We start from the raw sequence: 57,671 nt of genomic DNA, 5'->3' as shown, positions 1-57,671 counted from the left end.
GCCTTGATCTCCGTGTCCCCGAGCCGTACGTCCTCGGTCGCCAGCCTCGGGAGTCCGTCGCCGATGGACAGGTTGATGCGCAGGAGTTCATCGACGGCGGCGGGGGTCCGGTCGGGGTGTGCCACCAACTCGTCCCGCAGGTCCGGGTGCTGGATGAGCGAGACCAGCGCCATGGTCAGGAAGCCCGCGGTGGAGATGACCCCGGCGCCGAACATGGTCACCCCGACCGTCGCGAGCATCTCGTCGGTGAGATGGCCGTATTCGGGGTCGGCGCGCAGGGCGGCCAGCTCGGCCATCAGACCCGTGGTCGCCGGGTCGTCGAGCCGCTTCGTCATATACGCGATGTCCCGGTCCCAGTTGAGCCGGGCGCCGGTGATCGGGCAGGCCGAGTTCATGAACGCGATGTCCAGGCTCCGCATCAGCCGGGGCGCGTCCGCGGGCGGGATGCCGAGGATGCGGCAGTGCATGCCGGCCGAGTACGGATCGGCGAAGCCGCCGCGCAGATCCGCCGGGGCGCCCTCGCGGATCAGCCCCTCGATCAGCTCATCGGCGTAGGACCGCATCCACTCCGCGAGGCCGGGGCTCTTCGGGTTCAGCGCCTTCAGTACGGCCTTGCGCAGCCCGGCGCCGGTGATGTTCCCCATGTTGTTGACGACCTCGGGCGGGATCGTCAGCGCGTACTGGCGGGGCACACCCGGCGCGGAGGTGTCCTTGAGGCTGAAACGGGGGTCTTCGAGGACCTGGCGGCAGAGGTCGTACGACGACACCAGCCAGGCCTTGTCACCGGCGATGGTGCGGACGCGGCGTACGGGGGTATTCGCTCTCAACTCCTCCACTTCACCCGGGAGTTGATCGCCGCGCCAGGAGAACGGGAAGTCGAGGAGGTCCTCAGTGAGCATCGGTGGTCCCCTCGGCGGGCGTCACTATGGCGTGCCCCTGGTTGCGGGAGGCGCGCAGGCCGGCGCCCCGGGAGTAGAGCAGCTCGGCCATCGGCAGCAGCTGGTGATAGCAGTTGAGGGAGGAGGGGACGCCGAGGATGGCGGGGGTGTCCAGGAAGAGGGGTGCCTCGGCGCAGACGTAGGCCAGGCACACCTCGCGCTGGGCGTCGCTCGCCTGCCCGGCCTTGTCCGCCAGGAAGGAGTCGACGAGTTTCTCGCAGGTCGTGCGGAACTCGTCGTCGACGGCCAGGCGGGCCTGGAGACGGTCGTGGATGTCGCGGTACGCCGGATTGCCGCGGAAGTCGGACATGGCGTGGGCGAAGAGCCGAGTGCCGCCGGGGTCCGCCGCCTGTACGGCGCCGAGGACCTTGGCCCGTACCCCGCGCAGGTTCTTCACCGCCTTGCGGCGGGCGTCCTCGGGCGGATAGCCGGACGCCGCGTACATCTCCGCCACGTAGAGGTCGGTGTAGACGAAGTCCACCCGCTCGAACAGCGCCAGGCCCCAGTGGGCGAGGTCGAGGACGCGGCGAGCGGAGAAGTAGCTGTTGCCGGGGGAGACGCCGATGACGGCGTGGTCGCCCGCGGTGCGGATGACTTCGCAGTGGGGCGTGAAGGGCTCGACGTCGAAGAGGTCGGCCGGGGTATCGACTGAGGTGACGTGCTGGATCTCTGCTGCGGTCGCAGTCGTCAAAGGAGGAGGATCCTTCGCGTCGCAAGTCCCGATGGAGCCTTGTGCCCCTGGTGTGGCGACGACGACGCGAAGTTAGCGTCCGGCTACGGAGAGCGTCAATGGTCTTCCGGTGGACCGCCCCACCCGCGAGTGACCTGTCCCACTTTCCGGAGTGCCCCGCTCCCCACCGGGCAGACACGACCCCGAGCGCCCGAATCTCACCATCTGGGAACCCCAAGGTCGAATTCGGACGCTCGATAGACTGAGCCGACACACACGGACTGAGCGAGGAGCGCACGTGGGCCTTGTCGTGCAGAAGTACGGAGGCTCCTCCGTAGCCGATGCCGAGGGCATCAAGCGCGTCGCCAAGCGGATCGTGGAAGCCAAGAAGAACGGCCACCAGGTGGTCGCCGTGGTTTCCGCGATGGGCGACACGACGGACGAGCTGATCGATCTCGCCGAGCAGGTATCCCCGATCCCTGCCGGGCGCGAGCTCGACATGCTGCTGACCGCCGGAGAGCGGATCTCCATGGCCCTGCTGGCCATGGCGATCAAAAACCTGGGCCACAGCGCCCAGTCGTTCACCGGATCGCAGGCAGGTGTCATCACCGACTCGGTCCACAACAAAGCCCGGATCATCGATGTGACGCCGGGCCGGATCCGCACCTCGGTGGACGAGGGCAACATCGCCATCGTCGCCGGTTTCCAGGGCGTGAGCCAGGACTCCAAGGACATCACCACGCTGGGACGCGGCGGTTCCGACACCACCGCGGTCGCGCTGGCCGCCGCGCTCGACGCCGAGGTCTGTGAGATCTACACCGACGTCGACGGCGTGTTCACCGCCGACCCGCGCGTCGTCAAGAAGGCCAGGAAGATCGACTGGATCGCCTTCGAGGACATGCTGGAGCTGGCCGCGTCCGGCTCGAAGGTGCTGCTCCACCGGTGTGTGGAGTACGCCCGTCGTTACAACATCCCGATCCACGTCCGGTCCAGCTTCAGCGGGCTGCAGGGCACCTGGGTCAGCAGCGAGCCGATCGAGCAAGGGGACAAGCAGGTGGAGCAGGCCATCATCTCCGGTGTCGCGCACGACACCTCCGAGGCCAAGGTCACGGTCGTCGGTGTGCCGGACAAGCCGGGCGAGGCCGCCGCGATCTTCCGCGCGATCTCCGACGCCGAGATCAACATCGACATGATCGTGCAGAACGTGTCCGCCGCCTCCACCGGTCTGACGGACATCTCCTTCACGCTGCCGAAGTCCGAGGGCCGCAAGGCCATCGACGCCCTGGAGAAGAACAAGGGCGGCATCGGCTTCGACTCCCTGCGCTACGACGACCAGATCGGCAAGATCTCCCTGGTCGGCGCCGGCATGAAGACCAACCCGGGCGTCACCGCCGACTTCTTCAAGGCGCTGTCCGACGCGGGCGTGAACATCGAGCTGATCTCCACCTCCGAGATCCGCATCTCGGTCGTCACCCGCGCCGACGACGTCAATGAGGCCGTGCGTGCCGTGCACTCGGCGTTCGGTCTGGACTCCGACAGCGATGAGGCCGTTGTCTACGGGGGCACCGGGCGATGACCAGGCCTGGCCGTCATCTTCCCGTCGTCCGCCCGGAGGGCGGGCCGCGCGGCGTCTGGTGCGTGCGAGACGCCGCGCGGCAGGCGGGAAGGTGACGGCCAGGCCTGGACCGACGCTCGCGGTCGTGGGTGCGACCGGAGCCGTCGGCTCGGTCATGCTCCAGATCCTGTCCCAGCGCGCGGACGTCTGGGGTGAGATCCGTCTGATCGCCTCGCCGCGCTCGGCCGGCCGCAAGCTGGCCGTGCGCGGGGAGGAGGTCGAGGTGGTGGCGCTCACCGAGGAGGCCTTCGCCGGGATCGACGTCGCGATGTTCGACGTCCCCGACGAGGTGGCCGCCCGCTGGGCGCCGATCGCCGCCGCGGCCGGCGCGGTGGTGGTGGACAACTCGGGCGCCTTCCGGATGGACCCGGAGGTTCCGCTGGTCGTGCCCGAGGTGAACCCGCATGCCGTACGGATGCGGCCGCGCGGCATCGTCGCCAACCCCAACTGCACGACCCTCTCCATGATCGTGGCGCTGGGCGCGCTGCACGCCGAGTTCGGGCTGCGCGAGCTGGTGGTGTCGTCGTACCAGGCGGTGAGCGGGGCGGGGCGGGCCGGCGTCGACACCCTCCGCCAGCAGCTGTCCCTGGTCGCCGGTACCGAACTGGGCACGAGCCCCGGTGACGTACGGCGGGCCGTCGGCGACAACACCGGGCCGTTCCCGGAGCCGGTCGCGCTGAACGTCGTGCCGTGGGCCGGGTCGCTGCGCGAGGACGGCTGGTCCTCGGAGGAGATGAAGGTGCGGGACGAGTCCCGCAAGATCCTCGGACTGCCGAAGCTGCCGGTCGCGGTGACCTGTGTGCGGGTGCCGGTGCTGACCGGGCACTCGCTGACCCTGCACGCCCGCTTCGAGAACGACGTCACCGTCGCCAAGGCGCGCGAGATCCTGGCCACCGCGCCGGGCGTCGTGCTCTACGACGACCCGGAGGCCGGCGAGTTCCCCACGCCCGCCGATGTCGTGGGCACCGATCCGACCTGGGTCGGCCGGGTGCGGCGGGCGCTGGACGATCCCACGGCGCTCGAACTCTTCGTCTGCGGCGACAATCTGCGCAAGGGCGCGGCGCTCAACACCGCGCAGATCGCGGAGGTCGTGGCGGCGGAGTTCTCGTGATCACGCCTGTGACGCCGGAAATCTCCTGGTCTTCCCAAGGATCGTTTGTAGGATCTGTGTGAGAAGTGTGAGCCGATCGATGGTCCGGACCACTTGAACCGGACCCGGTCGGCGGCTGAAGATTTCCTCCCCGCCCTGCAACCGCTTGCAGGGCGGGGAGCGTCTTTGCGGTCGCCCTCAAGGCGATGTGAGGACGCGTTTTTCTGGCGTGGGGACGCCGAATGAGCCGGACGTGGGGACGTCCGCTCATATGGGACATAAAGGAAGAGCGGGTAGGCATGTGGGCGTTTGACGCACGGTCAGCTGTGCTGCCTGACGCAAGAGGGTCGGTTGCGGAGACTGGCGCAAAAGTGACGTCCGGCACGTACAACCCTCACGGGGGGACGCGTGTCCAACAGGCGTGGCAGAGGTACTCGACTTCAGCGCGGCGACCCGCGGTACGGCCCTACGGCCGCCCCGCCGGCCCGTCCGACCCCGCATGCCCGGTGCGCCCGGCGGCGGCATGCCGGTGATCGCGCCGATGCCCGCAGCGCGGCCCACCCGCATACCCAGTCAGCGTGACGGATCCGAGCACGCCGAGAACGCCGCGGCGGCCGGCACCACCGTCGACCACCTCACCGAGACCTACCGGGCGCACTACCGCTCCCTGCTGGGTCTCGCCGCCCTCCTCCTCGACGACACCGCCTCCTGCGAGGACGTCGTCCAGGAGGCCTTCATCCGCGTCCACTCCGCGCGCAAGCGGGTGCGGGACCCGGAGAAGACACTGGCGTATCTGCGCCAGACCGTAGTGAACCTGTCCCGCTCCGCGCTGCGCCGCCGCATACTCGGTCTGAAGCTGCTGTCCAAGCCGATGCCCGACATGGCGAGCGCGGAGGAGGGGGCGTACGACCAGCTCGAACGGGACTCCCTCATCAAGGCGATGAAGGGCCTCCAGCGCCGCCAGCGCGAGGTGCTCGTCCTGCGCTACTTCGCGGACATGACCGAGGCGCAGGTCGCCGAGACACTCGGCATCTCGCTGGGCTCGGTGAAGGCGTACGGCTCGCGCGGCATCGCCGCCCTGCGGATCGCCATGGAGGCACCGGCATGAGCGGGCACCAGGACGGGCGGTACGGTCCGGCGGAGCGCCCGGAGGGGCGTCCTGACGAGCGTCTTGACGAGCAAGATCCGAAGCAATCGCACGCTGGGAACGGAACTGTGAACCACGGCCCCGACGACCAGGGCCCCGCAGGGCTCGACTCGGACGAGCTGGCCCTGCGCCGCCTGCTGCACGACACGGTCCAGGAGATGGAGCCGCGCGACGGCACGCTGGACCATCTGCGGCGGGCGGTGCCCGCACGCCGGGCACGCAAGCGGCAGGCGCTGGTCGGCATGGCCGCCGCGGCGCTCTTCGTCGGCACCGCCGTCCCGGCCCTGGTGCATGTCTCCAACTCCACCGGCACCGACGTCAACTCCTCCGTCGCCGGCCATGGCGAGCAGGCACAGGGCGGGTCCGGCCCGGGCAAGGAGACCAACGGCGGTCAGAGCACCTCCGGCGGCACCTCCGGCAAGACCGAGAACCAGGGCAAGGGGAACGACAAGGAGAAGGACAAGGACAAGGGCCCCGGCGGCTCCGGTCAAGACTCCGGGGACCCCGCCGACCCCTCGGCGACCACCGCGGCCGGCGTCGCGGCGTGCACCGCCGAACAGCTCGGCACCTCCGGCGGCAGCGCCGACGCCCCCGACACGGTCGGCGCGGTGTACGGCACCTTCCGCTTCAGCAACATCTCCACGGCCGACTGCACGGTGGGCGGCCCCGGCACGGTGAGCTATGTGACGGGCGGCGCGGCCGACGCCACGAAGATCACCTCGGCCCGGCATGTCTCCGGCGACGCGGCGGCCGCCCTGCCCGACCCGTCCCAGGAGCTCACCTCGCTCCTGCTCAAGCCGGGCGCCTCCTACGAGGTGCGGTTCGCCTGGGTCCCCTCGGAGACCTGCCCCACCACGGGCGACCCCACGACCGGCGGCGGCACCGGCGGCGGTGAACCCTCACCCGACCCGACCCCGACCGACACCACGACGGGCGCGACCGAGGGCACCTCCACGGGCGGTGACACGGGCACCTCCACCCAGCTGATGGCCGAGGACACCACAGCCGAAGGCAGCGTCACGGTCACCAACACCACGGAGGCGGGAGCCCCGACGGCCACGGTGACGGTGTCCAACGCATGCGCCGGGACGGTCTACTGGACGGGCGTGCTGGCCGGGGCGTAGGGGAGTGGTTCCCGCGCGGCCGCGGGGGCCTCGGATCAGACGCCGGACGGGCTGGAGACGTGCTCCTCGTCCGGCACCAGCCCCAGCTCCGCGTCCCGCAAGGACTCCACCTCGCGGCGCAGCAGCCGGAACCACATGAAGACCACGAAGCCGGCGAAGACGAACCACTCGCCGGTGTAGCCGAGGTTCTGGAACGCCTTCAGATCCAGGCCCGTGTCATTGGCGGCCGTCACCGGCACCGGCTTCATACCGGAGTCGGCCTTGTCGAGGGTGATCCAGGCGTCGTACAGGTCGTACGGCACCAGGTTCACCAGCGACGCCGCGCTGATCGCCCCCGTCTGACCGGACGGCAGTCCGCCGCGCGCGGTCACGCCGTTCTCGCCCGGCTGCTCGGACGCCTGGAGCGCGCCGGTGACGGTGACCTCGCCGGTGGGTGCGGCGGGGGCCTCGGCCCGGTCGGCGTCGCCCGGCAGCCAGCCCCGCACGACCGGCAGGGCCTTGCCGTCGTCGGTGCGCAGCAGCGTCAGGACGTAGTAGCCCTGCTTGTCGTCCAGCGTCCGGTCCGGGACGAGCAGCTGCTCGGCGTACCGCCCCGTCACCGTGGCCTGCCGGCCCACCGTGGCCTTGTCCACCGGCAGCAGCCCGGCCAGCGGACGGGCGGGCTCCCGCTTGTTCTCCTCGGCCTGCTCACCGGCGTTGCGATGGTCGTCGACCCGCGCCTCGAACCGGCCCAGCTGCCAGGACCCCATGAACACACAGAAGGGGATGGCGAGCAGCACGAAGACGTTGATCCCCCACCAACGGGGCGTCAGCAGAAACCGGTACACGCCATCAAAGGTACGGGGCTGCCGCGCGGGGCCCGCCCGCGGGGTCAGTACCGCTCGGTGAGGTGCTCACGGCCGGCCGGGGGTTCGTAGGGCTCGGGCCAGAAGTCGGTTATGGAGGTGATCCGGTCGGTGCCGGTGAAGAACGAGATGGCGTACATCTCCTCAAGACCGACCGTGACATGGAGCCACGTCACGACCTGCCCCGGCTCGGCGACGATCCGGTCGATCCTGATGTGCCAGTCCCCCGGATACTCCCGGTTGAACTGCACATATCGCTCTCTGCCGCTGATGCGCTCCCGCGTCTGCGGCAGGGTGTACACCACGTCCTCGGCCAGTGTCCCGGCGAACGCGTCCCAGTCCCGGGCCTCCGCGGTGGCCCAGAACCGCTCGACTGTCTTGCGCAGATCGGTCATGCCGAGAAGTCTGCACCCCGGCACTGACAGTCAGCTTTTGCCGGCCCGCAACGAGTACATCAACGGGATCCGCGGCCGGTCGGCCGGGAAGCGGAAGTAGCCGTCCCGCTCCTCGAAGGACTCGAACCGGCGGAACAGCGAGACATCGTGCTCGCGCAGGAACTCGATGCGCAGGCCGGCTGCCGCGAGCGCGCTCACCACCTCGCCGACCGGATGCTGCCACTCGACGCTGCGGTTGTTGACGGTGTCGGTGCGGTCGGAGGCGTAGGTGCCGGGGATGTCGTACACCTGCGCGCTGCGGTCGAAGTAGTCGCGGACGACCCGGGAGCCCGTCTCGTCGTCGAGGGCCTCGGTGAGGGGATGGAACTCGGCGAGGTACAGGAATCCGCCCGGCGCGAGGAGCGAGGCCACGGTCTCCGCCCACCGCTCGATGTCGGGCAGCCAGCACAGGGCGCCGACGCCGGTGTAGACGATGTCGTACGCGGGGTCGGGCACGGCCTCGGCCGCGTCGTACACGTCGGCCGCGACGAACGCGGCGCGCTCGGGCCCGAGGCCGAGGTCGGCGGCTAGGGCCTATCCGGCGGATCAGGCCGGCTGCAAGGAACGGCACCTCACTTGACGCTGGTGAGCGGGGTCTGGTGCGTCCAGGTGCAAGGCGGAGGAGGGCGCCGACGCGGAGCGTCGGCAACCGACGACAACGCGGCAGATGGGCGTGCCAGACCCCGCGACGCCGGCATGATCCGCCGGATAGGCCCTAGGGAGCGGGCGACCTCCACGGCGGGCTCGGAGAAGTCGAGGCCCACGACGCGTGCGGCGCCGTGCCGGGCCCAGGACAGGGTGTCGAGGCCCATGTGGCACTGCAGATGCAGCAGCGACCGGCCCGTGACGTCGCCCACCTCCGCGCGTTCGAAGTCACGCAGGGCGTCGGCGCCGGCGCGGAAGCCATCGAGGTCGTAGAAAGCGCCGGCGGCGTGCAGCGGAACGCTCCCCCAGAGGGGGGACCCCCAGTCCCACATGGCCCGGTTGGCATCATTCCAGTCCGCGGGGGTGGTGGAGTGCATGGTCGCGAAGTTATCCACAGGCTGGGGACCCTCGCCAGCGAATTGTCGGCGGGGCCAGGCACTATGGGGCCATGACTGAGAGCCACGGGTCGGACTCGCCCGATCACCAGATGCAGGACAAGGACATGCCGGACTGGGAGAAGCGCTTCCGGGCGCCCAGGGTGTCGCTCCCGGACTGGGCGGAGGACGCGCCGGACCGCTCCTTGTTCGTGTCGAACGCCACAGGGACGTACGAGCTGTACGCCTGGGACCGGGCGACGGGCGAGCAGCGCCAGGTCACCGACCGGCCGAACGGCACCACGGACGGCGTGCTCACCCCGGACGGCGCCTGGATCTGGTGGTTCGACGACAAGGACGGCGACGAGTTCGGGGTGTGGCGCCGCCAGCTCTTCGGCGGCGGCGAGGACGAGCTGGCGACGCCGGGTCTGGACCCGTCGTACCCGGCGGGCCTCGCCCTCGGCCGTGACGGCCGTACGGCGATCGTGGGCCGCTCCACGGACGAGGACGGCACGACGATCCATCTGGCCCGCACCGGCGAGCCCCCGGCGGAGCTGTACCGCCACCGGGAGTCGGCGGGCGTGGGCGACCTCTCCCACGACGGTTCGCTCATCGCCATCGAGCACACCGAGCACGGCGACGCGATGCACTCCGCGCTGCGCGTCCTGCGCCCGGACGGGTCGGCGGTCGCCGAGCTCGACGACACCAGGGGCGGCACCGAGGAGCTGGGCCTGGAGGTCCTGGGCTTCGCGCCGGTGGACGGCGACACCCGCCTGCTCATCGGGCATCAGCGGCGGGGCCGCTGGGAGCCCCTGGTGTGGGACGTGGCGACCGGTGAGGAGACCGACCTCGCCCTCGACCTGCCGGGCGATGTGAGCGCGGAGTGGTATCCCGACGGCTCCGGCCTGCTGATCGCGCACAGCTTCGAGGCCCGCAGCGAACTGTTCCGCTATGACCTGGAGCGCGGTGAGCGGGTGCCGATCCCGACCCCGGCGGGCTCGGTCTCGGGGGCGACGGCCCGGCCGGACGGCAGCGTGGAGTATCTGTGGTCGTCGGCGGCGGAGCCGTCGGCGGTGCGCTCGACGACGGGACAGGTGGTCCTGGACCCGCCCGGCATGAAGTCCCCGGGTTCGGTCGCGGTGGAGGACGTGTGGGTGGAGGGCCCCGGCGGCTGCATCCACGCCCTCGTCCAGCGCCCGGAGGGCGTGACGGGCCCTCTCCCCACCGTGTTCGACATCCACGGCGGCCCGACCTGGCACGACAGCGACGCGTTCGCGGCGGGCCCGGCGGCCTGGGTGGACCACGGCTACGCGGTCGTCCGGGTCAACTACCGGGGCTCGACGGGCTACGGCCGCGCCTGGACCGACGCCCTGAAGCACCGGGTCGGCCTGATCGAGCTGGAGGACATCGCGGCGGTGCGCGAATGGGCGGTGACGACCGGCCTCGCCGACCCGTCCCGCCTCATCCTGACCGGCGGCTCCTGGGGCGGCTACCTCACCCTGCTCGGCATCGGCACCCAGCCGGACGCGTGGACGGTGGGCATCGCGGCGGTCCCGGTCGCCGACTACGTCACCGCGTACCACGACGAGATGGAGTCCCTGAAGGCCCTCGACCGCACCCTCCTCGGCGGCACCCCCGAGGAGGTCCCGGACCGCTTCGAGGCATCGTCACCCCTGACCTACGTCGACCGTGTCACGGCCCCGGTCTACATCTCGGCGGGCGTGAACGACCCCCGCTGCCCGATCCGCCAGATCGACAACTACGTCAAGCGCCTGGAGTCCCGGGGCGCGGTGCACGAGGTGTACCGCTATGACGCGGGGCACGGCTCGCTGGTGGTGGACGAGCGGATCAAGCAGGTGCGGCTGGAACTGGACTTCGCGGAGCGGCACTTGAACCGGGGGCGGTCTGCCTGAGCGTAGACGTGCCGGTCGGTAGAGGTGCCCTAGCTCAAGGGCACCTCTACGCCCAGCAGGGCGAGGAACGCGGACGCCGCGGGTGACGGGGTGGACCGGCCCCAGACGAGGTGCTCGGTGCGCATCGGGCCGTCGGTGATCGGCACACACCGCAGGCCGTGCAGTTCGCCGGTGAACGCCGCGGGCAGCAGGGCGATGCCCAGTCCATGGCGGACCATCCGGACCATGAGCTCGACGCCGGACACCTCGAAGGCGACCTCGCGCCGCAGACCGGCCGCGGCGAACGCCTGGTCCGACTGGGCGCGAGCGGCGCTGCCGTCGGCGAAGTCCACGAACACCTCCTCGGCGAGGAGGCCGAGGTCGACCTCCTGCTCGGCGGCGAGCGGATGGTCCGGGGCGACCACCGCGACATGCCGCCCCTGAGCAAGTGCCTTGTCACGGACGCCCTGCAGCCGGAATCCGGGCTGAACGCCGAGGAACGCCGCGTCCAGTGTGCCGTCGCGCACCTGCTCGACGAGCCGCTCGCTGGAGCCGGCCCGCAGACGGATCCGTACCTGGGGATGGCGTGTGCGGTAGTCCCGCAGCACCGCCGGGAGATCAACGGCCGCGACAGTGGGGATGGACCCGACCGTCAATCGGCCCCGTATCTCACCGGTGGCCGCGGCCACTTCCGCCCGGGCCCGCTCCGCTGCTTCCAGGGCCTGGCGGGCGGCGGGAAGGAAGGCCTCCCCCGCGGTGGTGAGCCGCACCCGGCGGCTGGTGCGCTCGAAGAGGCGGGCGCCCAGTTCCTTCTCCAGCCGGGCCACTTGATGGCTGAGCGCGGACTGCACGATGTGGCACCGCTCGGCGGCACGGGTGAAGCTCGAGGTCTCCGCCACCGCGAGGACGTAGCGCATCTGCTGGAGATCCATCGATCCATCGTGAAACACGATGGATCGGATGACAAACATGTGTTGGACCGATGAATGCCCGCTCGGCCATGCTGGATCCATGCGCGTGATCAATTTCGACCACCTGGTCCTGAACGTCGCCGACATCGAGCGCTCGCTCGCCTTCTACACCGGCCCGCTGGGACTGGAGCCGGTACGGGTGGAGCAGTGGCGGGAGGGAAAGGCCCCCTTCCCATCGGTGCGAATCAGCCCCACCACCATCATCGACCTGGTCCAGGCCCCCGCGGACCGACCGAAGGGCTCCAACGTCGACCACATCTGCCTGGTCGTGGAACCCCTCGACTGGCAGCAGGTCATCGACTCCGGCGTCTTCACGGTCCTGGACGGCCCCGGCGAGCGCTTCGGCGCCCAGGGCAACGCGGTCTCCCTGTATGTGGAGGACCCGGACGGCAACACGGTGGAGCTGCGTTGGTATCCGACCGCGTAGTCGCCTTGAGCCGACAGCTCGCACAGGCGCACCAGGAACTGCGGCGCCGCCTCGGCGAGATCAGGACGAACATCGGACACCGCCGACTGACCGACGACGTACTGCTCACCCACTGCCTCGCGTTCTGCGCCGCGTTGACCTCACACCACCAGGGCGAGGACGACGGGATGTTCTCCCAACTGCTCCGTGAACGCCCGGATCTCGCACCGACGATCGCGAAACTCGTCGAGGACCACGGAATGATCACCTCGATCCTGTCCCAGGTACGCGAACTCACCGACAGGGCCACCGAATCGCATGGCCCCGCGCTGGAGGCGATCGGCCGCGAGCTCGACGGACTGGCGGCGATCATGGAGTCCCACTTCAGGTACGAGGAGCGCGCGATCAGTGCGGCGCTCGATGGCGCGGTACCTGATGGCGACTGGCCCGACACGGTGTTCGGATTCGGTACGGCATGAAGGGACACCGGTCGCCCGAGGACTGCGAGCAGCAGGCCGGTATCTGCCGCCTGCTGCTGTACCACCTGAACGCACCCCTGGCTGAAGGCTGCCGCCTGCGGGGCGTCGTGCCCGCCCCCGGTGCCGTACGAATCGCCGTCCACGCCGGAGACGACGAGACCGGCAGGACCTTCCTCTACCGGGCGACCCACACTGCGATCTCCTCGTGGACCTGACCGGCTGCTAGGGCTGCGGAGGCGCCGGGTCCCATGGCAGACGCGTGGTCGAGCTGCTTCCCCCAGGTCGGCTACGCCCCCGCCCCCTGCCGAGCCCGCCGCCCCAACAGCTCCGCCAACCCTCTCCGAGTAGCCGCCAGCACCACCCGGTCCGAGCTCTGCAGGACATATGTGTCGGGGAGGTCCCAGACCCAGCCCGATGTTCCGGCGCCGGTTGGGCCGTCCTCGTAGGACTCCTCTGTCGCCGGTTCCTCGCGGCGGTGGTCGGGTGGGGTTCGGTCCAGGGCCAGGATGCGCCAGGCGCCAGGGCGGAAGGCCTCGCCGACCGTTCTGTCCTCCAGTTGGGGGTGGCCGGCGACGTCGACCGCCGCGAACAGCAGGACTCGGCGTTCGACGGGGATCGCGCCCAGGATCTGGCGTCCCATCATCGCCCCGGCGAACGCGGGCGCGGCCAGGTGGGTCACGCTGCGGCTGCGGGTGGAGGCGTGGGGGTGGGCGGCGCGGAGGGTGCGGTAGACGGCGGTGGCGAAGTCGTCGTCGTACAGGCGCAGGACGACGCGGAGGTCGGGGCGGACGGAGCGGGCGTACAGGGCGGCTTCCAGGTTGGTGGTGTCCGCGCTGGTCACCGCCAGGAGTGCGTGTGAGCGGTGGATCTTCGCCGCCTCCAGGACGCCTTCCTGGGTGACGTCCCCGAGGATCACCGGCACCCGCAGCCGGCGGGCGGTGGCGAGTCCGCGGGCCTCGGGGTCGGCCTCGACGCACACCACGGGGATGTGCAGTTCGCGCAGTCGGGTCAGTACCCGGGTGCCGATCTTGCCGAGGCCCAACAGGACGACGTGGCCGCCCAGGCCGCGCGGGGGCTTGCGCAGGGCGGACGCCGAGCGGAAGGTGCCGAGCGCCTCCAGGACCGCCGCCAGCAGCACCGGGAGGAGCAGCAGACCGGTGAGTCCGGAGAGGAGTTGGAGGAGCTGGCGGGCCAGGGGCTGGTGGAGGGCGGGGTCGTTGATGGCGAAGAGGTCGAGGAGGGTCATATAGGTGGCGTACAAGGGGTGTTCGCCGGTGACCACGGTCAGGGCCACCGCCAGTGCCGCCACGCAGCCCACCAGGCCGGCCAGCGACCACCGCAGTCGCCTGGAGAACAAGGATCCGAAGGACGGTACGACGCTCCTGCCCGACGGCAGCGACGGGCCGCCGTACGACATCTGCTCCAGGACGACCGTCCCCCGGCCCCGCGCCCCCTGCACGGTCGCCGTGTCCGGCAGGAGCAGCGGGCCCTGGTCGTCGCTCGCCGAACCGTCGTCGGCCGCCGGGGCATGGCCGTTGGCGGACAGCAGGGCCAGCGTGACGAGTCCGGTGGGCGGCGTCTGCCCCGACCGCAGCGGCGGGCGCTCCACCGCGCGCAGCAGCAGGCCGTCGGCCTGGACGACCTTGGTGGTGCCGGCGACCGCGGCGGCGGCCAGCGCGGGGGCGGCCGTATCGGCGTCGGACAGGACCGTCGTGGAGGTGTCCAGGACGGCGGCGTCACCCGCGCCCGTCGCCAACGTGGCGGCCTGGTCGAGGAGTTCCTCGATGTGCTGGCCCAACCGGCGGTTGTACAGGCGCAGGACGAGCCGGAGACGGGGGTTGAGACGGCGGGCGGTGAGGGCGGCGCGGATGTTGGTCTCGTCGTCGTCATAGACGAGGGCGAGCGCGGCGGCCTGTTCCACGCCCGCCTCGGCGAGCTTGGCCTCGGTGGCCTCGGCGGCCTCCACCACCCGTACGGTCCCGGCGGGTTCGCCGCCGCTTCCGCCGCCCGCGCGGTTGACGGCCGCGTTCACCATGCGGTCGAACAGCGCCGCCGACACGGCTCGGGCCCGGCCCACGACCGGTGGTCTCTCCGTGCGCTCGGAGGGCGGGACGACCAGCGTGACCTGCTCGCCGTACACCCCGCGCAACTCGGCGGCCAGCCGGTGCGCGAGTCCGTCGTCGCCGCACACCACCATGTGCGTGGCGGTGTCACCGCCCAATGCCTGATTCGGAACGCTCGCCACGAGGGGAAAGACTGCCTCATCGGGGCAGGTGGTTCCAGAAGCGGCCCCTGGGTGATTGAACATCCGCGCCCGCCCCGTCGTACTGGAGGGGAGGGAAACCAGCGCCCCGCACCACCGGAGGTACCTCGCCCGTGGCGATCACCAAGCCCGCCCCACAGCGGGTCGAACCAGAGGGCCGGCACCTCAACTCCCCCCTCCTCCTCACCATCGTCATGCTCGTACTGGTCCTCCTCCAGAGCCCGATCCGGCGGGCGCTGGCCGCACCGGTCATGCAGAGCTGGACGACGGTGTTCGTCGCGGTGATGGTGCAGGCGCTGCCATTCCTGGTGCTGGGTGTGCTGCTGTCGGCGGCGATCGCGGTGTTCGTGCCGCCGTCGTTCTTCGCCCGTGCCCTGCCCGGCCGTCCGGCCCTCGCCGTTCCGGTCGCCTCGGCGGCGGGGGCGGTGCTGCCGGGGTGTGAGTGCGCGTCGGTGCCGGTGGCGGGGGCGTTGGTGCGGCGGGGGGTGACGCCGGCCGCGGCGCTCGCGTTCCTGCTCTCCGCCCCCGCCATCAATCCGATCGTGCTGACCGCTACGGCCGTCGCCTTCCCCGGCAACCCGGAGATGGTCCTCGCCCGACTGGTCGCGAGCCTTCTGGTGGCCTGTGCGATGGGGTGGCTGTGGCTGCGCCTCGGGCGTGCCGACTGGCTGAAGCCGCCTTCGCATCCGTCCCACGACGGGCAGAGCAAGGGCGAGGCCTTCTGGGGTTCCGTGCGGCACGACGTGATGCACGCGGGCGGCTTCCTGGTGGTCGGCGCGATGGCGGCGGCGACGCTGAAGGCGGTGGCCCCGGAGAGCTGGCTGCGGGCGGCGGCCGGCAACCCGGTGCTGTCGGTCCTCGCGCTCGCGGTCCTCGCGGTGGTGCTGTCGATCTGCTCGGAGGCGGACGCGTTCGTCGCGGCGTCGCTGTCGCAGTTCTCGCTCACGGCGCGGCTCACCTTCCTCGTGGTGGGCCCGATGATCGACCTGAAGCTCTTCGCGATGCAGGCGGGCACCTTCGGCCGCTCCTTCGCCCTGCGCTTCGCCCCGGCCACCTTCGCGCTGGCCGTGCTCGTGTCGGTACTGACCGGATGGGTGATCCTGTGAACCGCCAGGCCCAGTCGGCCGTCCTGTTCCTGCTGGGCGCGTCCCTGCTGCACGCCGCCACCACCGACCTCTACCTCCGGTACGTCAAACAGGGCCTGCGCCCGCTGGTGCTGGTGTCCGGCGCGGTGCTGATCGCGGCCGCGGTGGCGACGGTCTGGTACGAGCGGAAGCGGGCGCGAAGCCGGGAGAAGACCCACGTCCACCCCGAACCCCGGGTCGCCTGGCTCCTGGTCCTCCCCCTCCTCGCCCTCATCCTGGTCGCCCCGCCCGCCCTCGGCTCCTACAGCGCCACCCGCACCGGCACCGCCCTCCAGGAACCCCTCGCCTACCCGGCCCTCCCGGCCGCCGACCCGCTGCCCCTGAACCTGGTCGACTACGCGGGCCGCGCCGTCTACGACCACGGCCGCACCCTGACCGGCCGCCAGGTCCAGCTCACCGGCTTCCTCGCCCTGGACCACGACGGCACCCCCTACCTGGTCCGCATGGCCCTCAACTGCTGCGCCGCCGACGCCCAGCCGGTCAAGGTCGCCCTGACCGGCGAGGTCCCGCCCGTCCTCCAGCCGGACACCTGGCTCCGCGTCACCGGCACCTACACCGCACGCCGCGCCGAGGACCCGGTCAACGGCGGCCCGATCCCGTTCATCGAGGTCACGGAGGCGAAGCCGGTGCCCGAGCCGACGGATCCGTATGACGAGAGCTGGAACAGCTGACGAGGTCCGTCTCTTGCCGCCCCCCGGGACGCCCCCTACCCTGAATCTGATGGACCGTCAGATTCGGGAGGCGTGGCGTGGCCAGTACCGAGAGCGGCACCAAGGACCTGCCCAAGGTCATCAGCGTGGACGATCACGTGATTGAGCCCGCGCATCTCTTCGAGACCTGGCTCCCGGCCAAGTACCGGGACCGGGGGCCGAAGCCCCTCACCGCCGGGATCGGTGAACTGGAGTACATCGGCGGGAAGTACCGGTTCACCACGGATCCGGACGGCCAGCTCACCGACTGGTGGGAGTACGAGGGCGATCTGTTCCCGTACAAGCGCATCATCGCGGCCGTCGGATTCAGCAGGGACGAGATGACGCTCGACGGGATCACGCGCGAGCAGATGCGGCGTGGCTGCTGGGATCCGAAGGCGCGGCTCGCGGACATGGACATCAACCATGTCGAGGCGTCCCTGTGCTTCCCGACCTTCCCCCGCTTCTGCGGGCAGACCTTCGCCGAGGCCAAGGACCTGGAGGTCGGGCTCGCCTGTGTGCGCGCCTACAACGACTGGATGGTCGAGGAGTGGTGCGGCGACAGCGGCGGCCGGCTGATCCCGCTGTGTCTGATCCCGCTGTGGGACATCGACCTCGCGGTCAAGGAGATCCACCGGAACGCGGCGCGCGGGGTGCGGGCGGTGACGTTCAGTGAGATCCCCACCTATCTCGGGCTGCCGTCGATCCACTCCGGGTACTGGGACCCGTTCTTCGCGGCCTGCGAGGAGACCGGCACGGTCGTCAACATGCACATCGGCAGCAGCTCGCAGATGCCGGCCGCCTCGCCCGACGCCCCGCCCGCCGTCCAGGCGTCCCTCAGCTTCAACAACGCCATGGCGTCGATGATGGACTTCCTGTTCTCCGGGGTGCTCGTCAAATTCCCTCGGCTCAAACTCGCTTACAGCGAGGGGCAGATGGGCTGGATCCCGTACGCCCTGGAGCGCGCGGACGACGTGTGGGAGGAGCACCGGGCCTGGGGCGGTGTGAAGGACCTCATCCCGGAGCCGCCGTCGACGTACTACTACCGGCAGATCTTCTGCTGCTTCTTCCGGGACAAGCACGGCATCGAGGCGATCGAGACGGTCGGCGTCGACAACGCCACCTTCGAGACGGACTATCCGCACGTCGACTCGACCTGGCCGGAGACGAAGCGGGTGGCCGAGGAGCACGTCGGCGGGCTGCCCTACGAGGTCGCCTACAAGCTGCTGCGCGGGAACGCGATCCGGATGCTCGACCTCCCCTTTGACCAGGAGGACCGAGAGCGCGGATGAGGATCTCCATCGACCGCGAGGTGTGTTACGGCTCGGCCGAGTGCGTGTATCACGCCCCGGCGGTCTTCGACTTCGTGGACGACTACGGCGTGGTACGCCCGGGACAGGAGGGCGAAGGCGACGACCCGCGGGTGCGGGAGGCCGTCGAGAGGTGCCCGTCGCAGGCCATCTCCGTCACGGAGCAGACGGAGTAGGGGGCGGGCAACGCCAGCCGAAGGAGGCCAGTGCTCGTGCCCTGGTCTCCACCACGGCCATGCGGGCCCGTCGCTCCGCCGGGTCGGCGTGGGCCGGCATGCCTGTCATCTGGCCCTCCCACTTGCGGTAGAGCAGGCCCGGCTCGGCGGAGAACCAGCCCCGGCTCACGGAGTTCAGCGCGAGCAGCAGGCCGGTGTCCTCCGAGGCCGGGAGTGCCATCCAGCCGCCGAGGGCGAGCAGGAGGTCCCGGCGTACGCACAGGGTCGCCGGGTGGACCGGGGCGCGGAAGTCGTGGGCCCGCCAGAAGTCCAGTACGGCGCCCGGTTCGATGGGCCCCTCGGCGGGGTCGCCGGGGAAGCCCGTCGTCGTGCCGTCCGGGAGGAGGTCCAGGGCGCGGGAGGTGGTCCAGCCGATGGCCGGGTCGGCCTCCAGGGCGGCCAGGTCGCGGGCCAGGGCGCCGGGGGTGAGCTGGTCGTCGGCGTCGAGGATCTTCACATGGGCGCCCTCGGCATGCGCGAGGGCGAAGGTGCGGGCGACGCCGGGGCCGCCGGGACGGCCCTGGTGGAAGGAGACGCGGGAGTCGTCGGGGACGTAGGGGCGGACGTCGTCCGTGCGGCCGTCCTCCTGGATCACCCAGTGCCACTCCCAGCCCGGCGGCAACTCCTGGGCGCACAGCGACTCGTGGGCCTCGGGCAGGAACGCCGCCGAAGGGCCGTGGACAGCGGTGACGACGATGACGCGCCGGGATGCGGGGGGCACCGCCTCAGCGTACGCGGGCATGCGAAAGACCCGATCGCTGGCGACGGGGGATGCACCAGCGATCGGGCTGTGCCCAACAGTAACAAGGCTGCCTGCCTCACGGGAGTCGCCTCATCGGCTGTGAGGAGGGGTGTGATCGGGATCACGGTAACCGCTGTCCGTCCCACCCCTCATCCCATCGCTACCGGCACGGCGGCTCGTACGACAACTTGGGCAGGTACTCATGCCACCTGTCCCGCGTCAGTACGCCCTGCGTGGTCGAGCACACGTGGCTGATCGCCTGGTCCACATCGAGGTTCCACAGCCGGACGGTGTCGGTGCCGCTGGAGACGCCGAGCATATGGCTGGCGGGGCTGAACGACAGGAAGTTGCCGGTCTTGGCGTTGGGGCTCATCGCCTGGCCGATCGCGGTGGCGTCGGAGGGGTCGGAGACGTTCCACAGCCGGACCGTGTTGTCATTGCCGCCGCTGGCCATATAGCGCCCGCCCTTGCTGAACGTCAGCGACACGACCGACTCGGTGTGCCCGGTCAGGGGCGCGCCCCGCTCGCTCGCCTCGCGCGGATCGCTGACGTCCCACAGCCGTACGGTGTCGTCGTCACCGCCGCTGGCCAGCGTCTGGCCGTCCGGGCTGTAGTCGAGCGCGTTGACGGGCCCGGTGTGCCCGGTGAGCCTGGCCAGCGTCCTGGGCCGGGCCGGCTCGGTCACGTCCCACAGCCGGATCGTGGAGTCCGCGCTGCCGCTGGCGAGGCTGCGGCCGTCCCGGCTGAACTCGAGGGAGTTGATATAGCCGGTGTGCCCGGTGATGGGGGCGCCGAGCGGCTTCACATGGGCGGGGTCGCTGACGTTCCACAGCCGGATGGTGCGCTCGTCGTAGGCGGTGGCCAGGGTGCGCCCGTCCGGGCTGTACGCCAGCGCGTCGGGGCCCATGAAACGGGTGCGCAGGAAGATGGGGGAGCCGTAGGAGACGGGGTGGGCCGGGTCGCCGACGTTCCACAGGCGCACGCTCTGCTCGCCGGTCGTCACCGCGAGAGTACGGCCGTCGGGCGAGAACACCTGGGAGCGCTGGCCGGTGTCCCCGGGCAGGAACGGCTCGCTCAGCGCCACGGGGCGGGCCGCGTCCCGTACGTCCCACAGCCGGATCGCCCCGTCGCGCGCGGCCGTGGCCAGCACCTTGCCGTCCGGGCGGAACGCGCCGTTCCCGCCGATCATGTCCGAGGTGGGGATCGACCACAGGCGCACCTTGCTGTCGCCGTTGCCGGTCGCGAGCGTACGGCCGTCCGGGCTGAACCCGAGCGCGTACATCTCCCCGCTGGCACCCGCGAGGGGCTCGCCGACCTGCGAGGGATACGCCGGGTCGCTCACGTTCCACAGGCTCGCCGTGCTGTCCGCGCTGGCGGCGGCCAGCATGGTGCCGGCCGGGTTGAAGGCCACCGACCAGATGGGGCCGGTGTGCCCGGTGAGCGGGGCGCCCAGCTGGCTGCCGTGGCGCGGGTCGGAGACGTCCCAGAGCCGGATGCTGTCGTCGGCGCTGCCGCTGGCGAGGGTGCGACCGTCCGGGCTGAAGGCGACGGAGTGGACCAGGCTGGTGTGCCCGGTCAGCGTGCCGAGCTGCTTCGGGCGGTCCGGGTCGGCCACGTCCCACAGCCGGATCCGGTCGTCGTCGCCCCCGGCCGCGAGCGTGTCCCCGTCCGGGCTGAACGCCACCGACCGCACGGCGGCCTCGGCGCCGGTCAGGGTCACGCGGGTCTTCGGCCGCTTCGGATCGGCCACGTCCCACAGCCGTACGGTGCGGTCCTCGCTGACGGAGGCGAGGCTGCGGCCGTCGGGGCTGAACGCGACCAGATAGATCGTGCCCTTGTGCCCGGTCAGGGGCGCGCCGATCGGCCGGGGCCGGCCCGGGTCGCGTATGTCCCACAGCCGGATCGTGCCGTCGTCGGCCGCGCTGGCCAGGGTGTGGCCGTCCGGGCTGAAGACGGCGCTGCTCACCCAGCTCCGGTGCCCGGTCAGGGGCTTGCCCAGGGGCCGGGGCCGGTCCCGGTCGGAGACGTCCCACAGCCGTACCGTCCGGTCGTAGCTGGCGGTGGCCAGGAGCTTGCCGTCCGGGCTGAAGCTGGTGAGGTAGACGGCGCCGGTGTGGCCGCGCAGGGGCGTGGCGAGCGGCGCGTTCACGATGGAGATCAGACGGCTGGTGGCGTTCTCGTCGTCGGGGCGCAGCCGGTGGGCCACCAGGTCGAGCTGGGCGGACAGCGACGGGTCGGTGTACTGGAAGCGGTCGGCCTCGGCGAGGACCTGCGCGAACATGGCGTCGTTGCGCTGCTGCCAGGCGACGACCGCCGCGCCCACGGCCAGCATCGCCAGCGCGACCAGCGCCGCGACCGCACTGCGCATGATCCACACCGTGCGCCTGCGCAGCCGTACCGAGGCGGCCAGGAACTCCACCGCGCCACGGGTGAGGAAGGTGCCCCCGGCCGAACGCGCCCAGTTGTGCGCCTGCTCCAGGCGGGAGCCCCGGTACAGCAGCGACGAGTCACGGTTCGAGCCCTCCCAGGCCTGGCCGTCCTCCTCCAGCCGCTGGCGCAGCAGATTGCCCTGCCGGTCCTCGTCGATCCAGTCCCGCAGCCGGGGCCAGGCGTGCAGCAGCGCCTCGTGGGTGATCTCCACGGTCTCCGCGTCCAGCGTCACCAGACGCGCCCGCACCAGCGCTTCGAGGGACTCCTCCGTCTTGCCGGGGTTCGTCGACTCCGCCGCCAGCTGCCGTCGAGTCCCGCGCCGCCGGGTGGCCATGGTGTCCTCGCCGAGGCGGACCAGGCGTAGCAGCAGCAGCCGGGCCGCCGAGCGTGCCGCCGGGTCCAGGCCGGACCAGGCCCGCTCGGCGGTGGCGGCGACCGCGCCCTGGATGCCGCCCGCCGCGCGGTATCCGGCCACCGTCAGCCGGCCCGACCTGCGGCGCTGCCAGGTGGCGAGCAGGGCGTGCGACAGCAGAGGCAGGGCGCCCGCGTCATGGGTGCCGCGCGAACCGTCGGCGCTCACCTCCCGCACGATCAGCTCGGCCAGGCCCGGCTCCAGTTCGAGCCCCACGGCCTTGGCCGGACCGGTCACGGCCTCCCGCAGCTCGGCGGTGGTCAGCGGGCCCAGCACCATGTGCCGGTGCTGGAGGGCGTCGGCCAGCTCCGGGTGGGCGAGGCACTGCTCGTAGAAGTCGGCGCGGATGCCGAGGACGACGAGGACGGGCGGCGGGTCGCCGGGGTCGGCGGGGGTGCAGGCGGCGTTCAGGAGCTGGACGAAGGTACGGCGGTCCGATTCATCCGGGCAGAGGGTGAAGGTCTCCTCGAACTGGTCGACGATGAGCACCGGCGGGGCGCCCGCGGACGCCTCGCGGCGGGCCCAGGCGGCGACGGCCTCCCGGGTGGCCCGCACGAAGTCGGCGCACGGCTCGTCCGCCTCGACGCCCTCGGCCTCGCCGCGCCGGTCGGGGCCGGCGGAGGCGATGACGTCCGCGAGTTCCGGAATCCGGCGGCTCACCTCCGCGAGCGGATCACCGCCCGGCACCAGCTGGACGACCGTCCCGTCCCCGCCGCTGTCCCCGCCCAGCGCGCCGCCGCGCAGGGCGGGCACCAGACCGGCGTTGAGCAGGGAGGACTTCCCGGCGCCCGAGGCGCCGACCAGCATGACCAGGCCGCCGCTCTTCTCCACCGCGTGGAGCTGGTTCACCAGGGACTCGGTGCTGCGCTCCCGGCCGAAGAACCAGCGGGCGTCCTGCTGCCGGTAGGAGGCCAGTCCCCGGTACGGACACACCCCGCCGGACACCGCCGGCGCCTCGACCGGAGTCTGCTCCTCCTCTTCCCCGGAGGTCGCCTTCTCCCACAGCCGCTGCCAGTGCCCGAGGTCGTAGAGCCCGGCGGACACCGGCGTGGGCCGCTCGCGCCGCGCCTGGGGGATCAGGACATGCAGGACGGCGGACAGGGCGGCGAACTGGGCGGGTACGTTCTTCGCCCGGCGCCAGTCGCTGATCCGCTGGGCGGAGACCCGTACCGGACGGCCCCGCTCGTCGACCCGGTGGAGCCGGACGACCGCCTCGGACACGCTCTTCAGCGGAGGGTTGCCGGCCTCCTTGTACAGCAGCGCGAGCCGTTCCGCGAACGCGGTGCGCGCCGACGAGTCGGAACTCAACTCCACTCCTCCACTCGGGTAGGCCGCGCCATGGACATCCGGACCGGAAAACTCACCCTATACGGCTGACCTGCGGTTAAGGGTGCCTCCGGAGACCGGAACCTCCTCCCCGGCACCCTCGGCTGGCAGGATCACGACGCAAGTGCGCAGCTCCCGCACCCCGCTCAGGCAGGCCACAAGACCGGAGCTCGGAGACACCACTCATGGCGCCGCACGTTCTCGGCCACCTTTCGCCGGATCCGCTTCCGAAGCAACCACGAGCACATCACGCGGCCCCCGTCCTGCTCGATCCGTTCTGACCCGCCGGCCCACCGGCCGACAGGTCGAGGATCGACTCCGCCCCGCCGTTCGGCACCGGTCCCCACGAGGGGAGGGACCGGTGCCGGACGATGCGGTCGGCTCCGCCGGGGGAGCGCCGTGATGGGTTGTTGTTCGGCTGCGGTGCCGTTGTGGCTGATCGCGCCCACGCAGCGGAGCCGCAGATCGACACAGCCCCGCGCCCCTGCCCGGCGCGCACGAACGGCGTAAAGCTGTGATGGTGGTGTGGGGAAACCCGATTTCGAACTGCATCCCTGATCCCGCAGGGGGTGAACGGTGGTGGCAGCGAGTGTCGATCCGCTCGGGGACCCCTTCCTGCGCACCAGGTTCGCGCTGCCGGCCCGGCCCGCCACCTTCCTGCGCCGTGAACGTCTGGTCAAACATCTCGACCAAGCCCTGCTGACCCCGCTGACGATGGTCAACGGCGCCGCCGGCGCCGGCAAGACGCTGCTGGTCGCCGACTGGGCGGCCGACCTGGGTCAGCCCGTCGCCTGGCTCACGCTCGACCCGGCGATCCAGGGCCCCGGGATGTTCTGGGCGTATCTGCTGCAGGCCCTGCGCACCAGCGGAGTCCCCGTCGACGACGACATCGGCTTCCCGGCCGACGCGGGCCGGGTCAGCCACACGCTGCTGGCCAGGCTCGCCGCTTCCCTCGCCGACCGTGACGGCGGCCGCGTGGTGACCGTCGTCCTCGACGAGTACGACCGGGTCAGCTGCCCGACGGTCTCCGAACAGCTGGCGTTCGTGCTTCACCACGCCGCGCCGGGGCTGCGCCTGGTCATCGTCACCCGGACCGAGCCCCTGCTGCCGCTGCACCGCTACCGCGCGGCCGGCGCGATGACCGAGATCCGCAACGCCGAGCTGGCCTTCACCCCCGAGGAGACGGTCGCGCTCCTCGAACTGCACGGCCTGCGGCTGCCCGTGCCCGCCGCGGACGCCCTCGTGGACCGCACCGGCGGCTGGGCGGCCGGTCTCAGGCTGTGCGCCCTGGCCGCGCGGCAGCGCCCGGACCCGGAGGCGTATCTGAAGGAGTTCGAGGCCGGGCACAGCGCGGTCGCCGACTTCCTGCTGGCGGAGGTCCTCCAGCGGCAGCCGCCGCCCACCCAGGACCTCCTGATGCGGGTCAGCGTCCTGGAGCGGTTCTGCGTGGGCCTGGCGGGCGAGCTGACCGGACGGACCGACGCCGAGTCCATCCTCGCCGGGCTGCATCGAGAGAACGCGTTCGTGGAGGACCTCGGGCACACCTGGTACCGGCTCCATCCGCTGTTCCGGGAGATCCTCCGCGCCCATCTGCGCGAGCGCCACGCGGACCTGGAACCCGAGCTGCATCTGCGCGCCGCCCGGTGGCTGGGGCGGTCCGGGCTGCTGCCGGAGATGCTGGCGCACGGCGCCGCCGCGGGGGAGTGGGACTTCACCGCCCGTGCCCTCGTCGACGACCTCGCGATCGGGCAGCTCTTCACCGGACTGCGCTCGGACGACCTGACCGAGCTGTTCGCCGGTATGGGGCCCGAGCCGGCCAGCCCCGCCGCGGACCTCGTCCGTGTCGCCCGCGACCTGTCCCACTGCGACCTGGACCCCGCGCTGGCCCGCCTCCACCACGCCGAGGAGCGGCTGACCTCCGACGACACCGACGACACCGAGGCCGCGGGCCGGCTGAGCTGTGCCCTGCTCCAGGCCCTGGCGGCCCGTCTCGCGGGGTCGCCGAAGCGCGCGGAACAGGCCGTACGGGCAGCCCTTGAGCTGGAGCGGGAGGTTCCCGCCCAGCTGCTGGAGAAGCATCCGGAGCTGCCCGCGCTGCTGCTGACCCACCTGGGCTCGGCCCGGCTGTGGGCGGGGCGCTTCGAGGACGCGCGGGCCGCGCTCGGCACCGTCGCCGACAGCACCGCCGGTGCCGCGACGGCGCTGCCCCGGGAGGAGTCCCTGGAGCATCTGGCGCTCATCGACTACCTCGACGGCTGGCCGACCCGGGCGGAGCGCAAGGCCGTCGCGGCGATGACCGAGACGGAGCGGTTCAGCCTGCCCCGGGCGTCCGTCTCCGCGCTCGGCCGGCTGGTCCTGGCCGCCGTCGCCGTGGACCGCAACGAACTGGCCGAGGCCGAGGCCCTCCTCGACGAGGCGAACGAGTCCGCGCCGCACGACCCGGTGACCGCCGCGGGCCGCGCCATCGCCACCGCCCGTCTCCTCCTGGCCCGCGGCAAGGCACGCGCCGCCCTCGCGGCCACCGAACGGGCCGTCACCGCCGACACCGCCTCCCCCTGGGAGCGCGGCCACGCCGCGCTGATCGCCTCCGCCGCCCACCTCGCCGAAGGCCGCCCCGACGACGCCGCCGAGGTGCTGCGGCCCGTGGCCGGCGAGCAGCCCACCTGCGCGGTGGGCGCGGCGCGGGCCCATCTCGCGGCGGGCGACGCGGACACCGCCCTGGAGCTGCTCGACGTCATCGGCGCCGAGGCGGACACCGGCCCCGCGGTGCTCGTACGGGCCACCCTGCTCAGGGCACAGGCCGCGCACGAGGCCGGTGACCTCGCCACCACCCGCCGACTGCTCGCCCGCGCCCTCACCGACGCCCGCCGGGAACGGCTGCGGCTGCCCTTCCTGGAGGCCGGTGCCTGGCTCGGGCCGTATCTGGCCGGCGCACCGCTGCGGGAGCTGGCCGCCGGGTGGTTCATGCCGGGATCCGCGAGCGGCGAGCCCGCGCCGCTGATGGTGGAGCACCTCAGCGGACGGGAACTCGATGTGCTGGAGCGGCTCGCCCAGCTGATGTCGACCGAGGACATCGCCGCCGACCTGTACGTCTCCGTGAACACCGTGAAGACCCACCTCAAGAGCGTCTACCGGAAACTGTCGGTCAACCGCCGCGGCGACGCCGTACGGCGAGCCCGCGAGCTGCATCTGCTGTGAACCGGGAGCGTCGGGTGCGGCGGCGGGCGAACGCCGACTACACGGGCGGTGTCTACGGCTCCATGCTCGCCGCGTCGGTGGTGATCGGCGCAAGTGCCCAGGAGCCCTCGCCCCGGCTGGAGCTGTTCCTGCTGCTGCTCGTCACCGGCCTGGTGTTCTGGGTGGCCCATGTGCACGCCCAGCTGTTCGGCGCCCGTATGACGGAGTACGGCGGCCTGGACCGCCGCACCGTGCTGCATGTGTGCCGCGACGAGTGGCCGATCGTCAACGCGTCCGTCCCGCCGGCCCTCGCCGTGGCCGTCAGCCCGCTCCTCGGCCTCGACCTGCCCGCGACCGCGTGGCTCGCGCTGTCCGTGGCCGTCGCCGGGCAGGTCGGCTGGTCGGTGGCCGCGGCGCGGCGGGCCGGTGCCTCGCGCGGTCTGATGGCCATCAGCGCCGCGGTCAACCTGGTGCTGGGGCTGCTGATCATCATCTTCAAGTTGATCCTCACACACTGACCGGGCGGCGGGGGCCCGGTGGCGGGTCACCTGTGCAGGGTGAGGTGCGGGCCTTTCCCCGGGCGGGACGATGAAACCCAGCAGGTCTGCCGGCGTCGGGATGGCGGGAGGGCAGCACATGCGCTACGAGATCCGCGTCGAGGGACATGTCTCGGAGACCCTGGCCAAGGTCTTCCCGGAGCTGGATCACGTGGTGATGTCCAGTCAGACGGTCCTGTACGGGCCCGTCATCGACGAGGCCCATCTCTACGGCCTGCTCGCCCGCTGCCAGTCGCTGGGTCTGAGGGTGCTGGAGATGAGGCAGCTCCCCGATTGACCCGTTACCTGTTTACCTCTTGGGTCACAGATCGCTGGCCCGGACCCGCCCCGAGCGGACGGCCTCGCCCAGCGCCTCGAAGTCCCGCTCGTTCTGATCGGCGTAGGCCTGCGCGAACTCGGTCAGCGCACGGTCGAAGCGGTCGCTGCCGCCGAGATAGGCGGCGAGGGCGACGGGGTCGCCGGAGCGGGCGTGGGCCCGTGCGAGGCTGCCCCCGCACAGCTTGCCGAACAGGCGCAGCATCGCGGGGTTCCAGGTCTCCGGCCGTGCGATGCCCTTCCAGTCCCGCAGCTGACGTACGTAGAAGTCCCGGTCGCGGCCGTCGAGGCCGCTGACGATATGGGTCCAGCCCAGGAAGATGTCGCTGGTGGTCTGGATCAGCCGCTGTCCCGTCACCACACGGTGGCCCTGGTTGTCGAAGTGCACCCGGCCGCCGGTGTGCGCCGCCAGCACCGACTCCTGGGCCTCCTTGGCCTGGAGCAGCAGGGGATCGTCGTCGTCCCGGCCGAGCAGCAGGATGATCCAGCAGCGGGTGCCGACGCTGCCGACGCCCACCACCTTCCGGGCCACGTCCACCAGGTGGTAGTGGCTCAGCAGGTGCCGGCGCTCGGACGACAGGGTCTTCATGTACTCCTCGAAGACGGTCTGGAGCTCCTTCGCCTCGTCGCCTGCCGAGGAGTCGGCCATCAGATCCCTCAGCGGGGTGATCAGCGGCGGGTCGGGGGCGATCAGGCGGCCCTCGGGGCCGAGCCGGGTGAGCTTGGCGAAGGCCTGCATGTGCGTGCGGGTGCGTGCCTTCGCCGTGGCCTCGGCCGTGGCGCGCCTGGCCTTCTTGCTCATCGACGACGCCATCAGCTCACGCATGTGGTCGGCGTCGTCCTGCGCGTACCAGATGTCCAGGGTGCGCATGCCGGCGAACTCCCGCATCCGCGTCCGGTACGCCTCCACGCACTCCGCGACGGCGGCGTCCTGCTCGGCGCTGGAGAACCCGTTGGCACGGGCGGCGATCACGAAGCTGGCCGCCAGCCGTTTGACGTCCCACTCGAAGGGACCGGGATGCGTCTCGTCGAAGTCGTTGATATCAAAAACCAGATGCCGCTCGGGCGAGGCCAGCAGCCGGAAGTTCAGCAGATGCGCGTCCCCGCAGAGCTGTGTCGTCAGACCCGAGTCGGGCAGTCGCCCCAGATCCATCGCCATGATCGCCGCGGCACCCCGGTAGAAACGGAACGGCGACTCCAGCATGCGCCCGTACCGGATCGGCACCAGCTCCTTGACCCGGGTCGCCGACTGCCGCTCGATCACCCCGATGGGATCGCGCCGGTCCGCCCCCACCTCATACCGCCCATGCCCGGACCGCGACACCCGCTTCCGGGCCCCCCTCCCATACGCCGCCCTCTCCTCCGGCGCCGACGAAGCCGTGAACGCGCTCGGTATCGACATGGCTCACCCTCCACCTCCGGCCGACAGCGACCCTGCAACCACCGACCCCTTCCCCGCCCACCTCACCGCTCCCACCACGTACGCGGATCACCCGTCAGGGGTGAGCTGGCGGGCGGGGCATGCGTGATCGTGCCGGCGCTTCTCGGCGTCCGGCTTCATGGGCACGGACGGTTACTGGTGCGGGTGACCCAGCCCCGGCCCGATGGCCACCGGCACTGGTGCGGTCACCCGTCAGACGGCGGTACGCGTGAACACGCGGCCTCCTCCCAGCCGCCGGCCCCTCGGGCCACCCGCACCGGCGCGGCGGCCCGCGTCAACCAGCCGTTCCCACCACCCCACGCGGATCACCCGTCAGGGGTGACCCGGCAATCGCGATCGCGCGGGACTCTGGGGCCGTGAGGGGCCGTATGCCGTCCCGTCGGTGGTTCGGTGGTGGTTGGTCGGGTTGCGTGAGGAGGAGCCATGACCGTGTCGCGTGATTCGGGGACCGGCACCGGGTCCGATCCTCTGGCCGACGGGACGGTTCCCACCGGGGAGCAGGATGCCGAGCGGTTGCTGGCGCAGCTCGGGAGTTCGTGGTTGTGGCTGCTGGGGTCGGCTGTGGCGACGCTCGTGCCGGGGATTCTGGCGCTCGTATGGCCGGATGTGACGCTGCATGTCCTGGCGGTGATCATCGGGCTGTATCTGCTGGTGACGGGTGGGTTCCGGTTCGTGGCCTCGTTCGCCCGGGAGCAGGGCGACCGGCATCTGGGGCTGCTCGCGGCGGCGCTGTACGTGCTCGCCGGGGTGCTGTGTCTGCGCCATCCGCTCCAGACGATCGCCGCGCTCTCCCTGATCGTCGGCGCGGTGTGGGTCGTCACCGGGATGTTCACCGCCTGGACGGCTCTCGCCGCGAAAGGGCTTCCGCATCGTGCCTTCGTCCTCGGCGCCGGGATGCTCGGCGTCGTCGCGGGCATCGTGGTGCTGGCCCTGCCCAGCCAGTCCGCCGTCGTACTGACCCGGCTCGTCGGGCTGTGGCTGCTGCTGCTCGGACTCGCCGAGCTGGGGGTCGCCTTCGCCTGGCGGTCCGCGCTGCGCCGGGCGCGCTTCACCCGCCCTGGGTGAGGCCGTTCCCGTTGAGCATGCGCACGCTGAAATCGGCGGGAACGGCAGCCGAGTCCCCCGCCCTGGACGGAGGCAGACGATGAGCACGCACACGTACCTCGCCTACGACTATCCGCTGCTGAGCATGTTCTGGACGCTGCTGTGGTTCTTCCTGTGGGTCATGTGGTTCGTCCTGCTCTTCCGCGTCATCGGCGACATCTTCCGCGACGACAGCCTCAGCGGCTGGGGCAAGACCGGCTGGCTGGTCTTCTGCATCGTGCTGCCGTTCCTCGGCGTGTTCGTCTACCTCATCGCCCGCGGCCGCGACATGGGCCGGCGCGAGATCTCCCACGCCCAGGCACAGCAACGCGCCTTCGACGACTACATCCGTGACACGGCCGGCAGCAAGCGGTCCAGCGCCGAGGAGCTGGCCAAGCTCTCCGAGATGCGCAGCCACGGCGACATCACGGACGACGAGTTCCGCCGCGCCAAGGAACTCGTCCTGAGCGGCGCGGGCCCCTCGGCCCGCACCTGAGCACGGACGACAAGGACCGGAACACAAGGACCGGAGCAACCGGCAACACGCACAAGGAAACGAGGCACCATCATGGTCACTCCACAGACCAGGCAGGCCCATGAGGCGAAGTACGCCTGGGCCGGGGGCCTGACGGTCTTCGCCGCCGTCATGCTCACCATCGCCGGGATCATCGCCGTGTTCCGCGGCATCATGGGCATCGCCGAGGACGACGTCTTCGTCGCCACCCGCAACTACGTCTTCGAGTTCGACCTGACCGGCTGGGGCTGGGTCCATCTCATCCTGGGCGCGGTCGCCGTGATCATCGGCATCGGCCTGTTCCAGCCGGCGATGTGGGCCCGGGTGGGCGGCGTGGCCATCGCGGGGCTGATCATCATCGCCAACTTCCTGTCCCTGCCGTACTCCCCGGTGTGGTCGGTCGTCATGATCGCGATGTCCGGGTTCATCATCTGGGCGCTCTGCGTCAGCCGGAAGGAAGACTTCCAGTCCTAAGGAAGACTTCCAGTCCTAGGGCCTGTCCGCCGGGGCCTGTCGGCCTGATCCGCCGGACAGGCCCCGGCGCGCCGCCCGCCCGCCGGACGAGGAGGGGCCGTGGACCCGTACCCGCCCATCGCCGAGCACGGCATGGTCGGCGATCTGCAGACCGTCGCCCTGGTGTCCTCGGCGGGAACGGTCGACTGGTGGTGCACCCCCCGCTTCGACTCGCCCAGCGTCTTCGCCTCGCTCCTGGACCGTGAGCGCGGGGGCCACTGCCGGCTCGGCGCGGAGCTGCCCGAAGACGGCATGACGGTCCGTCAGCTGTATCTGTCCGACACCGCCATCCTCATCACGCGGTTCATGGCCCCGGGCGGCGTCGGCGAGGTGGCCGACTTCATGGTGCCCGTCGAGTCGCCCGTCGCCACCGACCGGCACTCGCTGGTCCGGGTCGTCAGGGTGGTCCGCGGCAGCCTGCCGTTCGCCTTCGCCTGCCGCCCCCGCTTCGACTACGGCCGTGCCCCGCACACCCTGACCCGGCAGGGCGACCACTCCGCCGTACTGCACGGCCCCGGCACCGACCTGCATGTGCGCACCACCGGCGACTTCACCCTGGACGCCGACGGCGACGACGTCACCGCCCGCTTCACCCTCGACGCGGGACACATCGCCGCGGTGGTGCTGACCAGCGCCAGCGCCAGCACTAGCGCCAGTACGGCACCCGCCCCTCCCGAGCCGACCCTGGACGGCGTCGCCGCGCAGTTCGAGAGCTGCCGCTCGTTCTGGCTGTCCTGGCTGCGCTCGTGCACCTACCGGGGCCGCTGGCAGGACATGGTGAACCGCTCGGCGATCACGCTGAAGCTGCTCACCTACGCCCCCACCGGGGCACCCGTCGCCGCGGCCACCATGGGCCTGCCCGAGCAGATCGGCGGCGAGCGCAACTGGGACTACCGCTACACCTGGATCCGCGACGCCGCCCTGTCCGTACGGGCCCTGATCGACCTGGGTTTCCAGGCCGAGGCGTACGCCTTCCGCCACTGGCTGCGGGACCGTATCGAGGCGGGCGGCACCGCTTCCGGCGACCCCTTGCAGATCATGTACCGGGTCGACGGCGAACCCCACCTCAACGAGGAGATCCTCGACCATCTGGAGGGCTACCAGGGCTCACGGCCGGTCCGGGCCGGCAACGCCGCCGCCGGGCAGCTCCAGCTCGACATCTACGGCGAGGCCGCCGACGCCCTGATCGTGGGCCATGACGTCGGTGCGCTCCGCGGCTGGGACGCGCTGAGCGGCGTACTGGACTGGCTGTGCGACCACTGGGACCGGCCCGACGAGGGCATCTGGGAGACCAGGGGCGGGCGCGAGAACTTCACCTACAGCCGCCTCATGACCTGGGTGGCGTTCGACCGCGGCATCCGCGCCGCCCTCTACTCCTCCCGCCCGGCCGACCTGGAGCGCTGGACCGCGGCGCGGGACGCGGTATTCCGCCAGATCGTCGAACGCGGCTGGCACGACAAACGCCAGGCGTTCGTCCAGCACTTCGACACCGACGTCCTGGACGCCTCGCTGCTGCTCATGCCGCGCGTCGGCTTCGTCTCCGCGCACGACCCGGACTGGCTCAGCACCCTCGACGCGATGGAGAGCGAGCTGGTCAGCGACAGCCTGGTCTACCGCTACGACCCGGCGGCCTCCCCCGACGGGCTGCGCGGCTCGGAGGGCACCTTCAACCTGTGCAGCTTCTTCTATGTGGAGGCCCTCGCCCGCAGCCACCGGCTGGGCCAGGCCCGGTACGCCTTCGACAAGATGCTCACCTACTCCAACCATGTCGGCCTGTTCGCCGAGGAGATCGGCCCCTCGGGGGAGCAACTCGGCAACTTCCCCCAGGCGTTCACCCACCTCGCGCTGGTCACCGCCGCGATGGCGCTGGACGAGGAACTGGGCCGCCAGGGCGGCTCGCCGGACATGACGCGGCAGCGGTATCCGGTCGTGCGTGGCTTCGGCGGGCCGGCCGGTCCCAGGGGCGGCTGAGGTGAGCGATCCCCTGCACCCGCCGGCCGCCGCTCACTGCCGCTGCGTACCCTGCCCCTGCCCCTGCCCCGTCGTCTCGTCCGTGCCCGGCGTCACGGTCTCCCCCTGGATCACCCGGGGCTCGGCCGCCCCGTCGTCCTGATCCTTCATCGCCCGGGACTCGGCCTTGAGGATGCGTGCCGACTTGCCCGCCGAGCGGGCCAGTTCGGGGAGCTTCTTCGCGCAGAGGACGGCTATGACGACGATGAGGATGATCGCGAGTTCGCTCATTCCGAACATGGGGTCCTGTCCTCCTGGTGAGCTGGGTGCTGGGCCTCAGTATGCGGTGGGCCGGGTCAGACGTTGACGCCGAAGTCGGCGGCGATCCCGGCGAGGCCCGAGGCGTAGCCCTGGCCGACCGCGCGGAACTTCCACTCGGCGCCGTTGCGGTACAGCTCGCCGAAGACCATCGCCGTCTCCGTCGAGGCGTCCTCGGACAGGTCGTAGCGGGCGAGCTCGGCGCCGCCGGCCTGGTTGACGACCCGGATGAACGCGTTGCGCACCTGCCCGAAGCTCTGCCCGCGGTTCTCGGCGTCATGGATGGAGACCGGGAAGACGATCCGGTCGACATCGGCCGGTACGGCCGCGAGGTTCACCTTGATCGCCTCGTCGTCGCCCTCGCCCTCACCGGTGAGGTTGTCGCCGGTGTGCTCGACCGAACCGTCCGGGCTGGTGAGGTTGTTGTAGAAGACGAAGTGCCGGTCGGAGGCGACCTTGCCCGAGGCGTCGAGCAGCAGCGCCGAGGCGTCGAGGTCGTAGTCGGTGCCGGTGGTGGTGCGCACGTCCCAGCCCAGGCCGACCAGGACGGCGGTCAGACCCGGCGCCTCCTTGCTGAGTGAGACATTGCCGCCCTTGGACAGGGAAACTCCCACGGTTGCACTCCTTTTGTGCGCGGTGATGGCGTACTCCTGAAATCTACAGCACTGTAGAAGAAGGGGAGGGTGCCCCCCATTCCTTACGATGTATCGCTCGATGGATCGCGCATGACGGGCAGGCCTGCGGAAGGGAGACAGGGCATGGCGGATCACCGGCAGGGTTCGCGGCGCCGAGGGCAGGGCGAGCTGGAGGCCCTGGTCCTGTCCGCGCTGGGGGAGGCCGAGGGTCCGGCGACGGCGGGCTGGGTGCAGGAACGGCTCGGCGGGGACCTCGCCTATACGACGGTGATCACCATCCTGACCAGGCTGCTGGCCAAGGGCGCCGTCACCCGGGAGCGGGCCGGCCGCTCCTTCGCCTGGACGCAGGCCTCGGATCAGGCGGGGCTCGCGGCGCACCGGATGCGCCGGGTGCTGGACGCCGAGAGCGACCGGGAGGCGGTGCTGGCCAGCTTCGTCACGGGACTCGGGCCGGACGACGAGCGGCTGCTGCGGGAGCTGCTGGGTCAGTCCCGGGGCGAAGGGGAAGACTGACGCCTCATGGGGGTCTTCGTCTTTCTGCCGCTCGTCCTGCCACTCACGGCCTGGCCGATCGCCCGCCTCGCCGAACAGCATCTGCATCCCCGCACCGCGACCCGGCTGCTCACCGCCGTCGCCGCCGTGATGGCGCTGTGCAGCACGGTCTGCCTGGCCCTGGTGATGGTCGTGGGCACCGCCCAGCTCCCCGGCAACCCGCTGCCCGACGGCTGGTCGGACCCCGAGGTCAGGGCGGCGGTGCCGTTCGACGAGGTCGTGGGCAAGGCGGCGATCCCGGCGCTGTGCGCGGTGGTCGTGGCCTGCGCCCGCACCCTGTGGCGGCACGCCCGGGTACGCCGCCGGGCCCACCGGGCGCTGGCCGGGCTGCCGGAGACCGGGGTGGCCGTACTCCCCGACACGCTGCCGTACGCCTACGCGCTGCCCGGCGGCCGCCGCGACCGGGTCGTGGTGACGACCGGCCTGCTGGACCACCTCCAACCCGCCGAACGCCGGGCCCTGTTCGCCCACGAGCGGGCCCATCTCGCCGCCCGCCACCACCGTTTCCTGCTCGCCGTCCAACTGGCAGCGCGCGCCAACCCGTTCCTGCGTCCATTGCGTACGGCGGTGTCGTACACGGCGGAACGCTGGGCCGACGAGGAGGCCGCCCAGGCGGTCGGCAGCCGCCGCACGGTCGCCCGCGCGATCGGCAGGGCGGCACTGGTCTCCCGGGGTGCCCCGGTCGCGACCCTCGCCGGCTTCGCGGCGCCGGGCCCGGTCCCGCGCCGGGTGGCCGCGCTGCTCGGACCGGCTCCGGTGGTGCGGCGCTGGCCGTCGTTGTTCACCGCGGTGGGGCTGGCGGCGTGGTGCGCGGCCGCCGGGACGGCCGTATCGGCGATGTCGTCCGCGAACGCGGCGGTGACGATGGTCCTGATCCTGCATGCGGCGACGCCCTGGTGAGCGGGCTGGTGACGGCGGACGGACGGCGCGCGGCCGTCCGTCCGCCAAGTCCTCAGAGGTCGAACTCGTGCGGCGGCAGGCCGAGCGCGTAGCACGCCTCGCGGACGATGGCCTGCTCGTCCTTGTCGAAGTCGCCGTCGGCGCCGCCGATGACGATGCCGATCTGGATGACGGCACGTGCCTCGGCGGGCTTCTTCTTCGCCTTGGCGACCTCCTGCATCACGCTCACCTTGCCGAAGTCGAAGTCGGTGGTGAGCCGGTCGAGGTTCTCCTCGAAACGGCGGCGCAGATCGTCGGCGGGGAAGTTCTGCAGCACCTCGTTGGTGGCGATCAGTTGGGCCACGCGCTGCCGCTCGGAGGGGTCGACGGTGCCGTCCGCGGCGGCGACGAGCGCGCACATGGCCATGCTCGCGTCACGGAAGGCGCCGCTCTTGAGGTCGTTCTTCCTTGCCACCAGCTGGGTCTGCATCGTCGATGCGGACTCCTTGATGCGGTCCCACAGGGCCATGAGAACTCCATACGGTCGGTAGCTTCTACAGCACTGTAGAAGCTACCAGGTGTGGGCTCACTCCTCGCCCTCCTCCCCATGGCCGTGCGGCGCCCGGTGCTCTACCAGCTGTGCGATCCCGACCACCTCCAGGCCGGCCGGGTGGCCGGATCATGGGCTTGAGTGAGGGCTCGCCGGTGTGATTAGGGTGCGGGCAATGTTCCGCGCAGACGCCACACCGGCACCTCCCGCCCCTGCCGTACCGGAGCAACGGCGGGAGCAACTGCCGCCGGCCCCGTCCCGGGACCCCTTTCTGGACAACGCCAAGTACCTGGCGATCGTGCTGGTCGCGGTCGGCCACGCCTGGGAACCGCTGCGCGAGGGCAGCAGAACCGTCACCGCGCTCTACACCTTCGTCTACGCCTTCCACATGCCGGTGTTCGCCGTGGTCTCGGGCCATCTGTCCCGCGGCTTCGAGCCGACCCCGAGAAGCCTCGGCCGCCTCCTGACCGGGCTGGCGATGCCGTACGTCGTGTTCGAGACGGCGTACACCGTCTTCACCCGCTGGACCAGCGACGACCCCGACCGCCCGATCACCCTCCTCGACCCGCTGTATCTGACCTGGTTCCTGGCGGCCCTGTTCGTCTGGCGCCTGACGACCCCGATCTGGGAGTCGCTGCGGAGCCCCCTGCCGCTCGCCCTCACCATCGCCGCCGCGGCGAGCCTCTCCCCGTCCATCGGGGACGACCTCGACCTCCAGCGCGTCGCGCAGTTCCTGCCGTACTTCGTGCTGGGCCTGTGTCTGAGGCGCGAGCAGCTGCGACCGCTGCACCGCCGGGAGGCCCGCCTGCTGGCCGTACCGGTCTTCGCGTGTGCGCTGCTGCTGGCGTACTGGGCGGTCCCGAGGATGAACTACGCCTGGTTCTTCCACAACGACAGCGCGACCTCCCTCGGCGCGCCCGCCTGGTCCGGCCCCGTCATGACGCTCGCCACCTTCGGCTGCTCGGTCACCCTGGCCGCCTGCTTCCTCGCCTGGGTCCCGCGCCGCCGCATGCGCTGCACGGTCCTGGGCGCGGGCACCCTGTACGGCTATCTGCTGCACGGGTTCATCGCCCAGTGGGCCGAGTACGCCGACTGGTACGACGCCGACTGGCTCCGGCGGCCGGCCGGCGTCCTCGCGGTCACACTGATCGCCGCCGCCCTCATGACGGCGCTGTGCACCCCTCCCGTACAGCGCGCCTTCCGCCGGGCCTTCGCATGGCGGCCCGGCGGTCCGGATCAGGTCACGTCGACGTAGTCGCCGGCGGGTGTGGCCGCGGGAGTGGTGGAGGTGCCGGCGAACGTGAAGCGGTAGTAGCCGTCGGCGGTGGCCGTCACGGTGCCGCTCAGTCCGCCGGTGCTGCTGGTGGTGAGGGTCTTGAGCGTGGTGTAGGTGGTCGAGTTCTTGGGCCGGTACTGGAGTTTGACGCTCTGGCCGCTGTAACCGGCCCACTTGTGGCTGTCCCAGTTCGCGCGGGTGAGCGCCCCGGTGACCGTGATCTTCCTGCCCTTCTTCACGGGCTCGGGCGAGGCGTTCACGGTGAGCTTCGAGGCGCGCTGCACCTTGGTGCGGGCGTAGTCGTAGGCCGCGGTGTGCGTCCGGTCCCTGCCGTAGGCCCAGGCGGCGATGTGCCAGGAGCCGGCCTGCGCGTTGGAGACCACGTTGGTCATGTCGCGGGTGTCGGCCTTCACCTGGAAGTTCATCGAGCAGGTGGTCGTGGTGCCGCTGGTGGTGCACCGCGGGACGTCGTACGACAGGTACCGGTCGGCGTCGGCGTAGCTCGCGCCGTGCCACAGGTTGACCGACGCGGTGGAGACGCCGCCCGTGTACTTGGCGGTGATCTGAGCACTGAAACTGGTGACCGCGGTGGGGCCGACCACGATGTTCCTGCCCTTGTTGACGACGACCTTGGTGATGACCGGTGCGGCCTCCGCGTGGGCGGACGGGGAGCCGACGAGGGTCAGCAGCAGGGCAGCGGTCGCCGTTCCGGCGGCAGCGGCGGCACGTGTGCGCATACGAGTCCGTATCGAAGCAGGACGACACCGGCCGCCGCCTGGGGCAGCCGGAGCCGTACGGGTGACGAGTTCATGCCCTGAGACTCGTGTGGTGGGGGAGAAGTTGTACGCGAGTAGTTGTACGGGAGTCGCCGCTGCCGCCGGACTCGCCTCGTTGGTCCCGGATCACCTCAGTAGTTCCTGTAAAGGACGCCCGTTCGGTCAATTCCGGCTGCCAGGCGAGAGAACAGGCCACATGCCGTCCTCTCCATGTGCCGGGACACCGCTCGACGGCAGCATGGTCAGGCGTTTTTCGAACGGCGCGCCGCGCCACGGAACGACATCGTCGGGGGTGCTGGTGAATCACGTGTGGCCGCCGTCCACCTTTCTCGGCCGGTTGCGTCATGCGACACGTGACGAACTCCTGGGGCAGGGCACCCCGATCACCTATCCGCCGCACCGGGCGCTGCTGCAACAGGGCGACGAGAGCCGGCACGTCCTGCTGATCACCAGTGGTGTCGTGAAGGTGGTCGCCAGCGCGGAGAGCGGCTACGACATGCTGCTCGCCGTCCGGATAGCGGGTGACCTGGTCGGCGAGATGGCGGCCTTCGAGGAGCGCCCCAGGTCCGGCACGGTTCTCGCGTGCAGTGATGTGACGGCCCGGATCATCCAGGTGCGGGCCCTGGAGGCCTTCCTCACCCGCCACCCGGACGCGATGCGGGCCATCCTGCACATGCTGAGCGCCCGGCTGCGCTGGGCCAACCGGCGCCGGATCGACTTCCGGGCCTACGACTCGCTGACCCGGCTGGCCCGGGTCCTGGCCGAGCTCAGCCAGGCCTACGCCCAGCCCCTCCCGGACGGCGACGGCAAGCGCTGCGACCTCGGTGTGACGCTCACCCAGAAGGAACTCGCGTCGCTGGCCGGCCTGGCCCTCAACACGGCCGAAAAGAATCTGGCCACCCTGACGACCATGGGGCTGGTGGAACGGCGCTACCGCACCATAACCATCTGTGACGTTCCGAAACTGCTTGAATTCGCCAAAGTCGTTGCCGACAACCCGTATTGATACGGGATCACCTCACCCGCTCTCTCCTAGCCTCTCGGGCACGCGCTTCGTGGGCAATGTCTGCCCATGGCCTGCCCAGAGAGGAATGATCGGGTGGTTGAGTGGGCCGGGTTCCATCCCTGCATATGCATAGCCGTGGACGCACAGGCCTACGGCGGCAAGAACGACCGTAGGCAGTCCGAGACCCAGCACGACCTGCCGAGGCTCCTCGACCGAGCCGCCAGAGGCGCCGGCCTGGACCGCGCGCAGTGGCAGATCCAGCGCAAGGGCGACGAGCAGCTCGCGGTGCGCCCCCTGGACGGCACCGAGCCGCGCCTGGTCGACGACTATGTCCGCCATCTCGTCGCCGAGCTGCGCGAATACAACTCCCAGCGGGTTCCGGCGGCCCGGATGCGGCTGCGGGCCGTCATCCACCAGGGACTGGTGGAGCTGGCCGACAACGGCTTCGCCGGCACGGCTGTGGTGGCCACGGCACGTCTGCTGAACGCGCGTCCGCTCTACGACGCCCTGGCCGCGTGTCCGGATGCCGACCTGGCGCTGCTGCTGTCCGACGACGTGTTCCGGTCCACGGTGGCGGGCGGTCACACGACCCTTACCACCGAGGACTTCACCCACGTCACCGTCCAGGTGAAGGAGTACGAGGCCACGGCCTGGCTGCGCGTGCCCGCGCTCGGCGCACCGGCCACCGCCTCATATGAGCCCGGGACCGCGGACCTGGGGAAGCCCGCGGCCCCGGCGTCGGGGGAGCCCGCGGCGGACCGGCCCGAGCCGGCCGCCGCGGGCGGGGACACCGGCGGGAGGGGGATCAGCAACGCGTACCAGGCCGACCGGATCAACGTCACCAACGTCGCGGGACCCGTGGACGCCCGGGGTGCCGTCTTCGGCTTCGGGAGCTCCGGTGACTGACACTCCGGACCTGGCCGACTCCCCTCCCGAGGAGCATGTCGCGCCCCCCGCCCCGGACGACGCCGACGGTACGCCGGAGGCCGGGGACGACGACGCCCTCGACCCGGACCCCGGACCGGACGAGGCCGCCGAGCGGCGCAAGGAACAGGACGAACGGGAGGAGGACGACCGGGGCTATGACGATCTGAGCCGCGTCCACCAGCTCGTCAACAACAACTTCTACGGAGTCGTCGACGCCTCCGGAGCGGCCTTCGGCTTCGGCGCCGCCTCCTCGCCCGGACTCGCCCCCGGCACCATCGAGCCCGCCGAGACGGACCGCGCCCTGCGGTTCTACGTCCCGCCGCGGCCCCGCTTCGACGAGGCGCTCGGCAAGCTGCGCGAGGACGCCCTCGTGGTGCTCACCGGCCAGGACAACTGCGGCCGGGGCGCGGGCTCCCTCGCCCTGCTCAGGAAGATCCTGGGCGAGGAGGCCGAGCTGCGCAGCCTGTCACCCGCCAACGCCCTCGCCGAGCTGGCCGCTTCACGCGACCTCAAGCCGGGGCAGGGGTACGTCATCCTCGACTACGCCGGTGAGCTGCATGTCGAGGCAGTCCAGGCGTACGACGTCCGGCGGCTGAGCGAGGAACTCCGCCGCAAAGGGTCGTATCTGGTGATCACCGCGGGCGACACCACCCGCCGGCGGCTGGCACTGCGGGACCACTGTGTGCCGTGGCAGGCCCCGGACCCCGTGGAGCTGTTCGAGCACTGCATGGGGAAGCTGCCGTACGCCGCTCTCCCGCCGGACACCGAGAAGGAGCTGCTGGAGCGGGTGGGCGAGCAGCGGCGCCCTGCGGATGTCGTCGCCGCGGCCGTGGCCCTGTCCGGGCAGGGCGCGGAGGCGGCGCTGGACACCCTGCGCGACCGGCACCGGGAGCGGGTCCAGGAGTGGTTCCGCAAGCAGCCCTCCGCGGACGACCTGCTCGCCCTCGCGGCCCTGGTCTTCCTGGAGGGCATCCCGGAGCGCACGCTGGAGAAGGAGTGCGCCTCCCTCGCCGCGTATGTACGCAACTGGGAGCAGAGCGGCGAGACACCGGTCGCGGAACCGGACGGCTCGGCCGGGACGCCGCTGCCCGGCACCGTGGCCGACCAGTCCCGCGCCCGGTGGAGAGAGCGGGCCGTGGAGCTCGTGACGACCGAGTACCGGCCCGCTCCGAGCCGCGACGCCGGCCGCAGCGAGCGGCGCCTGGTCTTCACCTCGCCGCGCGTCCGCGAACTCGTCGTCGCGGAACTGCACGCCCTGTACGGCTACGGCCTCTGGTATCCGCTGCGCCAGTGGCTGAGCGAGCTGGCCCTGACGGGCGACCTGGAGACCAGGACGGAGGTGGCCCGGGGCGTCGCGCTCCTAGCGCGGTACGCGCTGGTCGAGGTCGACGAGTATCTGCTGAAGGTGTGGTCCGAGGGCATCACCAGCCAGCGGGTGACCGCCGCGCTGACGCTCGGGTTCATGTGCGACGCCGAGCATCTCGCCCCGCAGGCCTACAACATCGTCCTCGGCTGGGTGGACAACAGCGGTCCCGGGCGGGCGGTGACGGCCGCCATGGCGCTGACCGGCCGCCTGGGCTCGCTCTACCGTCTGCAGGCGCTCAACCTGCTGTCGTTCCTGACCCAGCGGGGCGAGCGCATCGCGTTCTCGGCCCGGCGTGCGCTGGTCCTGCTGCTGCAGACCGCCGAACGGGACCCCGAACGCGTCCTGTTCACCCTCCGCTTCGTACGGACCGTGATCGCGGGCGCGGCGCCCGGATCCCGGGAGCGGTCGATCGCGCTGCGCACCACCGTCCAACTCCTGGAAGCCACCCGGCTGGAGACCCCCGAGCCCGTCACCGCGGCACTGCTGCGCACGGTCCCCGGCAGTGCCCGCCATCTCGGCTCACTGTGGGCGGACGTCCTGCACAGCAGCAACCGCGGCCGGGCCGTCACCGCGCTGTGCCGGACGCTGGTGCAGCTGCGCGACGACCCGTCCGTCACCGGCGCCGTGGGCGAACTCGGCGACGCCATGCGCGAGGCGATGAGCCGGCGGCAGTGGGACGCGCTGTGCCACCACCTCTCCATCGCCCTGAAGCACCCCGACTACGCCATCCCCGGCACCCGCAGGCTGGCGCAGGTGCTCCTGGGATCGCTGCGCGGCCGGTGAACCGGCGCTCGACCACACCCTTCCCCTCCCCTTTTCTGCCGCTCAAGGAGGCCGAAACAAGTGAACTACCCCGTCATAGCCGAGCACATCCTGGCCACGGTCCAGGGCACCTGGTGGTCCCGGCGCCGTCGCCGCGAGGACGTACCGGAACTGCCGCCCGGCGCGGTCTACGTCTTCAGAGTCGGCGGTAACTACCGCACCTTCCCCGAGGGCATGGTGTTCGACCCGTCCCACCCCGACGTGCTCGACGCCTCCTCGGTCAGCCTGGTCGACACCCGGGCCCGCCTGGTCGACGTGGACCGCCCGCTGCCGTCCGTGAGCGAGGCGGACAACTTCACCCTGCGGGCGTCCTTCACCTGCCAGGTGACCGACCCGACCGTCATCGCCCGGCAGGGCATCATCGACGTCACCGTTCCGCTGCGCGCCTATCTGATGGGCGACAGCGACCTGCCGAGGGTGAGCGCCGGACACCGCGTGGAGGAGATCAACGCGGTACGCACCGAGGCCGGCCACCGGATGACCGCCTACAGCGCGATCGTGCCGCCGCGTGTCGCCGGCATGAGCGTCGAGTTCGTCAGCGCCGAGGTGCACGCCTCGGACGACCTGCGGAACTGGGAGCAGAAGCTGCGCGACGAACGGCGCTCCTGGGAACTCCAGCGGGGCCAGCGCGACTTCGAGACCCAGGACGCGCTGCGCATCGCGGAACTCCTCTCCCAGGGATCCGACCACGTCGACGCCTTCGGCATCGCCCGCAAGGAGATCGACGTCACCGAGGCGGCGGCCCGCATCCACCGCATCAACGAGGAGGAGTCGGCACGCCGCCACAAGGCCGAGACATCGGACCAGGCCCATGCGCAGGCCCTGGAGACATCGGAATCGCAGATGCGCCGCGAGATGCTGCTCACGCTCCTGAGGCAGATGGGCGGCAGCGAGTACGTCGACTACCACCAGGTCCTCGAACAGGTCCTGCGGGAGACGGGCGGCCAGCCCGCGCCCGGCATCGGAGCCGCGGCCAACACGACCCGCATGGTCGAGTCGGGCGGTGCACGCCCCGGCTCACGCGACCCGCAGGGCGGCTTCGTCAAGGACGAGGACGATCTCGTTGACTGACTTCCACACCCACGATGAGGAGGGCCCCGCCCACGGGCCTGCCTCTCGCACGGCTCGCCCTCCTGGCCTCGACGCCGCCCGACGTCTGCGTGCCCTGACCGGCATCGACGAGGCGCTGCTGGACAAGGTCAGGTACGAGCGGAGCAAGTACACGGCCCTCGGCGGGGTGGTGCTCGGCACCTCCGTGATCGCGGCGTTCTCCATGTGGAACTTCGCGACCGAGGCGCTCGGCAGGATCTCCTTCTGGGCCCTGGTGCCGACGGTCATCTGGATGCTGTTCGTGCTCAACCTCGACCGCTGGCTGGTGACCCCCCAGCCGAACGCGCGGCGACGTGTCGGCCCCCTCCTCACCCGTCTGCTGATCGCCCTGCTGCTCGGCACGGTGATCGCCGAGCCGCTGGTGCTGCGCATCTTCCAGACGGCCATCGAGCAGCACGTGAGGGACGAACGCACCGACGTCATCGACCAGTTGCGCACCAACCTGGTCCGCTGCAATCCCGTACCGTCCACGACACGGACCCCCACCCCGAAGGGCTGCGACCGGACGTACGTCCTCTCCTTCGGCGCGTCGCCGGGCGAACAGGGCGAGGAACTGACCGCCCTGCGCTCGGACGCCGCCACCTTGCAGGAGCGCGTGGACCGGGACACCACCAGGCTGGAGGCCATCGACTCCGAGGTACGGGACGAGTGCCGCCGGCTGGTCCGCATAGCCGCCACCGGCCTGTACCAGCGCACGTCGGAATGCCTACGACTACGCGCCAAGGCACAGGACTACCGGACCACGCACCGCACCAGCGAGAACGAGAAGCGGCTGGCCGACATGAACGGCCGCATCTCGCGGATCGAGGCCCAACTGACCTCGTCACGCGGCACGTTCCTCAAGGACCGGGCCGACGGCATCGAGCAGCGGCTGGACGACGAGCGCGCCAAGCAGAGGGAGATCGGCGTCCTGGAACGCATCCGGGCGCTGGACGATCTCGCATCCGGGAACGCGGTCCTGTTCACGGGCATCTGGCTGGTCCGCCTGCTGTTCGTCCTCCTCGACGTGCTCCCCGTGCTGGTGAAGTACCTGAGCGGCGAGACCGCGTACGACCGCATGCTCACCAGCGAGAGCAACAGCGCCGTCAAGACCCACGGCGAGCAGGTCCGCCTCGCCGAACGCCGCGCCATGGCCGACATCGAGATCGCCCAGGACGCCATCGAACAGGAGGTCCGCCGCCACCGCGCCGAGTCGGAGGCGGCGTTCCGCGAACACACGGCAGCAATGAACATTCGCGTCCGCCAGGCGGTGAACGCACTGGAGGACGAGATCCGCCGCTCATCGACGGTCTGACCACCCGGCCGACGGCCGCCTCGGGCACACCGGGGCGGCCCCTGCCCCCGACTCCACGGAAGGTAGGGAAGACATGCCAGCCGCCCCCGACGACGGCCCCACCCCGAACCCCGATCCGGAACTGGCCAGGGTCCTTCTGTCCGAGGCCCGTGAGGAACTCACGCGAGCCGACAACAAGGCCGGCCTCATGCTGGCGTCCCTGGGCGCCGCCCTGACCGCCCTGCTCGGAGCGATCGGCAGCGGCCTCATCGCCCCGCGGCACTACGCGGTCGTCCCGCAACTCCTCCTCTGGACGGGCTGCGCCGCCTGCGTACCGGCCCTCGCGCTCCTCGGCCTGGCCGTGACCCCACGCCTCGGCACCCCCAGCCGCACCCGCCTCCACTACTTCGGCGACGCGAGGCTGCCCCTCTCACCTACACACCTGCACCGAAGAATCCACCACACCGACCTCATGTCCCGGGACCTCAGCCAACTGGCGATCCTCTCCCGGATCGCCTGGACCAAATACCGCTGCATACGCCACGCCCTGGCCTGGGGCACGGCCTTCTGCGCGCTCACACTGCTGGGCATCGTGACGGGAGCGGTGATCTGACGAACGGCGCTCCTCACTCAGGGCCGGTCCAGTCGAATGGGAAGTACTTGCTCGACTTGCCGGAGCGCTCCCAGGAGAAGCCGAACGCGTCGGCGCGGTCGACGGTGGCCCGGCCCCATGTGGCGACCTGGCCCGGCCCCACCTCGGCGCCCGGGGCATTGTGGACCTGGACGCGAGCGCCGTTCGGGGTGGTCGGGCCGGTGAGAGCCTCGGCGCTCGCCGTGACACGGCCCGGGATCTCGGCCCGCCAGGTGGCAAGGTCCTCGTCGACCTCCACGTGGATGGGGACGATGTCCATGCCACGCATCTCGGGGTGGAACATCTCCCCGAACTGTGCCGGCCAACCGCCCGCCTCACCGCCGAAGACAGCCCCGAGTGCGGCCCGCTGCCGGTCGTCGGCGCGTTCGTCGAGGAAGACCGCGGCGTACGGATCGGTATGCGTGCCGGCCCACGGGTTGCCCTCGAAGGAGCCGAGCATCAGGACGTTGAGATCGTCGAGCCGTACGTCGCCGAAGTTGCCTTCCCGGATGTGCCAGACCAGTACGCCTTCGCAGTCACCGTAGGTCGGGGGCTGCGCGAACGTGCAGGGGCAGGGTATGGCGCACTTGCACACATCGAACCAGTCGCCGGCAAGGTGCCAGCGCGTACTGGTGGTGGCCTGTTCTGTCATCTCGCTTCCCTCCTGCCGAGCCCGAAGGAGCTCACTCGGAGTGGCGAGACCGCGTATCCCGAGCCCGCTCCCGGGATCGGGAGGGTGGCCTCACCTCCAGCTTGCACCCCACGTCCCGGGCGGGGAAACCGATCCACATGGGCAATCGCCGTACGTGCGGCGATCACATGCCGTCCATGGACGGCGGCATCGAACCCTGCAGCCCCGGCAGCAGCCAGTCCTGAAACGGTGCGAGCAGGGCAAGGACGAGGAAGGCGACGCCCACGACGCCGGTGAGGAGCATGCCCCGGGACCACAGCTTCTCCACGAAGATCACCAAGGCCAGTCCGGCCATCGCCGCCACGTTCATCACGCCGAGCGGAACGAGGACGACCATCAGCCCGACGCAGCAGCCGACACAGTAGGCGCCGTGGTGGACGCCCACCCGCAGGTCGCGGGCCGGCCGCCGGAACCCGGCGTAGCGCACCAGATGGCTCATCGGGTCGCGGCAGTGCCGCAGGCAGACGTGCTTGAGAGGGCCGAGTTGGTACAGGCCCGCGAGCAGGAAGGCGATCGAGCCGATCCAGCGTCCGGCTGTCGGATGGTCGTCCACCAGGCCGCCGGTGACGGCGAGAGCCCCGTAGGCGAGCAGTCCGAAGGCCGTCCACACCAGCAGATATCCGCCCACGAACTCGATGGTGCGAGCGGCCCGGGTCCAGCCGGAGGACTGCCGTCCGATACCTCGCACCCAGGTGAGGGCCACCGGCGCCATGGACGGCAGCATCATGGCCGCCATCATCGTCACCCAGAGCAGCAGGAACAGGGGCAGCGCCATCCCCATGGTGCCGGGTTCGACCCCCATGTCCCGGGCCTGCCCGACGGTCAGCACCCAGGCGGGCACCGCGACCAGCACGACGAGGACCCAGCCGACCGCGAGATCCCGCGCGGGCAGCAACCTCCCGCCCACTCCGGTCGGGGCGGGCGACCGAGAGGGTACGAACGCAGTAGCCCAGCTGCGACGCATCGGTGTTGCCTCCCGCGGCTGCTTCCAGAACAGCACACGCACACCTACGACGCGACTTGACCCGAGCGATCTCCAGAAACCGGTCAGGGGCCTGATCCATTTACTGGATCAGGCCCCTGACCTGGTGTTTCGGCTGTCGGGGTGGCGGGATTTGAACCCACGACCTCTTCGTCCCGAATTAGGCCCTGGAAGACCGCCGACCTGGAACTCAAGCCAAAGATGCAGGCCAGGCCGTCGGGATGTGTCGGTCTCCGGTGGCGCCACAGGGCCGCTATCGCAAGATCATCTCCAGGATTTCTCCACGGAGGTATGGCACGGGTGCGTGGGATCGCCGCGTCTGACACTGCCCGCCAACTTTCGTCGTGGCTGACGGCTAGCTGGAGAACTAGGACCGAAACACACCCACTACGTTATCCGATCTTGGATCGTAGGTATCCACCGGCGTCCACCGAACAGACTCCGACCGACCGCAGCGGACTCCTCGCCGCCAGGCCGGCACTGAGGCCACATCGGAGACCGCCCCAACCCCCCATCCACTCGGTCACCTTGTCCCGAACCGGTGAGGCTCGGCCGTCCGGCGACTGGAGGCGACCACGGGCGGTCGCGGTTGGTCACCACTGCTACCGAACAGCGCGATATAGCTCCACGGGCCCTACTACGCGGCCTAGTTTGCGAAAACTCCCGCCGTGTGATTACGCTCTACTAGGCGCGTGGCGGAGGAAGAAAAAATCGCCAGGCGAAAAAGGTGGGAGGGGCCCGCGATGGCGTCCGAACCGGATCTTCAGGCTATGGCCGCGCGCATGAACATGCGCCCGGTTTCCTTCAAGACGCCCGCGTTCAAGACCATGATCGGCGAGATGCCCTCCTTCAACTTCGTGCATCCTCTGCCGGCCCTCGTCGAACTGCGGGCCCGTACCGAGTCCGGCGTGATCGTCCGCAAGGACTTCGACCTGGATGACGAGGAGTACGGCAACCGTCCGCTGGATCCAAAGCACGTAGAGCGGATCGCCAACGGGCTCTACGACCGCCCGGATACGCCGATCCAGCAGATCCAGCTTGCCGTCCCGGAGGACGCCGACGGCGTGCCCACCTTCGACTGGGAGAGTTACAACACCGTCTCCCCTGGCGTGGAGTTCGGGATGTTCACGCTCTACCAGGGCACCCCGATGCACATCGAGAACGGGCAGCACACGCTGGAGGCTCTGTCTCGGGTCTGGGACAAGGTGAAGGGCGCGACGTTCGGAAACGAGCTGAAGAAGCAGAAGATCTTCAGCGCCAGTGCCGCCCCCATCCAGGTACTCGTCCAGAGCGACCGAGACGAAGTCACACGGATGTTCGTGATCGCCGGCCAGACGAAGCCCATCTCACCAGCCCTGATGACCGCTCTCGATCAGAGCTCGTACGCGAACCGATTCGGCACTCAGGTCGGACGCCGTGCCCGCCTGCTCGTCGATGAGCCCGAAAGGCTGGTCTACCTGCGGAGCGCCGCCCGCGAGCAGGCTCTCTACTCGACGGCTCACATGCGGGGATTCGCGACGGCCACGCTCATCGGTTTCAGGGACCGAACCCCTGACGCGCGCGAGAACAACGTGCGCAAGGCCTTGGAAGAGCTGGCCGGCCCCACCGGTAACCTCAACGACCAGCTTGAGAAGGTCATCGAGGAGACGGTCGAGATCCTCGACTACGCGTACGACCGTATTCCGGGGTGGAAGGATCTTCGCCGCTCCTCCGACGGCTCCGGAAAGTCCCCCAAGCAGTTCCGCGCCGAGTATCTGCACGGATCGCCGGCTGGTCTCTACGTAATCGGAGGCGCGCTCGGAGCCGCGCGCTTCTGCAACATCCCTCTCCGGCGCGTGGTCGACGCTCTGGCGGAGCTTCCCTGGGGGCGCTCCGAGGGGAAGCTCCGGAAAATTGACGGCAGCGAGCAGATGCAGCACCTGCTCTTCGATGGAACGCTTGTGCGCTTCGAGAAGGTGATCGCACAGAACGGCGACGTCACCTGGACGCCCACGACGGCCGGCGGTGCCCGGACGAACTACGAAGCTGCCACCGAGACCGTGATCCGCAGGCTCGCCCGCACCCCCGCGTTCAAAGAGATGAACTTCGCGGCGACGCTCGTGCACCTTGGCCTGCGTTCCTCAGGACGACGCGGCCGTCCGCGGAAGACCGCCATCGAGTAAGGCCCCACAAGCATGGCCGCGCCCTCGCCGGCACGGCCAGAAGGAAAATCCGCTGGTGGGGCCACGTCACGAGTCCGCAAAACTGGAACGCAGCCCCACCCTGAGCAACCAAGGGGTTGCTATGTCAGTAGACAACAATCGTCCCCCGCCCGACAACCACGGAGGGCTGGCGACGGTAGAGAACGACGCCGGCGGAGCGCCCACGCCGGTGGAGGAGGTCGTGGGAGGTCTGGTCCTCATCGCGATGGCCTTCGCACTGCTCGACGTGTGGGTCCCGCTCAACTTGGAGGCCTACTTCGTCAGCATCCTGGGTTCGCTCGGGGGCTACCTGCTGATGCAGTCGAGCGGTCCGGAGCCCCCGGCGGGTCTGCCGGCCTCCCTGTTCCTCCGACCGGCTCTGTAGCGGAGCACTCTCGGTGGCGTTGACGGAACCCGTCAACGCCACCGGCGCGTCTACGAAGGGATTGGTGCTACCGACGCCACCGTTCGCGGTGCTGCCGCACACATTCCAGGTCGATGGCATGCCGGGGATGCGTCCGCAGGGTGCCGACCACCTCGCCGCCACGGATCACCGCGAGGTCATCCCCCAAGACGATGGCTCCGGCGTCGAGCATCACGTGGCAGTTCGGGCATAGGCAGAGAACGTTGCTAGGGGTGTACGGGCCGTTGTACGGCGAACCGAGGGCCTGTATGTGCGCGCCCTCGCTGTAGCTGCCTCCAGGGACCTCGATGCGGAGGTCGCAGATCTGGCAGCGGTTGTCCTGCCAATCCTTCACCTGGCGCTTCACGGCGTTGCTACGCACGATCCGTTGGACTGTCGAGGTAACGCGCTCGGACGCTTTGTTGCCGCGGACAGCGGCGGCACCCGAGTCTGCCGGTGCAGGAGGCGTTACTCGGAGCTCCTGCTGTCGGGCTACCTGCGGCGTCGGGGCTCCGTCATAGACCTCCAGCCGGAACTGCCAGATGAGGAAGCCATCGATACCGAGTTTTCTGCCGTGGTTGGTGACGCGGTACAAGCCGTCGTAGCGGTATCCAGATGCAGGGGCGTACGGGGAATCGTGCTTGCCACGGATCACGCGGACGGGTAGGCCTTCGAGGTAGCTGGTGACCAGGGCTGCGTTGCCGGAGTCGTCCAAAGTCTGGTGGCTGACCTGCTTCTTGGCGCTGTCCTGGCCCCCGTGGCCGGTGTAGATGATGACGCTGCCGTAGTCCTCGTCGTCCTTGTAGCCGCCGGACACGACGATGGACTCGGCCCCCTTCTTCTTGGTTCCGCAGATGCCGGCTTGCAACAGCCGGTGCACGCCTGCTTCGTGGGCGAGACGACGCGTGGCGTACTCCTGACCTACTGGAACGTTAGGCACTTCACCGATCAGGAGCGCAGCCTCCCACGAGGCACCGACACTTCACCCAGGCGGACCTTGCCAGCTTGCGTCAACTACCTTTGTCACAGGCACGAATTGGGTCGGTCTGGAGCGAGGGATCGTGGCCAAGTACGAGCTCGTTAACCTGTTTGCCGGGGCGGGATGGCAAGGCTGCGTTGCGGGTTCACTGCATCTGGGCCACCGCGCCGTCGGCGCCGTGCCGCGTCCTGCCCGACGACGGGACCGCCCGTGGCCGCCGCCGAGTTCATCCGCACGCGCCATCCTTCGCCGCGGCCGACAGCCAGCAAGTGACAAAGATCGATAACTGCGCATTTCGCTCTGCAGTTTTCTCCGCGAGCTCAGGAGAAGTGAGGTCATCGAATTCTCGCCCCAGCATCGCAGGATGGCACTGACCGCGTTTCAGTCACCCTTCAACCATCGGGTATTAAGACCTACTACGGAATCATCGCTCCAGTCCCTATAGTTGATAGTTCTCACTCTAAAGGGTTACTGAGTATGCTGCTTGATTCTGCATCGCGCCGGGAAGGCTACTAACGGCATCGAAGGTACAGAGTAGGGGAGCGTGCTCATTGCCGAATCGAAAGGTAATCCTCTGCGTAACCCGCATCGAAGGGGTCGAAGGCACGCGGCTGCGTCACCAGTTGGCCAGCACGATTCATGAACTGCTCTTGTGGGCGCAAGCTCACCAGCAAGATTACCCTACTAAAGGTGTCACGCACCGGAATGATGAGAAAAGCCAGAGCTGTCCGTATCCCGTCCATCCGAGGCCGACAGAGTGAGAAACCGGAGTAGTTGGTGCCATTTAATCGATCCGAACTCTCGGATCTTGCAGTGTCTCCTTTTGCCGCGCCCTCGCTTTCGCTGAGGGGCGCAGTAAGAGTTGCTTGGGTTGGGCGCACATCCACTGAGGAAGCGCAGGACCCGCGACTGTCAATAATGCGACAACTGGAACGTTGTAAGTCCGTTTTGCCTGAGGCGTGGGTAATTACCTGGCATTTCTACGACGTCGAGTCGGGGCGCCTTGGACTGGAGGCGCGAGGGCGAAAAGAAGGCTACGAGCGATTCAGTATTCCCATCGCCCGGGACGGAGGCATCGCGGATCTCCTGGCTGAGGCAGGTACCGATCAGTGCCGCTTTGATGTGGTGATCTGTGAGGGCGTGGCAAGGGTTGCCCGGGGAATGCTTGAAAGTCTTTCAATCGAACGAATCCTGGAAAATTCCGGAACACCGCTGCTCGCATGGAATGAGCCCATCAAGCTCGACGGAGGTCGCTCACAACGAATCCTGCAGCGGCGTATTAATCAATCGGTTGCCGAATATGAGGTCTACAATGCGCTGGAGATGTCCTGGGGAGGGCTATGTGCGCATGTGCGAGAGGGGTGGAACATCGGCAAGCCGCCATATGGGTATCGCGCAAAACGTCACCGTAATCCCAATCCAGTAAAGGCGGATAGGGGGTTTATGAAGACGCGTCTTGAGCCGGATGGGGCGAGGGGGGCTACGGTTACTCAGATCGCTATGTGGAGCTATCATGACGAGCTCGGTTACGGTGCAATTGCAGAACTGCTTAATTCTGATCGGATTCTATATCCGCCTCCCGATCCGCCGGGTGGGGTTCGAGCTCGCGGCGCCTGGGGGAAATCCGCCGTCGGGGAAATTCTCCGTAATCCGAAGTATACGGGGTATCAGGTATTCAATCGTCGGGCATCGCGCTCAGGGGGCGGGAAAGTAAATCCTCCAGAATTGTGGGTATGGTCTCCTTACCCGGTTCACGAGCCGCTCATTCCGAAGTGGATGTTTGATGAGCTTGATAGCCGTAGAAGGTTGCGGCATGTACGCAGCAGAATCGGCGCTCAGGGAGGCCAGCCGAGAATTCGTCGCACCTACACATTCCGCGGACGGGTATTTTGTGCTTGCGGGCGGCGGCTTAATGGGAATATTCGAAAGGGTATCACCTATTACACATGTTGGCCTAAAGCCAACAATCGCGGACGTCCTGATAGTTACTCTGGGCACCCCAAAGCTCGCTACGTAAATGAAGTAACCCTTTTGGATGCGGTAGTTTCCCTGTTCGTCGACCGAATCTCTCCTCTGCATATGAGATCCGCACTTGCCGCCGATCTGCATGAAATCCTTGATGCAAGGATGCGGACTAGGTATGAGGAACGAACGGAACTCGAAAGCACCCTGGCCGACATCAGTCGCAGGCAGGCAGTCACGCTCCAGCGAGCGCAAGAGTGCGGGCCAGGCGATCCGTTCGGGCAAGGATTACGCGGAACATACAACGACCTTGAGGAGCAGCGACAGGCCACAGTCAGTATGATCAACGACTTGGGCGCTGAATCCATGAACCGCACTACGGCTGTGGATGACGGCGTCACCAACCTCCTGAAATTGGTGCCGTACCTGACGCAAAACCTGGCTTCCGCACCACAACGGCTCCTGCTCAAGCTGTTCGAGCTCACTAGATTGACAGTCCGACTGTCTGAGGTCGGCCTCGATTTCGAACTGTCGGTGGTTTTTCCCATTGATTACGCGTCTGATCTGACTAGTTCGCCCTATAGGAGGACAGTGGATTAGCTTGGTTGATCGGAGCTGAGCCTCTAAGGCGATGTCGAAAACATCGACGGGGTTCCAACGGGAGTCGATCCCCCGAGAGCGGTGCTGCACATTGCCGGCTACCTACCGAAGAAGGCGTCCATGATGGACCCGAAGGGGGCAGGATTAGACCTTTTGTCAGCGTCCCTGATCTCCGCTTCTGGGCTTCGGGCTGGAGGGTTATTGAGGTAGCCATTGAACCGAGCGCTGTCCTGGAGGGCCTCTGGGAGGCGTTCGTAGGCTGGCAATCGTAGTGCGTTGCAGTCGCGGCACAGAATTCCTCGCACGCAGCCTCCGCACGAGTATGGGGTGTTGCAGCAGCTGTGATCGTGATCTATATGCCAGAACGTCGGCATGTCGATGCGTAGATAGTCTGACTCGTAATCAGGCTCTTCTTTGCACAACGCGCAGGCCCACCCCTGTACGCGCAGAATAGCGTTCATCTTGGCGATTGATAGGCCGTAGCGCCACACCTGTCTCTGTAGCCGATTGCAGCGCACGCACAGCGCTTTGTCGTGCCGTCGAGCGTGCGGGGTCGGCTCTTCATCGTCTCCGCAGAGCACGCACACGAAGTATTCATCGTCATCGAAGGAAATCATCCTCACCTCATGCAGGAACGTAGACCGTAAATCGTGCTCTATGCCCTGACGAGGGCGACGGGGGTGTCCACCCTTGCGCATATTCGACCGCTGAGTGGATCGGCTTACAGAGGCGGTTGGGCCTTGAAGGTGTGGGTGCGATGCCATAGGTAGTACGGCTCGCGGCTCGGCGTCCACCAACTCACGGAACGGCCGACCAGCTTTTCCTGGATGTAGGTGGCGACTTCAGGGATCTCTGCGGTGAGCGGGCTGACCTGGATGCCACCTCCGGTGGCGACGGTGACGTAGCCGTGTTCGTACACGGCGTCGCATCCGAAGGTGCAGGCGAGCATGGCGATGTTGGCTAGGTCCCGCTTTTCGTAGTCGCTGCACATGGCGCGCTTTTTGATGTGCGCGGCGATCAGGAAGGTGCCGGGCAGGGTGCGTCCGCACAGGGCGCACTGGCCCGTCGAGCCCTGCAGGAGGCGCTTCTTCAGCGCTGCCTGCTCGCCTCGCTGAGCCCGCTGGGCTGTGCGCTCTAGTTCCCCGTCGAAGGCCGCCACGGCGGCCTCTTCCTGGGCCGTGTCGGCCGGTTCGAGAGCCGCTGTCGCGGGATCGAGGGTCAGCAGAGTCTGGAGTGTGTCGCTTTCCTCATCGCTGAGCACGGAGATGCCCATGATGTTGCGGTTAGGGTTCCAGTCGAGCAGGGTGCGGATCTCTTCAATGGGGATGTCGAAGCCGCGGGTCCCGGAGAGGGCGTACATGTACTCCCAAGTGCTGTCATTGTGGTCGGTGCCCCACAGCCGGGTTGCGAGCTCCTTGTTGCGCCACATCAGGGCGATGGTGCCGCCGAAGTAGACGCGCTTGTCGCCGCTGAAGAACACCCAGTCGCCGGGGTGCATCTTCTTAATCCGGGAGACGTTGACGTTCTTCTTGCCCGGCACGACGCCCCACATCTGGGCCTGTCCGTCGGGAAAAAGCTGCTTGAGCTGGGCGATCGTCGCTGCATCGAGGACGTCCGCGTGGTCGTCGAAGACCACCGGCTTAACGATCGTGTCCTGGTAGTGCTGATCGACGTCCTTCTCCGACCGGCGCGCCGGCTGCATCACGATCCGCATGACGTGGATCATCCCCCCAACTGCGTGTACTTGTCGGCCTTGCCCCGTGCCAGGTGCACCGGGTACTTCAGACGGTTCTTCTCGATCTTCTCAGCCAGCGCCTGTTCCAGGTCTACCCCCAGGACATCCGCCAGCCTCAACAGATAGGCCAGGACATCCGCCATCTCCTCGCGGACCTGCACGGCGCGTTCGCCATCCCGCATCACCTGAGCGGACTGCTCCGGCGTCAGCCACTGGAAGATCTCCAGCAGTTCCCCGCTCTCGCCGGCCAGTGCCATCGCCAGGTTCTTCGGGGTGTGGAACTGTTCCCACTCGCGTTCGACGGCGAACTGGGCCAGTGCATGCTGCAGGGCGGTCAACGTCATGGCAACAGCTGTACCAGACGCCACTGACACCGCCTGCCTGACCAAGGCCCGCACCCGGGTTGTCAGTTGGGATTGATATAGATCACGCATGCATCTCTACGCGGGCACGGTGGCCGAAGCCGCTCGGCAGGTGGACGACGAGACGTTCATCGCCGCGGCCGAACGGCGCTTCACGCAGATGTTCGGCGTAGCGCCCAGCCCGGAGGAGAGCCGCAGTTGGCGCCGTAGCTGGCCGGCGCTCACCCGCATCCTTCGCTCGGCCGGGTTGGAGGCCGTGCACCTGCTGCTTGAGTACTCGCTGCCTGCCACTGGGGAGCGAGTCGACGCAATAGTCGTCGGCAAGGAGGCCGGCGGCCGTTTGCGCGTGGTCGCGATCGAGCTAAAGCAGTGGACACATGCCCAGCTCAGTGCGCTTCGGCCCGGGATGGTCCGCACTGCAGACCGCATTGTCCAGCATCCGGCTCGCCAGGTCGGCGGCTACGTGCACTACCTGCAGCAGTGGGTAAGCCACGACGATTTCCCGCTGGACGTCCGCGGCATCGTGGTGCTCCACGATGCCCCCGCCGACCTCGTCGGCGGCCTTCGGACACAGGCCGCGCGCGGCCCGGCCGGCGCCTTTCCGGTGCTCGGACGCGACGACCTCACCCCCGCCCCGTCCTCTGCCGACTTGGCCCGGCGGCTTGGCTGCGCTGATCTGAGCCCCGTCACCTGGGACGAGGTCGAACGCTTCCTCCAGGTCGAGCACCGCCCGTCGCCTGCGCTCTTGGAACGAGCGGGAGAAGTCATCGAGGGCCGCGACGCCTTCACCTTGATCGGAGACCAGGATCTCGCCCGGCAGGAGGTCCTGCACGCCGTCGACGACGCACGCACCCGCGGACGCAAGAGCATCATCGTCGTGACCGGCGGACCGGGTACCGGAAAGACCGTCATCGCCTGCCGGCTTCTGGGTGACCTGTGCAAACAACCAGGCAGCAATCCCCGCCTTCTGTCCCCCTCCGGGACACTCACTCGGCAGCTGCGCCGGACCGTCGGTAACGACTACCGAGGCCTGATCGCTACATTCCTCAACAAGACCCCGGCCGGAATCACCCACGACAGCGTGCTCCTCCTGGACGAGGCCCACCGCGCCCGCACCTACCCAGACCACCAGCACGGCGCCTTCCCCGTGATCCTGGGGAAGCTCATCGGTCAGGCCGCCGTGACAGTGCTGTTCCTCGACGAACGACAGATCGTGCGCCCCACAGAAGGTCTCACCCTCAAACAACTCGAACAGCACGCCCAGCACACCGGATCGGCATTCGCCCACATCGACCTAGTCAGCCAGTTCCGCTGCAACGGCTCACGCGCCTACCAGCAGTGGATCGACCGCCTCTTCCAGCCCGACGGCACAGCACCGGTATGGAAAGGCAGCGACTACGACCTGGCGGTCGCGACAGATCCCGAAGAACTCTCCGACTGGGTTACCGACCACACCCGCCGCGGCCAGACCGCACGCGTGACCGCCGGCTTCTGCTGGCCATGGGATTCCCCGGACTCCCCACCACTGCTGCCGGAAGTAGCGATCACCTGGCACGGCCCGGAGGGTCCACGCACCTGGACCCGTCCATGGAACTCCCGCGCCGACGAGTCCAACTTCGACCACCCTGACGTGCCTGCCCGTCCCTTTTGGGCCACCGACACTGGCGGCCACGACCAGGTCGGCTGCATCTACACAGCCCAGGGGATGGAGTACGCCTACAACGCCGTGATTATGGGCGGAGACCTCGTTCGGCGAGGCGACCGATGGATCGCCCACCCAGAGGAAAGCCATGACTCCCAGCTACGGAGCCTCGCGCCGGATCGGTATTTGCCGTACGCACTGAACACGTACCGCGTACTGGCCACCCGAGGCACCAGGGGAACACGCCTCTATTCGACCGACACGATCACGCAGGAGTTCCTCCAAGCACTGGCTTCCCCACTCGAGGCGTAGGCCAAGACCTCGCGGCCACCGAAAGCCTCCTCCGAACCTGGCAGGTGCAAGGCAGGCTGCGCTCATCGCCTCTCGCTGACACCGCTCGGCGCCCACACGAAGGAGCGCTCAGTTAGCACCCCAAGGCTCTTTCCTTTCATCGCTATGACGTACGTATGTGCCAAACGCCAAGCCGGGTTGGTGTACGTGTTCTGGAGGCTTCTTCCCGCTCGACGTTATGCAGCGTGCGTTGCGGGGCGCTTGAAGACCTGCGCCTGGTGCCAGTTGACGTACTGTGCATCGATGGCCGAGTGGCCAGGTCGAGGCGTCGCAGCATGTTGACCGTGCAGAGCATCGACAGCCTGCCCGGCCGTGCTTCGGGCTACGTACCAACGGGAGACCTGGATTCTCAGGTCTGGCCCGAGGCCTAGTACGCCGAGATCGAAGAGCGTGTGGTGCAGGGAACACAGTGCCAGGGCGTTGTTGACTTCGTCCGGGCCGTCCTGGCTGTGCCAGCGCACGTGGGCGGCTTCCACTCCCACCGGGTGACGGCCGATGGCGCCGTCGAACCCGCAAAAGGCACAGGCGTAGGCGTAGGCATGCAGGACTTCCTCGACGAAGCCTCCTCGCCGTGCTCGCGTCTGCCTCTGCCCCGGAATGGAAACCGCCTGCGCATGCCAACCGGTCACGTCGAGGCCGACGGCGTCGCAGATGGAGGTCTCAAGCGCGGGGGTGAAGTGCTGCTGTAGCAGGAGCCTGGCAGCTGCCGCCATGGTGCGGGGGGCGGCGAGCAGTCTCTCCACCTCGGGGCGCAGGTTGCCGCGGGCGCCGCGGGTTCGTAGCCATGCACCCCGGTCAGGATCACTGGCGCGTATCGGCCGGCCATCACTGTCGCGCAAATCCCACAGGGTGCGTTCCAAGTGGACGAAGGGCATCGCGGCGCGCTGCTTAGAGGTCCTAACAGAAGCTGTTGATCATGTGACTGTCGGCCCGGTTGCTCGTTGCTTTTGT

General features: G+C 69.6%; 51 protein-coding genes and 3 pseudogenes (1 of these 54 running past the window's edge). 32 read left to right on the top strand and 22 right to left on the bottom strand.

Annotated elements, in window-relative coordinates; translation table 11 throughout:
* Window positions 1-899, bottom strand: the 5' portion of a protein-coding gene (locus IE325_RS35815) for a cytochrome P450 (protein WP_190074321.1). It extends 289 nt beyond the left edge of the window; 899 of the gene's 1,188 nt are visible here — the first part of the coding sequence; it begins with the start codon at window positions 897-899; the stop codon falls past the left edge of the window.
* A complete protein-coding gene (locus IE325_RS35810) occupies window positions 889-1,629 on the bottom strand; it encodes a cyclodityrosine synthase (protein WP_190074320.1) in 741 nt (246 codons plus the stop codon). Before IE325_RS35810 ends, IE325_RS35815 begins: the two co-directional genes overlap by 11 nt.
* Before the next feature lie 277 nt (window positions 1,630-1,906).
* Here IE325_RS35810 and IE325_RS35805 point away from each other — a divergent pair, with 277 nt between their 5' ends.
* From IE325_RS35805 to IE325_RS35790, 4 genes are all read left to right on the top strand, one after another.
* A complete protein-coding gene (locus IE325_RS35805; RefSeq protein ID WP_190074319.1) occupies window positions 1,907-3,184 on the top strand; it encodes an aspartate kinase in 1,278 nt (425 codons plus the stop codon).
* A 91-nt stretch (window positions 3,185-3,275) separates the two neighbouring features.
* Window positions 3,276-4,334: an aspartate-semialdehyde dehydrogenase gene (locus IE325_RS35800; RefSeq protein ID WP_190074318.1), complete on the top strand. Its 1,059-nt coding sequence runs from the start codon at window positions 3,276-3,278 to the stop codon at window positions 4,332-4,334.
* Window positions 4,335-4,734: 400 nt separating this feature from the next.
* A complete protein-coding gene (locus IE325_RS35795) occupies window positions 4,735-5,421 on the top strand; it encodes a SigE family RNA polymerase sigma factor (protein WP_190074317.1) in 687 nt (228 codons plus the stop codon).
* Window positions 5,422-5,528: 107 nt separating this feature from the next.
* On the top strand, window positions 5,529-6,584 hold the full coding sequence (locus IE325_RS35790) for a hypothetical protein (RefSeq protein WP_190074316.1): 1,056 nt from the start codon (window positions 5,529-5,531) through the stop codon (window positions 6,582-6,584).
* A gap of 35 nt (window positions 6,585-6,619) precedes the next feature.
* Here IE325_RS35790 and IE325_RS35785 read toward each other — a convergent pair whose 3' ends face one another.
* From IE325_RS35785 to IE325_RS35770, 4 genes and pseudogenes are all read right to left on the bottom strand, one after another.
* Window positions 6,620-7,411 (bottom strand): SURF1 family protein, encoded by a 792-nt coding sequence (locus IE325_RS35785; RefSeq protein WP_190074315.1) that lies wholly within the window; start codon window positions 7,409-7,411, stop codon window positions 6,620-6,622.
* A gap of 44 nt (window positions 7,412-7,455) precedes the next feature.
* On the bottom strand, window positions 7,456-7,824 hold the full coding sequence (locus tag IE325_RS35780; protein ID WP_190074314.1) for a nuclear transport factor 2 family protein: 369 nt from the start codon (window positions 7,822-7,824) through the stop codon (window positions 7,456-7,458).
* 30 nt (window positions 7,825-7,854) lie between these two features.
* Window positions 7,855-8,397, bottom strand: a pseudogene (locus IE325_RS35775) (class I SAM-dependent methyltransferase); the annotation flags it as partial.
* 188 nt (window positions 8,398-8,585) lie between these two features.
* Window positions 8,586-8,840: pseudogene (locus IE325_RS35770) on the bottom strand (SAM-dependent methyltransferase); the annotation flags it as partial.
* 116 nt (window positions 8,841-8,956) lie between these two features.
* Between IE325_RS35770 and IE325_RS35765 the strand changes: the two are divergent.
* Complete coding sequence (locus tag IE325_RS35765; RefSeq protein WP_190074313.1) at window positions 8,957-10,795, top strand: S9 family peptidase; 1,839 nt, start codon at window positions 8,957-8,959, stop codon at window positions 10,793-10,795.
* A gap of 29 nt (window positions 10,796-10,824) precedes the next feature.
* Here the strand turns inward: IE325_RS35765 and IE325_RS35760 are convergent, their stop codons facing one another.
* Entirely contained in the window at window positions 10,825-11,706 is an 882-nt protein-coding gene (locus tag IE325_RS35760) for a LysR family transcriptional regulator (RefSeq protein WP_190074312.1), read from the bottom strand.
* A gap of 79 nt (window positions 11,707-11,785) precedes the next feature.
* Between IE325_RS35760 and IE325_RS35755 the strand changes: the two genes are divergently transcribed.
* From IE325_RS35755 to IE325_RS35745, 3 genes are read left to right on the top strand one after another with little or no spacing between them, the layout of a single operon-like run.
* Entirely contained in the window at window positions 11,786-12,172 is a 387-nt protein-coding gene (locus IE325_RS35755) for a VOC family protein (RefSeq protein WP_190074311.1), read from the top strand.
* Window positions 12,173-12,177: 5 nt separating this feature from the next.
* Window positions 12,178-12,630 carry a hemerythrin domain-containing protein gene (locus IE325_RS35750; RefSeq protein ID WP_229912252.1) on the top strand — a complete coding sequence of 151 codons (453 nt, stop codon included), beginning with the start codon at window positions 12,178-12,180 and terminating at the stop codon, window positions 12,628-12,630.
* Complete coding sequence (locus IE325_RS35745; RefSeq protein WP_190074309.1) at window positions 12,627-12,845, top strand: hypothetical protein; 219 nt, start codon at window positions 12,627-12,629, stop codon at window positions 12,843-12,845. The genes IE325_RS35750 and IE325_RS35745 overlap by 4 nt, the downstream gene beginning before the upstream one ends.
* Before the next feature lie 71 nt (window positions 12,846-12,916).
* Here IE325_RS35745 and IE325_RS35740 read toward each other — a convergent pair whose 3' ends face one another.
* Window positions 12,917-14,827 (bottom strand): NAD-binding protein, encoded by a 1,911-nt coding sequence (locus IE325_RS35740; RefSeq protein ID WP_190074459.1) that lies wholly within the window; start codon window positions 14,825-14,827, stop codon window positions 12,917-12,919.
* Window positions 14,828-15,006: 179 nt separating this feature from the next.
* Between IE325_RS35740 and IE325_RS35735 the strand changes: the two genes are divergently transcribed.
* The 4 genes from IE325_RS35735 to IE325_RS35720 all read left to right on the top strand — a co-directional run bounded on the left by IE325_RS35735 (window position 15,007) and on the right by IE325_RS35720 (window position 18,213).
* Complete coding sequence (locus tag IE325_RS35735) at window positions 15,007-15,999, top strand: permease (protein WP_190074308.1); 993 nt, start codon at window positions 15,007-15,009, stop codon at window positions 15,997-15,999.
* Window positions 15,996-16,709 carry a TIGR03943 family putative permease subunit gene (locus IE325_RS35730; protein WP_190074458.1) on the top strand — a complete coding sequence of 238 codons (714 nt, stop codon included), beginning with the start codon at window positions 15,996-15,998 and terminating at the stop codon, window positions 16,707-16,709. The genes IE325_RS35735 and IE325_RS35730 overlap by 4 nt, the downstream gene beginning before the upstream one ends.
* A 77-nt stretch (window positions 16,710-16,786) precedes the next feature.
* Entirely contained in the window at window positions 16,787-18,019 is a 1,233-nt protein-coding gene (locus IE325_RS35725; RefSeq protein WP_190074307.1) for an amidohydrolase family protein, read from the top strand.
* A complete protein-coding gene (locus IE325_RS35720) occupies window positions 18,016-18,213 on the top strand; it encodes a ferredoxin (protein ID WP_190074306.1) in 198 nt (65 codons plus the stop codon). The genes IE325_RS35725 and IE325_RS35720 overlap by 4 nt, the downstream gene beginning before the upstream one ends.
* Here the strand turns inward: IE325_RS35720 and IE325_RS35715 are convergent.
* Together IE325_RS35715 and IE325_RS35710 are read right to left on the bottom strand one after the other, a co-directional pair.
* Window positions 18,194-18,994, bottom strand: a complete 801-nt coding sequence (locus IE325_RS35715; RefSeq protein ID WP_190074305.1) for a glycosyltransferase family 2 protein — start codon at window positions 18,992-18,994, stop codon at window positions 18,194-18,196. The two genes, IE325_RS35720 and IE325_RS35715, sit on opposite strands and share 20 nt — an antisense overlap.
* Window positions 18,995-19,154: 160 nt before the next feature.
* Entirely contained in the window at window positions 19,155-23,144 is a 3,990-nt protein-coding gene (locus IE325_RS35710; protein ID WP_373315278.1) for an nSTAND1 domain-containing NTPase, read from the bottom strand.
* A 597-nt stretch (window positions 23,145-23,741) separates the two neighbouring features.
* Here IE325_RS35710 and IE325_RS35705 point away from each other — a divergent pair.
* From IE325_RS35705 to IE325_RS35695, 3 genes are all read left to right on the top strand, one after another.
* A complete protein-coding gene (locus tag IE325_RS35705) occupies window positions 23,742-26,360 on the top strand; it encodes a winged helix-turn-helix domain-containing protein (protein WP_229912251.1) in 2,619 nt (872 codons plus the stop codon).
* Window positions 26,357-26,857 carry a hypothetical protein gene (locus IE325_RS35700; RefSeq protein ID WP_190074302.1) on the top strand — a complete coding sequence of 167 codons (501 nt, stop codon included), beginning with the start codon at window positions 26,357-26,359 and terminating at the stop codon, window positions 26,855-26,857. The genes IE325_RS35705 and IE325_RS35700 overlap by 4 nt, the downstream gene beginning before the upstream one ends.
* A 118-nt stretch (window positions 26,858-26,975) precedes the next feature.
* Window positions 26,976-27,173 (top strand): DUF8691 family protein, encoded by a 198-nt coding sequence (locus IE325_RS35695; RefSeq protein WP_190074301.1) that lies wholly within the window; start codon window positions 26,976-26,978, stop codon window positions 27,171-27,173.
* A 24-nt stretch (window positions 27,174-27,197) separates the two neighbouring features.
* On the opposite strand, the gene IE325_RS35690 is transcribed toward IE325_RS35695, so the two are convergent.
* The gene (locus IE325_RS35690; protein WP_190074300.1) at window positions 27,198-28,613 is read right to left on the bottom strand and encodes a DUF2252 domain-containing protein; all 1,416 of its coding nucleotides are present in this window, start codon (window positions 28,611-28,613) and stop codon (window positions 27,198-27,200) included.
* 462 nt (window positions 28,614-29,075) lie between these two features.
* On the opposite strand from IE325_RS35690, the gene IE325_RS35685 reads away from it, so the two are divergent.
* From IE325_RS35685 to IE325_RS35670, 4 genes are all read left to right on the top strand, one after another.
* On the top strand, window positions 29,076-29,717 hold the full coding sequence (locus IE325_RS35685) for an HdeD family acid-resistance protein (protein ID WP_190074299.1): 642 nt from the start codon (window positions 29,076-29,078) through the stop codon (window positions 29,715-29,717).
* A 79-nt stretch (window positions 29,718-29,796) separates the two neighbouring features.
* Window positions 29,797-30,231 carry an SHOCT domain-containing protein gene (locus IE325_RS35680; protein WP_190074298.1) on the top strand — a complete coding sequence of 145 codons (435 nt, stop codon included), beginning with the start codon at window positions 29,797-29,799 and terminating at the stop codon, window positions 30,229-30,231.
* 72 nt (window positions 30,232-30,303) lie between these two features.
* Window positions 30,304-30,723 (top strand): DUF7144 family membrane protein, encoded by a 420-nt coding sequence (locus IE325_RS35675; RefSeq protein WP_190074297.1) that lies wholly within the window; start codon window positions 30,304-30,306, stop codon window positions 30,721-30,723.
* A gap of 99 nt (window positions 30,724-30,822) precedes the next feature.
* Window positions 30,823-32,733: a glycoside hydrolase family 15 protein gene (locus tag IE325_RS35670; protein WP_190074296.1), complete on the top strand. Its 1,911-nt coding sequence runs from the start codon at window positions 30,823-30,825 to the stop codon at window positions 32,731-32,733.
* A gap of 33 nt (window positions 32,734-32,766) precedes the next feature.
* Here the strand turns inward: IE325_RS35670 and IE325_RS35665 are convergent, their stop codons facing one another.
* Window positions 32,767-33,012, bottom strand: a complete 246-nt coding sequence (locus IE325_RS35665) for a twin-arginine translocase TatA/TatE family subunit (protein WP_190074295.1) — start codon at window positions 33,010-33,012, stop codon at window positions 32,767-32,769.
* 56 nt (window positions 33,013-33,068) lie between these two features.
* Complete coding sequence (locus IE325_RS35660) at window positions 33,069-33,644, bottom strand: TerD family protein (RefSeq protein WP_190074294.1); 576 nt, start codon at window positions 33,642-33,644, stop codon at window positions 33,069-33,071.
* Between the two features lie 144 nt (window positions 33,645-33,788).
* Between IE325_RS35660 and IE325_RS35655 the strand changes: the two genes are divergently transcribed.
* Together IE325_RS35655 and IE325_RS35650 are read left to right on the top strand one after the other, a co-directional pair.
* A complete protein-coding gene (locus IE325_RS35655) occupies window positions 33,789-34,178 on the top strand; it encodes a BlaI/MecI/CopY family transcriptional regulator (RefSeq protein WP_190074293.1) in 390 nt (129 codons plus the stop codon).
* A 6-nt stretch (window positions 34,179-34,184) separates the two neighbouring features.
* Window positions 34,185-35,117 carry a M56 family metallopeptidase gene (locus IE325_RS35650; protein ID WP_190074292.1) on the top strand — a complete coding sequence of 311 codons (933 nt, stop codon included), beginning with the start codon at window positions 34,185-34,187 and terminating at the stop codon, window positions 35,115-35,117.
* 52 nt (window positions 35,118-35,169) lie between these two features.
* Here the strand turns inward: IE325_RS35650 and IE325_RS35645 are convergent, their stop codons facing one another.
* Window positions 35,170-35,625, bottom strand: coding sequence for a tellurite resistance TerB family protein (locus tag IE325_RS35645; protein WP_190074291.1), 456 nt, complete (start codon window positions 35,623-35,625; stop codon window positions 35,170-35,172).
* Between the two features lie 196 nt (window positions 35,626-35,821).
* On the opposite strand from IE325_RS35645, the gene IE325_RS35640 reads away from it, so the two are divergent.
* Window positions 35,822-36,901 carry an acyltransferase family protein gene (locus IE325_RS35640; RefSeq protein WP_190074290.1) on the top strand — a complete coding sequence of 360 codons (1,080 nt, stop codon included), beginning with the start codon at window positions 35,822-35,824 and terminating at the stop codon, window positions 36,899-36,901.
* Here the strand turns inward: IE325_RS35640 and IE325_RS35635 are convergent.
* Window positions 36,883-37,659 (bottom strand): calcium-binding protein, encoded by a 777-nt coding sequence (locus tag IE325_RS35635; protein ID WP_190074289.1) that lies wholly within the window; start codon window positions 37,657-37,659, stop codon window positions 36,883-36,885. The two genes, IE325_RS35640 and IE325_RS35635, sit on opposite strands and share 19 nt — an antisense overlap.
* 376 nt (window positions 37,660-38,035) lie before the next feature.
* Here IE325_RS35635 and IE325_RS35630 point away from each other — a divergent pair, with 376 nt between their 5' ends.
* The 6 genes from IE325_RS35630 (at window position 38,036) to IE325_RS35605 (ending at window position 44,815) form a co-directional block, all read left to right on the top strand.
* A complete protein-coding gene (locus IE325_RS35630; protein ID WP_190074288.1) occupies window positions 38,036-38,704 on the top strand; it encodes a Crp/Fnr family transcriptional regulator in 669 nt (222 codons plus the stop codon).
* A 135-nt stretch (window positions 38,705-38,839) separates the two neighbouring features.
* Entirely contained in the window at window positions 38,840-39,610 is a 771-nt protein-coding gene (locus tag IE325_RS35625; protein WP_190074287.1) for a hypothetical protein, read from the top strand.
* Window positions 39,603-41,780 (top strand): hypothetical protein, encoded by a 2,178-nt coding sequence (locus tag IE325_RS35620; RefSeq protein WP_190074286.1) that lies wholly within the window; start codon window positions 39,603-39,605, stop codon window positions 41,778-41,780. Before IE325_RS35625 ends, IE325_RS35620 begins: the two co-directional genes overlap by 8 nt.
* 60 nt (window positions 41,781-41,840) lie before the next feature.
* Complete coding sequence (locus tag IE325_RS35615; RefSeq protein ID WP_190074285.1) at window positions 41,841-42,890, top strand: SPFH domain-containing protein; 1,050 nt, start codon at window positions 41,841-41,843, stop codon at window positions 42,888-42,890.
* On the top strand, window positions 42,883-44,223 hold the full coding sequence (locus IE325_RS35610; RefSeq protein ID WP_229912250.1) for a DUF4407 domain-containing protein: 1,341 nt from the start codon (window positions 42,883-42,885) through the stop codon (window positions 44,221-44,223). Before IE325_RS35615 ends, IE325_RS35610 begins: the two co-directional genes overlap by 8 nt.
* Window positions 44,224-44,296: 73 nt before the next feature.
* Window positions 44,297-44,815: a Pycsar system effector family protein gene (locus tag IE325_RS35605; protein WP_190074283.1), complete on the top strand. Its 519-nt coding sequence runs from the start codon at window positions 44,297-44,299 to the stop codon at window positions 44,813-44,815.
* A 13-nt stretch (window positions 44,816-44,828) separates the two neighbouring features.
* Here IE325_RS35605 and IE325_RS35600 read toward each other — a convergent pair whose 3' ends face one another.
* The gene (locus IE325_RS35600) at window positions 44,829-45,485 is read right to left on the bottom strand and encodes a DUF1326 domain-containing protein (protein ID WP_190074282.1); all 657 of its coding nucleotides are present in this window, start codon (window positions 45,483-45,485) and stop codon (window positions 44,829-44,831) included.
* A gap of 163 nt (window positions 45,486-45,648) precedes the next feature.
* Window positions 45,649-46,488: a DUF2182 domain-containing protein gene (locus tag IE325_RS35595; protein ID WP_190074281.1), complete on the bottom strand. Its 840-nt coding sequence runs from the start codon at window positions 46,486-46,488 to the stop codon at window positions 45,649-45,651.
* A 761-nt stretch (window positions 46,489-47,249) separates the two neighbouring features.
* Between IE325_RS35595 and IE325_RS35590 the strand changes: the two genes are divergently transcribed.
* Both IE325_RS35590 and IE325_RS35585 read left to right on the top strand, forming a co-directional pair.
* Window positions 47,250-48,668, top strand: coding sequence for a DNA sulfur modification protein DndB (locus IE325_RS35590; protein ID WP_190074280.1), 1,419 nt, complete (start codon window positions 47,250-47,252; stop codon window positions 48,666-48,668).
* Between the two features lie 121 nt (window positions 48,669-48,789).
* Window positions 48,790-49,071 carry a hypothetical protein gene (locus tag IE325_RS35585; protein WP_190074279.1) on the top strand — a complete coding sequence of 94 codons (282 nt, stop codon included), beginning with the start codon at window positions 48,790-48,792 and terminating at the stop codon, window positions 49,069-49,071.
* A 67-nt stretch (window positions 49,072-49,138) separates the two neighbouring features.
* Here the strand turns inward: IE325_RS35585 and IE325_RS35580 are convergent, their stop codons facing one another.
* Window positions 49,139-50,029, bottom strand: coding sequence for a YDG/SRA domain-containing protein (locus IE325_RS35580; protein WP_229912249.1), 891 nt, complete (start codon window positions 50,027-50,029; stop codon window positions 49,139-49,141).
* Between the two features lie 957 nt (window positions 50,030-50,986).
* Here IE325_RS35580 and IE325_RS35575 point away from each other — a divergent pair.
* Window positions 50,987-52,630 (top strand): recombinase family protein, encoded by a 1,644-nt coding sequence (locus tag IE325_RS35575; protein ID WP_190074278.1) that lies wholly within the window; start codon window positions 50,987-50,989, stop codon window positions 52,628-52,630.
* 98 nt (window positions 52,631-52,728) lie between these two features.
* Here the strand turns inward: IE325_RS35575 and IE325_RS47135 are convergent, their stop codons facing one another.
* From IE325_RS47135 to IE325_RS35560, 3 genes are all read right to left on the bottom strand, one after another.
* On the bottom strand, window positions 52,729-53,247 hold the full coding sequence (locus IE325_RS47135; RefSeq protein WP_373315275.1) for an endonuclease domain-containing protein: 519 nt from the start codon (window positions 53,245-53,247) through the stop codon (window positions 52,729-52,731).
* Between the two features lie 104 nt (window positions 53,248-53,351).
* Complete coding sequence (locus IE325_RS35565; RefSeq protein ID WP_190074276.1) at window positions 53,352-54,344, bottom strand: hypothetical protein; 993 nt, start codon at window positions 54,342-54,344, stop codon at window positions 53,352-53,354.
* An 8-nt stretch (window positions 54,345-54,352) separates the two neighbouring features.
* Window positions 54,353-54,709 carry a nucleotide pyrophosphohydrolase gene (locus IE325_RS35560; RefSeq protein WP_190074275.1) on the bottom strand — a complete coding sequence of 119 codons (357 nt, stop codon included), beginning with the start codon at window positions 54,707-54,709 and terminating at the stop codon, window positions 54,353-54,355.
* 88 nt (window positions 54,710-54,797) lie between these two features.
* Here IE325_RS35560 and IE325_RS35555 point away from each other — a divergent pair, with 88 nt between their 5' ends.
* Window positions 54,798-56,681, top strand: a complete 1,884-nt coding sequence (locus tag IE325_RS35555) for a DNA/RNA helicase domain-containing protein (protein WP_190074274.1) — start codon at window positions 54,798-54,800, stop codon at window positions 56,679-56,681.
* Between the two features lie 215 nt (window positions 56,682-56,896).
* On the opposite strand, the pseudogene IE325_RS35550 reads toward IE325_RS35555, so the two are convergent.
* Window positions 56,897-57,613 (bottom strand): annotated as a pseudogene (locus IE325_RS35550) (phosphorothioated DNA-binding restriction endonuclease); the annotation flags it as partial.
* Between the last annotated feature and the right edge of the window lie 58 nt (window positions 57,614-57,671).

Origin of the sequence: Streptomyces lanatus, from assembly GCF_014655715.1 — a bacterium.
Taxonomy (GTDB): Bacteria; Actinomycetota; Actinomycetes; order Streptomycetales; family Streptomycetaceae; genus Streptomyces; species Streptomyces lanatus.
The sequence above is the reverse complement of the archived record's forward strand: the minus strand, read 5'-3'. Positions and strand labels throughout refer to the sequence as shown.

Coding starts and splice junctions, on each gene's coding strand:
- IE325_RS35780 (WP_190074314.1), bottom strand. CDS start 7,824: ATGACCGATCTGCGCAAGACAGTCGAGCGGTTCTGGGCCACCGCGGAG.
- IE325_RS35765 (WP_190074313.1), top strand. CDS start 8,957: ATGACTGAGAGCCACGGGTCGGACTCGCCCGATCACCAGATGCAGGAC.
- IE325_RS35760 (WP_190074312.1), bottom strand. CDS start 11,706: ATGGATCTCCAGCAGATGCGCTACGTCCTCGCGGTGGCGGAGACCTCG.
- IE325_RS35755 (WP_190074311.1), top strand. CDS start 11,786: ATGCGCGTGATCAATTTCGACCACCTGGTCCTGAACGTCGCCGACATC.
- IE325_RS35745 (WP_190074309.1), top strand. CDS start 12,627: ATGAAGGGACACCGGTCGCCCGAGGACTGCGAGCAGCAGGCCGGTATC.
- IE325_RS35740 (WP_190074459.1), bottom strand. CDS start 14,827: ATGGTGGTGTGCGGCGACGACGGACTCGCGCACCGGCTGGCCGCCGAG.
- IE325_RS35720 (WP_190074306.1), top strand. CDS start 18,016: ATGAGGATCTCCATCGACCGCGAGGTGTGTTACGGCTCGGCCGAGTGC.
- IE325_RS35715 (WP_190074305.1), bottom strand. CDS start 18,994: ATGCCCGCGTACGCTGAGGCGGTGCCCCCCGCATCCCGGCGCGTCATC.
- IE325_RS35695 (WP_190074301.1), top strand. CDS start 26,976: ATGCGCTACGAGATCCGCGTCGAGGGACATGTCTCGGAGACCCTGGCC.
- IE325_RS35690 (WP_190074300.1), bottom strand. CDS start 28,613: ATGTCGATACCGAGCGCGTTCACGGCTTCGTCGGCGCCGGAGGAGAGG.
- IE325_RS35685 (WP_190074299.1), top strand. CDS start 29,076: ATGACCGTGTCGCGTGATTCGGGGACCGGCACCGGGTCCGATCCTCTG.
- IE325_RS35680 (WP_190074298.1), top strand. CDS start 29,797: ATGAGCACGCACACGTACCTCGCCTACGACTATCCGCTGCTGAGCATG.
- IE325_RS35675 (WP_190074297.1), top strand. CDS start 30,304: ATGGTCACTCCACAGACCAGGCAGGCCCATGAGGCGAAGTACGCCTGG.
- IE325_RS35665 (WP_190074295.1), bottom strand. CDS start 33,012: ATGTTCGGAATGAGCGAACTCGCGATCATCCTCATCGTCGTCATAGCC.
- IE325_RS35655 (WP_190074293.1), top strand. CDS start 33,789: ATGGCGGATCACCGGCAGGGTTCGCGGCGCCGAGGGCAGGGCGAGCTG.
- IE325_RS35650 (WP_190074292.1), top strand. CDS start 34,185: ATGGGGGTCTTCGTCTTTCTGCCGCTCGTCCTGCCACTCACGGCCTGG.
- IE325_RS35645 (WP_190074291.1), bottom strand. CDS start 35,625: ATGGCCCTGTGGGACCGCATCAAGGAGTCCGCATCGACGATGCAGACC.
- IE325_RS35640 (WP_190074290.1), top strand. CDS start 35,822: ATGTTCCGCGCAGACGCCACACCGGCACCTCCCGCCCCTGCCGTACCG.
- IE325_RS35635 (WP_190074289.1), bottom strand. CDS start 37,659: ATGCGCACACGTGCCGCCGCTGCCGCCGGAACGGCGACCGCTGCCCTG.
- IE325_RS35605 (WP_190074283.1), top strand. CDS start 44,297: ATGCCAGCCGCCCCCGACGACGGCCCCACCCCGAACCCCGATCCGGAA.
- IE325_RS35600 (WP_190074282.1), bottom strand. CDS start 45,485: ATGACAGAACAGGCCACCACCAGTACGCGCTGGCACCTTGCCGGCGAC.
- IE325_RS35595 (WP_190074281.1), bottom strand. CDS start 46,488: ATGCGTCGCAGCTGGGCTACTGCGTTCGTACCCTCTCGGTCGCCCGCC.
- IE325_RS35590 (WP_190074280.1), top strand. CDS start 47,250: ATGGCGTCCGAACCGGATCTTCAGGCTATGGCCGCGCGCATGAACATG.
- IE325_RS35585 (WP_190074279.1), top strand. CDS start 48,790: ATGTCAGTAGACAACAATCGTCCCCCGCCCGACAACCACGGAGGGCTG.
- IE325_RS35575 (WP_190074278.1), top strand. CDS start 50,987: ATGCGACAACTGGAACGTTGTAAGTCCGTTTTGCCTGAGGCGTGGGTA.
- IE325_RS47135 (WP_373315275.1), bottom strand. CDS start 53,247: ATGATTTCCTTCGATGACGATGAATACTTCGTGTGCGTGCTCTGCGGA.
- IE325_RS35565 (WP_190074276.1), bottom strand. CDS start 54,344: ATGCGGATCGTGATGCAGCCGGCGCGCCGGTCGGAGAAGGACGTCGAT.
- IE325_RS35560 (WP_190074275.1), bottom strand. CDS start 54,709: ATGACGTTGACCGCCCTGCAGCATGCACTGGCCCAGTTCGCCGTCGAA.
- IE325_RS35555 (WP_190074274.1), top strand. CDS start 54,798: ATGCATCTCTACGCGGGCACGGTGGCCGAAGCCGCTCGGCAGGTGGAC.